Genomic DNA, 55259 nt, shown 5'->3' with positions numbered 1-55259 from the left:
TCTTCGCCCTCGCGATCGGGATCGTGTTCCAGTATTTCTCGATCGCCCCGATGCGCGGGCTCGGGCTTGGCGAGGGACTCAAGGAGGCGGCGAAGGCCGATGTGGCTTCGCTCACCTCGTGGCAGATCGGCATGTACGGTATGATGGCGATCTTCCATTTCGCCGTGTTCAAAGGGCTCTGGGGCGCGGAGATCAACGCCGCCGACCCGGAATTCTGGTTCGCCATGCAGATCGCGATGATGGCCGGTTTCGTGACCGCCTACCCGGTGAACTGGCTGCTGATCCGCAAGGGCATCAAGGAAGAGATGTGAGCGGCGCCTCGGCGCCGCCCCTTATCCACGGCGACCGGTGATCGCGTGGAAGAGGTGGGTGAAGCCTGCGGCTCCCAGCACCGGCACGAACAGGTTCACCAGCGGGATCGACAGCGGCACCGCCATCAGCGCGCCCGCGGCCCAGATCGTGACCTTGTTGCGTTCGTAAAGTTCGAGCGCCGCCTCGCGTTCCATCCGCCGGAAAGCCGCCATCTGGAAGTATTCACGCCCCAGAAGGTAGCCATTGAGCCCGAAGAACATCAGCGGCGCAAGCGGGATCACGAAGGGGTAGATCATCAGCGCGATGATGTTGGCCGCAAGGATCACGCCGAAGAAGCGTACGGTGTCGCGCATCCCTTCCGCGAAGGTGAGTTTGCGCACCGGCGGCAGCGTCGGGTAGTGGACGTCCTCCACCATCTCCGCCACGTCTTCGAGGAAGAAACCGGTGAAGGCGGAGGCCACGGGCACCATCAGGAAGACCGATGCAAAGAGGATCACCCCCGCCGAGACGATCGACAGCGCGGTGTCGATATGGCCGATCTCGCCGATGAAGGGCAGCGAAAAACTGTCGGGGATCAGCCAGCCGATCAGCATCACCATCGCGGCATAGATCGCAACCAGAAGGCCCAGCGACAGCGCCACGCCGAAGCCCACGACTTTCATCGCGCCGGGCCGCAGCAGGTCGGTCCAGGCTTTCAGATAGCTTGAAATGATCATTCCGAAATCCGCGTGGTGATCGCGTCGAGGTCGGGACGGGGACGTTCGGGCGGCGTCACGCCTTCGGTACCCAAGTGGATGAAGCCCGCGACGCTTTCGCCGTCCTTGAGGCCCAGCATCTCGCGCCCGAAGGCCTCGTCATGCGCGGCCCAGCCGGTCAGCCAGTTCGCGCCCCAGCCCGCCGCGAGTGCCGCGTTCAGAAGCGACAGGCAGACCGCGCCCGCCGAATAGAGTTGCTCGACCTGCGGAACCTTCTCGCTCTGCTTGGGCGAGGACACTACCGCGACGCAAAGTTGGCTGTCATGGAACTGCTTGCCGGCCTTCGCGATCTTCTCATCGGGAAGGCCCTGTGCTTTGGCGCGCGCCTCGGCTTCGGCACCCAGCCGCTGCGCGGCCTCGCGCGTGATGGTGAGGAAGCGCCACGGCTCCAGCTTGCCGTGATCGGGAGTGCGCGCTGCGGCCGTCAGGATCTCGCGCAGCGCGGCCTCGTCGGGGGCAGGAGCCTTGAGGGTTTTCGCCGGGCGCGACCGGCGGGTCAGAAGGAAAGCTATCGCCGCGTCATTGCGCTCGGCCGGGTTCACTTCGGGCAGTTCAGTCATGAAAATCTCCGTCTGTTGCGCCAGATATCGGGCGCTCGGCATGTGATTGCAACCGCAGCAGCATGGGCAACTGTCTTGTATGCGATCGTGCAGCGCCTATGCTGCGCGACGATGACGGATCTCAGCCACCTCGCAATTCCTGGCAACGAAATCGCCCTGCGCGTGACGCCAAAAGCGTCGCGCAACGAGATACGGGTCGGGGAAGAGGGGCTTCGGGCCTATGTCACGGTCGTTCCGGAGAACGGCAAGGCCAATGCGGCGGTCGTCAAATTGCTGGCAAAGGCGCTAGGTGTGGCGAAGTCGCGGCTGACGCTGATCCGGGGCGAGACCGCGCGCGACAAGGTGTTCCGTCTCGATTGAGCGGGCGCGCGGGGCCGGGCAGGCCCCTCAGACGTCCTCGGCGGTGCTGTCGGTCTGCTTCAGGCGATAGACGCCTTCGGGCAGGTTGAGCGCCGCCGCCAGCTCCCGCAGCTGGGCATGGCTGAAGGTGATCGTCTGCACCTGCTCGGTCTGCTCGTCGAGCTGTTCGACCACCACGCAATCCTCGAAAGAGCTGATCGTGATGTCTTCCTGCAAATAATCGCGCGGATCCGCCCCTTCGTCTACAAGGGTGATCACGGTCGCGTCGAATTCGTGTTCGATGGTAAACATGACCTCATGCTAGCGCGGCTTGCCGATCCGAAAAAGCGAAATCACGCCGCCGCTTGCGGGAGAGTACGTGGAGGACACTAGGCGGCTGCGGGCCAAGTCGTTAAGCTGGGACAAATCCTGTCTCTGGGGTGTTTTCCCGTCGATGCCTTCCGCCCGTTTCCTTCTCGTGACCCTCTCGCTCGCCGCGACGCTGCTGTCGGGCTGCGTGCCGACCATGGCGCCGATGCAGCCCGTCCCGGAGAGCGAGCTCTCGCCCGAAGCCAAGAAGCGTGCCGAGGTGGCGGTGACGCGGCTGGTCGATGTCGGCGAGCGCATGGAGCCGCAGATCGAGGCGGAATGTCGCAAGCGCACGCGGAACCTCAATTGCGACTACCTTTTCGTGGTCGATGACCGGCTTGATCTCGACGCGAACGCCTTCCAGACCATGGATCGTTCGGGTCGTCCGGTGATCGGGGTGACACTCGCGATGATCGCCGAGGTGCGCAATGCCGACGAGCTGGCCTTCGTGATCGGCCACGAGGCCGCGCATCACATCGCGGGCCATATCGCGGCGCGCGAACGCGATGCGGCGGTGGGGGCGGCTTATCTGGGGCGTGCGGTGCAGGCACAGGGCGCCGATCCGCTCACGATCCAGCGCGCGCGGCGCATCGGGGCCGAAATCGGCTCGCGGCTCTATTCCAAGGATTACGAGCTTGAGGCCGACCGGCTCGGTACGATCATCACTTGGGATGCGGGCTACGACCCGCTCAAGGGCGCGCAGTTCTTCCTGCGGTTGCCGGACCCGGGCGACAAGATGCTGGGTTCTCACCCGCCCAACCAGCTGCGCTTCGACGTGGTGCGAAATACCGTTGCCCAACTGCGCGCGGGCAAGATCCCGGCGGGCAGCTGAGGAACCCGCCCAAGGTCTGTGGGCTTGAGATTTGAGAGAGAGGCCGCCGGGAAAGGCGGGTCCGGGACGCGGGAACAGGGGACGGGGACGAAGAACCTATGACAATCTTTTCGCGACTGCGCTGGCGGCTCAGGGTTATCCTGCGCGAGATCTGGGTGCGGGTGACGGCCTTCGGCGTGCTGGGGATCGCGACCGCGCTGGGATCGGCGGGCTTCGGCTACCTCGTACCCGCGGATATCGGCTACAAGATGGGCGCGGGCTCGGTGGAGCCGATCCTGAAGATCATCGCCACCGCGATGCTGACCGTCACGACGTTTTCGCTGCAGATCATGATCACCGCGTTCAGCTCGGCCCAGACCGGAGCCACGCCGCGCGCGATCAAGCTGATGCAGACCGACCGCGTGACCCAGAACGTGCTGGCGAGCTTCATCGGCTCTTTCGTCTTTTCGCTGGTCGGGATCATCGCGCTCGAGACGGATGTCTATGACGACTCCGGGCGATTCATCCTGCTGGTCGTCACGCTCGGCGTGGTGGCGATGGTGGTGATATCGCTGTTGCGCTGGGTGCAGCATCTGAGCGAGTTCGGACGGCTCGGCGATGTGATCAGCCGGGTCGAGGACGCTGCGAGCACGGCGCTGAAAGCGCGCTGCGAGCGGCCGTGGCTCGGCGGCAAGGAATGGGAAGACCCGCCCCCCGGGGTATTCGGGATCACGTCGACGCGGACCGGCCATGTGCAACATGTCGACATGGGGGCGCTGCAAAAGGTGGCCGAGACGCATGACTGCCACATCTGGCTTTGCGGACGGACTGGCGAATTCGTCCACGGCGCATCCGATCTGGTGCGATGCGACGCGCTGCCGGGCGACGCCGAGACCCGCGAGGCGATCGAGGAGGCCGCGCGCGACGCCTTCACCATCGATCACGCGCGCGATTTCGACCAGGATCCGCAATTCGGCCTGATCGCGCTGGCCGAGATTGCCTCGCGCGCGCTTTCGCCGGCGATCAACGACCCCGGAACCGGTATCGATATTCTCGGGCGTCTGGTGCGGGTGCTGGCCGATTGGCATCCACCGAAGAGCCCCGATTGCGTCTTCGACCGCGTCTATGTGCGCGCGGTGACGCCCGAGCAGTATACCGAGGACGCGTTCGCCGCGATCGCGCGCGACGGAGCCGGGCATCTGGAGGTCGCGCTGCGCCAGCAGGAGGTGCTGGAAGCTCTGGCCGAGATGCATCCCGCTCATTTCGGCCGTCCCGCCGCACATCAGGCGCTGCGCGCAGCCGCCCATTCGCAATCCGCGATGACCTTGAGGCGCGACCGCGCGGTGATCGCGGAGGAAGCACAGGCGCTGGCCGCGCGCTTTGCTCCCGATCTGGACTGTGACGTCGGCCATGACCTCGACAGCGACAGAGCGGAACGCGACGCTTGATCTGAATCATATCGAAATCACGGCCCCTGCGGCAGAGTCGGCCCATCACCGGGATGACTGTTTCAAGGGAGGCTGCCATGACCGCTGCCAAGCACCTCAATCGCCATGCGTCGATGATGAACCGCATGGCGCAGCAGATGGGCGGCGATCTCAGCATGGAGATGGCCGCCGGGCGGCTCAGCGGCGAAGCATGGAAAGACGCGCTGATCCGCTGCACCAAGTGCCGCGAAGCCGGGGCCTGCCTGCTCTGGCTGGCCGAGCACGATCCGCAAATGAACCCCGCGAAAGCACCTCCCGCCTATTGCGAAAACCGCCTGATGATGACGCGGCTGCGCGCGACCATTGGGGCTGAACCCGAAGGAGTGGAATGATGGGAATGCAAAGCGATGTCGATCTGAACTTCTGGGTGACGCGCGGCATGGCGCGGCGTCTCGGAGTGAACATTTCCGAAGCGATGCGTGACGGCTTTCTCACACAAGCCGACTTTGCCGAGATGATCACAACCTGTGCGACCTGCGGGCGCACCGAATTCTGCCTCGCTGTTCTGGCCGAGAAAGGTGAGGGGCCGCAGGCCATCCCGACGGATTGCCCGAATTACGACGTCCTGACGTCTCTGCGCGCTCTCCAGTGAAAGGGTACGTCGTTCGCGCGCGTCGCTTTCGCCTTTCCCTCGCCTGCCTTTGGTTATCTGATGGGACGGCAGCAGGCTGAAAGGGAGCGCGCGCATGGCACGGATTTACGAGGATAACTCGTTCAGCATCGGAAACACGCCGCTGGTGCGGCTCAATCGCATGACGGAGGGCGCGGGCGCGACCGTTCTGGCCAAGATCGAAGGGCGCAACCCGGCGTGGTCGGTGAAGTGTCGCGTTGGGGCGAACATGATCTGGGACGCGGAGGAGCGCGGCGTGCTCGGCCCCGGCAAGGAGATCGTCGAGCCGACCTCGGGCAACACGGGGATCGCGCTGGCCTTCGTCGCCGCGTCGCGCGGTATCCCGATCACGCTGACCATGCCCGACACGATGAGCATCGAGCGGCGCAAGCTCCTGCTGGCCTATGGCGCGAAGCTGGTGCTCACCGAAGGCGCGCAGGGCATGAAGGGGGCGATCGCCAAGGCCGAGGAGATCGCGGCCTCCGATCCCGACCGCTACGTGTTGCTGCAGCAGTTCAACAACCCCGCGAACCCCGAGATTCACGAGAAGACCACGGGTCCGGAGATCTTCGAGGATACCGATGGTGTGGTCGATATCTTCGTCGCGGGCGTCGGCACGGGCGGCACGATCACTGGTGTCTCGCGTTATCTGAAAAAGGAAAAGGGTCTGCCGCTGATCTCGGTCGCGGTCGAGCCCGAGGCGAGCCCGGTTCTGACGCAGGCCCGCGCAGGCGAGGCGCTGCACCCCGGTCCTCACAAGATCCAGGGCATCGGCGCAGGCTTCGTGCCAAAGGTGCTCGACATGGATCTCGTGGACCGGATCGAGCAGGTCAGCAATGATGAGGCTATCGAGACCGCCCGGCGGCTGGCGCGCGAAGAGGGCATATTGGCAGGGATCTCCTGCGGCGCGGCGGCTGCGGCAGCCCTCCGCCTTGCGCGCGAACCGGAGAATGCGGGCAAGACCATCGTCGTCGTGCTGCCGGATTCGGGCGAGCGTTACCTGTCTTCGGCGCTGTTCGAAGGGATGTTCGACGAGGCCTGAGTGGTGGTCTTTGCCGCCTCCAGCAATGCTGCCACCAGCTTCTGCGGGCGGTAGTTCAGGTCCGACGGCGTCAGCCCCATCCGCACCACGACCATATCGGCCGAGGGGATCACGGTGACGGTCTGCCCGTCATGCCCCTCGAGCCAATAGGTGTCGGCGGGTAGGCCGAACCGCGCGTCGTCGCCCGCTTTCTGCTGATCGCTCGGCCCGGCGAGCCAGATCATGCCCTGTGCATAGACCCCGTCGGTCGGCGCGGGCGCATGCATCCGCTTTACGAACGCGGCGGACAGCAATTGCCGCCCCTCCCATTGGCCGTCCTGAAGCAGAAACTGTCCGAACCGCGCCCAGTCCCGCGCGGTCGCGTAGAGGTAGGAGCTGCCGACGAAGGTTCCGGAGGCGTCGGTCTCGAGCGTGGCCGAGTTCATCCCGAGCGGACCGAACAGCTTGCGGCGCGGCCAAGCGAGCGCGGTGGAGGTGTCGCCCACCGCGTTTTGCCAGATGCGCGACAGCAGGACTGCAGTGCCGCTGGAATAGCTGAAATGCGTACCGGGCGGATGATCGAGCGGCTGCGACGCTGCGAACTTCGCCATGTCCGGCTCGAGGTAGAGCATCCGCGTCACGTCCGAGACGTCGCCGTAATCCTCGTTGAAATGCAGCCCGCTCGACATCGACATCAGCTGCGCGACAGTGATCTTCGCCCGGTCGTCGCCCTGCCATTCGGGCAGTAGATCGCTTTGATCCATCCGCAGCTTGCCCGCCTCGATCGCGGTGCCGACAAGGGCGGCGGTGACGGTCTTCGTCATCGACCAGCCCAGAAGCGGTGTTTTCGCATCGAAGCCATCGCCGTAGCGCTCGGCCACGAGCTGACCGTCCTTGATCACTACCACCGCGCGCATCCCCGGCCCGGTCAGCGCATCGTTTTGCAAGACATCGGCAAAGCGGCCTTGTCCCGTCAGTTCGGTCTTCGATCCCGCGGGCCAGAGGGCGACGCTCTTGCTCGGTCCCGGCGCGGGCGGGGCGGCCTGTTCGCGGGCGTCGGCCAGATCGCCGTCGGGGAAGGTCGCGCAACCGAGGCCCATGCGTTGCTCCGCTGTCGTGGGCGCGATGATCCCGGCGAAAGCCGCCCAGACGCGGCCCGCCCGACGATCGGGGCTGACCCAGAAGGCGCGCAGCAGCGGATTGCCTGGCGCCTGCACATCGGTTTCGAGAACCTCGTCGGGGTCGCGGTCCTGCAGGACCAGCGCCGAGCAGGTAATCTTCGCGCTATAGCCCGCGCCGACGCGTAGCAGTTCCGGAGGCACGATGATCGCGTAAATCACAGCCGCCATGACAAGCAGGCCAATCCCGCCGAGCACCGCTTTCCATCCGCGCATCCTGTCCTCCGCTCCCGTGCGCTTGGATCAAGTCACGCGCCCGTTTTTTACTCGCGCGTTAGTTTTGGCAAACGGCGCGGGCTTGCCAAGAGGGCGAGTGCTTTCTCGACGTAAGGTCACCCTGTTGTGAGTTGCGAGGTCGGCGGTCATGGAAGCGACGTCAGAAGTGCCCGCAGCTTCTCTGCTGCGGCGCTTAGCGTCGGTTCGTCGAAACCCGCGTACCCGAGCAGGACGCCTTGCGGCGGGTCGGGCAGGCGGGCGTGCGACGACAGAGCGCGCAGGGTAAGACCGACCGCCTTCGCGCGCTCGGATATCGCGCGGTCGCCGGCGGGCACGAGGGCCGGGCCGAGACCCGCGCAGAGATGCATTCCCGACGGATCGGGCTGGAGCCGGAGATACTCCTCGAGCCCTGTCAGCGCGTTCAGAAGGTGGCGCTGCCGTTTCGCGTAATGGCGCCGCATCCGCCGAAGATGGGTCGCGAATTCGCCGCTCGCCATGAAGCTCGCCAGCGCCGGTTGCGGTACCATCGAAACCCGCGGCCCCGTCGCGTCGATCGCCGCCCGCATCGGCCCGACAAGCCGCTCGGGCAGCACGATATAGCCGATCCGCAGCGCCGGGCTGAGCAGTTTCGAGAAGCTGCCCATGTAGATCACGCGCTGCAGCCCGTCGAGCCCCGCCAGCGCGGGCAGGGGCTGGCCGCGATAACGGAATTCGCTGTCGTAATCATCCTCGACGATCAGCGCATCATGGGCACGCGCCCAGTCAAGAAGCGTCAGCCTGCGGCTGAGCGGCATCGCCGCCCCGGTCGGGAAATGGCGCGAGGGGGTGATGATGACGGCGCGGGTGTCGGTCGGCAGATGTACCGGGTCCAGCCCTTCGGCGTCGATCCGCACCGGGTGCTCGTTGAGGCCGCTGGAGGCCAGCACATGGCCCATCGTCGCCCAGCCGGGATCCTCGGTCGCGATCAGCCCGCCGGGGGCGATCGCACTACGCGCGATCAGGTCGAACCCGTCCCATGCGCCGCCGGTAATCATCACTTGTTCCGGCGCGCAATCGAGGCCGCGCCACGCCGCGAGGTGGTCGCGGATCGCCAGCCGCAGCGGCGGCCAGCCGAACGGGTCGGGCCGGTCCAGAAGGGTGGGATCGGGGGTGCGCCACGCGCGCTCGAGGTGGCGCGCCCAAAGCCTGCGCGGGAACAGCGCCTGATCGGGCAGGCCGGGCTGGAAGGGCAGCCAAGCTGGCGGAGGCGCCCCTTGCGCGGCCCTTGATGCTTTTCGCGGGGTAGGAGGGGCGAGATGGGGCAGGTCCTCGGCGACATAGGTGCCGCCGCCGGGGCGGGTGCTCAGGTAGCCCTCGGCGATCAGCTGATCATAGGCGGTGGTCACTGTCATGCGCGAGACCGACAGCTCCTCGGCCAATGCGCGGCTTGGCGGCAGGCGCTCTCCGGCTGCGGCGGGATCGGCGCGCAGCATCTCGCGCAGGACATGGGTCAGTTGCGCATGCAGCGGCAGACCGGAGTTTCGATCCAGCGAAAGACCAAACAGGGCGGTGTTTAAATTGGACTGCTGCATTTTTGCGAAACTGGACATGTTTTCTGATCCAGTAGGCCGCTATCGCTGAGGGCACAAGTCAGACATGAGGCAGACCATGACCGAGACCCTCCCTGTAACCGACCGTTCCCGCCTGCGCCGCCTGCATGAGCGCGGCCATTTCGACCGCGACAGCATCAACACGATCCTCGACGCGCAGCCGATGTGCCATGTGGGCTATGTCCGGGACGGCAAGCCCTACGTGACGCCGACGATGCAATGGCGCGAAGGCGATCACGTCTATTGGCATGGCTCTTCCGCGAGCCGCGCGCTGCGCAGTCAAAAGGAGACAGAGGTCTGTCTGACGGTCTCGATCCTCGATGGTTTGGTTCTGGCGCGCTCTGGCATGCATCATTCGCTGAACACGCGCTCGGTCATGCTCTTTGGTGTTGCGTTCAAGGTGGAGGACCCGGCGGAGAAGCTGCAAAAGCTCGGAAATTTCGTGAACCATCTCTATCCGGGCCGCTACGAGACGCTGCGCCCAGACCACGAACAGGATCTGAAGGCGACGACCGTGCTGGGGATGGAGATCACCGAGGGCGCCGCGAAGATCCGCACCGGCGGGCCGAGTGACGACGAGGAGGATTACGCGCTGCCGATCTGGGCCGGGGTAATCCCGATCCGTATGGAGGTGGGCGACCCGATCCCCGATCCGCGCAATCTCGACGGTGTCGAGATGCCCGCGCATGTGCGTGATTTTCGATACGGCGGTTGATTGGCCTGCGCGATCTGGTCCAGCTCTCTCAGGCGCATCTCGTAGAAGTAGGTGAGGCAGTCGATCAGGCTGCGGAATTGAAGTGGGTCGTTCGTGTCGATCCCGCCCGGACGGCAGGCGCGGTCGCGGATCTTGAGCCAATGACGTTGGCTCTGCTTCGTGCCCTCTGCGTCCTTCGCGACGGCGCGCGGGTAGAGCTTGCCCAGCACCCCGTCGAGCTGCCCGAGCGGGCGGATCAGGCAGATCACCTCCGCCGCCGGATCGAGCTTGCCCGTGCAGTCGAAGCTGGGGCCGGTGACATCGGGGAACTTGGCGAGGATCGGCGTAAGCTCTTCGGAGGGCTCGATGGCGGGGAAATCGTTCCAGACGCCATCGGGGCCGAGGATGGTGAAATCGTTGATCGGGTAGGGAGCGCTGTAGTCGAGTACCTCGCGCTGCGTGGCTGTCGTCCCGTCCGTCGTGAGAAACCTATCGTTGGCATGGATGTCGATATTGTAGGTTTTGACATACCAGCGTCCGTCAGCGTCCTTGAACACGTTGCAGTCGACGCGGCCGGGGCCTGAGAGCTTCTCTTGCAGGTAATAGGAGTCGTCGCCCGCCGCGGGCAAAAGGACGTTCGACGTGAGCGGGCCGATCTTGGATCTCAGCAGCCGAGGGCGGGAGCCGCCGGAGGTTTTCAGGCCTTCTTCTGTCGCCTTTCCGAAGCTTGAGTATCTTGACCACAAGCGGATCAGGCCATGCTCCGGGATGGCCTCTGAAGATACTGGCGGGCTAGTCATTACCCGGCGACCGGTATTTGCGAATACCACGAATTCGCAGGCGTTTATGGCGCCGAGAATGTCCACATTGGCCGGGTTCGGAGCGCGGTCGGCAAGGACAGTCGTTTTGGTCTGATCGAGCCGGTTATATGAATTGATCAGCAGGTACTGCTCGCCCAGCGGCCTGTCGTCGTCCTTCTGAAATTTCTTGCCGATCATTTCGAAGACGAAGCCCGGAGCGATATTCCATGTCCCCATCCGCTTCGTGAGTTCGTTGATCGCGTCCTGAGCCTGCGCGTAGAATTGCGTGGCGATCTGATTGCCGAGCGTGCCCGAAAACGGCGTGCCATCGGGGATCATCAGCGTATTCGAGAGGCTCGAGAACGGCGCGTGAAATCCGACGACGCCCTCGGTGTGAACGTATCGCGCGTTCCACATCGGGTAGCCGCGCAGCATCCTCTCTGAACCGCCCAGAAACGCGATCGCACAGGCCGAGAGGCACCGGTCGCCCTTGCCGACGAATGTTGCGAAGCCGCGGATCGAGTCGGAGAGTTTGAGGCCCTCGTAGAAATCGCCGCCGTCACTGTCGAGAGAGACGACGACAGGGCGCATATTCACTCCGCCCGAAATCGGATCGACGATCTCGCTGGCCTTTTCGGTGATCAGGTTTCGGAATGTCTCTGCGTCGCCCGGCGTGATTTCGCCTCTGATGCGGACGTGCAATGCGTTCTTGAAGTCGAAGCTGTCGCCCGGCTTGGTCCCGGTGGCCATATTCGCGCCGACATAGGGCCGCACGAACTCATCTGTGATCGGCGGCGCCCAGTCTATATCGGCGGCGGGGGCCGGTGGGGCGATGCCGAGGACGCTCAGCGCGGCGAGGGCTGGGATCAGTCGTCGCATCTGGCCTCCACGAAATTCTGTAGGCCGGTTCCGAGGCCGGCGGTGCCGAAGGTCTCACGGACTTGGGTGAGGGGACCTTGGTAGAGGTCGGCGAAGTTGGCGGCGTAGCCGCAGAAGTAATCCGTGGCGATCTGCGCGTCGCAGCGTTTGGTCGCGATGCACAGCTCGACCTGATCGAAGAAATTCGCCATTTCCGATACCGCCGCGAATTGCTTCTGGCGTTGCGGCGCCGGTTGTCTTTGAAACAGCAGATCGAGGAAGTTCCGCCGTTGCGCCGAGGGGATGCCCCCATTGACGGCCGTCACCTTCGCCAGATCGTCGGAATTCTCCCACCAGAATTGCGCGAGCTGGCGGCGCGCGCGGCCCGCATATTCGAGGTCGGAAAACCGCGCGACCATTTCGAGCGAAAGATCGGCTTTCCGGTCCTCGCGCCATTGGAAGATTTGCCAGCCGGTGAAGACGAGGGCAATGATCGTGGCTGCCCACGACCCCGCTTCGATGATCCGCAGCAGGGTTATGGGCTCCCGGGACGCGGCTTCGGGCGGGGCGGTATCCGCTTCAGGCGCGTCTCTGGGCACATTGGGAGCGTCTGCGGTAGCGGGCGGCGTTTGCCCCGCGCTCACTGCGGGCATCCCGAGAAATCAAGCTCGGCCACCGGAATTTCGGTCTTCTCGTCGAGCTTTGCGACCTGCTTGCGCGCGACGCTGTCGAACCTATCGCGCAGGCATTCGAGCTGCGCACGTGTCAAGACGAGCACTGCAGCTTTGGGGTTGGCGGGGATGACCGCGCCGGATTGCAACCGCGGCAGACCTTCCGAGTCGATGGCGGAATTGCGGCTCGTTCCCTGTGCGATCTCCGCTGCAGTGGGGTCGAAAACCCCGTCTTTGCAGAAGCCCACGAAGAGGATTGACGGGAATGCCCGTTGCTCGAGGTAGTCGGTTGCATGATCGCGCAGGCATTCGGCCTGATCCCATCGCAGGGCGGGACCTTCACCGGAGCTTTGGGCAAAGGCAGCGCCCGTCGATGCGAGGGCGATCCCTGCGGCGGCAAGGATCGGAAAGGCAGACATCTGAGACGACGCAACGAACATGACGATGATCCGAACCGAGTTGCACCATTCCAACAGGTTAACAAATCGGAGGGATTCGGCAAAGCGCGGCGGGGGCGAGGCCAAACATGCTCGGGTGTTTCGCGCGACTGTCGGTTTTTGTTCGGTTTCGATCGAATCGCGCAAAAATGCGCTTCACAAAGTCGTGATATAGCGTCGTGCAAAACTTCGAGGAATCTCGAAAAAGCTTAGCAGGAAAGGGGTGAGAAGCCGCCGTACCGCGCTGGATCGCGCGACCGAGAGGCAAAGCGAAACCGAAATCACTCTCTTGTTTTGTTCCTGTTACATCCGCACACTACGCCGCGTAGCGCGGAGGCTTCGCACGGGGCCTCAGATCCATCCAACAATGAATCCCGCTACATATGGGAGGAAGACATGAAGAATTTTGCACTCGGTGCGGCGCTTGCGTCGGCCTCGCTCATTGCGCCCTTCACGGCCAATGCAGCAACGGAAATCCAGTTCTGGCACGCCTTTACCGGCCGTCTCGGCGAGCTCGTCGATCAGCAGGTCAAGGACTTCAATGCCAGCCAGGACCAGTATGAGGTCGTGGCGACCAACAAGGGCAACTACTCGGAAACGCTGAACGCCGGGATCGCCGCGTTCCGCGCCGGGGAACAGCCCGACATCCTGATGGTGTTCGAGGTCGGCACGGCGACGATGATGGCCGCCAAGGGCGCGATCAAGCCGGTCTACCAGGTGATGGAAGACGCCGGCGTGGACTTCAATCCCGACGATTACATCGGCGCGGTGAAGGGCTACTACACCACCACCGACGGCAAGATGCTGTCGCTGCCCTTCAACTCCTCGACGCCGGTTCTCTGGGTCAACCGCGACATGCTCGACAAGGCAGGCGTCGCCAAGGATGCGCCGCTGACTACCTGGGAAGATGTCGGCAAGGTGCTCGACCAGCTGAAGGAAGCGGGCGTCGATTGCCCGATGACCACCGCCTGGCAGAGCTGGATCCAGCTCGAGAACCTCTCAGCCTATCACAACGTGCCCTTCGCGAGCCAGGAGAACGGCTTCGCCGGTCTCGACGCGAAGCTGGAGTTCAACGGCCCCGTTCAGGTCAAGCACATCCAGACGCTGGGTGACTGGGCCAAGAAGGGCGAGTTCGTCTACAAGGGCCGCCGCAACGAAGGCGGTGCCGACTTCCGTGCCGGCACCTGCGCGCTCTTCACCGAGAGCTCGGCCGGTTACGCGGGCATCAAGTCCGAAGCCAAGTTCAACTTCGAAGTGCACCCGCTGCCCTATTGGGGTGACGTCGACGGCGCGCCGCAGAACACAATCATCGGGGGCGCCTCGCTCTGGGTCATGGCTGGCAAGGATGACGACCACTACAAGGGCGTCGCTGAATTCCTGAACTACCTCTCGTCGCCGGAAGTGCAGGCGAAGTGGCACCAGGATACCGGCTACCTGCCGATCACCAAGGCCGCGGCCGAGCTGACCCGTGAGCAGGGCTTCTACGAAAAGAACCCCGGCACTGACGTGGCCGTGAAGCAGATGACCGCGAATGCGCCGACCGAGAATTCGAAGGGCATCCGCCTGGGCAACTTCGACCAGATCCGCGGCATCATCGACGAGGAACTGGAGGCTGTCTGGGCCGGTGACAAGACCGCGCAAGACGCGCTCGACAACGCGGTGGAGCGTGGCAACCAGCTGCTGCGCCGCTTCGAGCAAGCCAACCGCTAACCCAAATCCAGCCGCGGGCGGGGAGAACCCTGCCCGCGGCTATTTCTATTCTAAGGCCCCGATCCCGATATGGAAAAACGCGTAACCTTCAAGGGCTGGCTCTTGCCGATGCTGCTGCTCGCGCCGCAGTTGATCATCTCGGCCGTGTTCTTCTTCTACCCGGCGGGCGAGGCGGTGTGGCAATCGCTGTTCATCCCCGATCCGTTCGGCCTGTCGATGCAATATGTGGGCCTCGGCAATTTCGAATACCTGTTCAACGACCCCTATTATCGCGCGTCTTTTGTGACGACGGCGGTGTTCTCGACCCTTGTGACACTGGTCTCGATGATCCCGGCGCTGTTCCTCGCGGTGCTGGCGGATCGGCTGGTGAAAGGGGCGGGAACTTACCGCACGCTTCTGATCTGGCCCTACGCGGTCGCGCCCGCGGTGGCCGGTGTGCTGTGGCTCTTCATGTTCAACACGCGGATCGGTTTGGTCGCCTTCTATCTCAACCAGATGGGTTATGACTGGAACCATGTGCTCAACGAGAACGAGGCGATGGGCCTCGTCGTCGTGGCGTCGGCCTGGGGCCGCATCAGCTATAACTTCCTGTTCTATTTCGCGGCGCTGCAAGCGGTGCCGAAATCGGTGATCGAGGCGGCGGCGATCGACGGGGCGCGGTTCTGGCGGCGCTTCTTCACGATCGTGCTGCCGCTCCTGTCGCCCACGACCTTCTTTCTGCTGGTCGTCAATATCGTCTACGCCTTCTTCGAGACCTTCGGCGTGATCCACACGATCACCTCCGGCGGGCCGCAACAGGCGACCACGATCCTGGTCTACAAGGTCTACGCCGATGGCTTCGTGGGTCAGGATCTCGGAAGCTCTGCCGCGCAATCCGTGGTGCTGCTGGTGGTCGTGGGCTTCCTGACGGTGCTGCAATTCAAATTCGTCGAGAAGCGGGTGCATTACTGATGGCTGACATGCACAACGAACCGCCCCCGGGCATGGTGGAAAAACGCGGCTCCGGCCTGTGGCTGACCCATGTGCTGATGATCGCGGGCGTACTGGTGATCTTCTTCCCGATTTGGCTGGCCTTCGTGGCCTCGACCCATACCCAGCAGGAGATCGCGCAGGCGCCGATGCCGGTGATGCCGGGCTCGCACCTGATCGAGAACTACTCGGATGCGCTGTTCTCCGGGGTGAATGTGCCGGTCGCGACGATGCTGGTGAACTCGCTGGTGATGGCGTTGGGGATCGCGCTCGGAAAGATCGCGATCTCGCTCCTCTCGGCCTTCGCGATCGTCTATTTCCGCTTTCCGGGACGGCGCTTCTTCTTCTGGATGATCTTCATCACGCTGATGCTGCCGGTCGAGGTGCGGATCGTGCCGACCTACGAGGTGGTCGCGGGCTTCGGGATGCTCAACAGCTATTCCGGCCTGATCCTGCCTCTGATCGCGTCGGCGACGGCGACCTTCCTGTTCCGGCAGTTCTTCCTGACGGTGCCGGACGAGCTGGCAGAGGCCGCCCGAGTCGATGGCGCGCGTCCGATGCGCTTCTTCTTCGATATCCTGCTGCCGATGAGCCGCACGAATATCGCGGCGCTCTTCGTGATCCTCTTCATCTACGGCTGGAACCAGTATCTCTGGCCGCTCCTCATCACCACAAATCCCGAGATGAACACGATCGTCATGGGGCTCAAGCAGATGTTCCCCTCGGGCGACGATATCGCCGATTGGCCGGTCATCATGGCGACCTCCATCCTCGCGATGATCCCGCCGGTGATCGTGGTGATCTCGATGCAGAAACTCTTCATTCGCGGTCTCGTGGACAGCGAGAAATAAGGGCAGACAATGGCGACCGTTGAACTCGAAAATATCAAGAAACGTTTCGGCAAGACCGAGGTGCTGCACGGGGTCTCGATCGACATCCAGGACGGCGAATTCATCGTCATCGTCGGTCCCTCCGGCTGCGGGAAATCGACGCTGTTGCGCATGGTTGCGGGGCTGGAGAGCATCTCAGAGGGTGAGATCCGCATCGGCGAGGCCCGCGTGAACGAGCGCGAGCCGATGGACCGCGATATCGCGATGGTGTTCCAGAACTACGCGCTCTACCCGCATATGTCGGTGCGCCAGAACATGGGCTACGGGCTGAAGATCGCGGGCATGTCGAAGTCCGAGATCAAGCGCCGCGTCGATGAGGCCGCGAAGCTGTTGCAGCTGTCGGACTATCTCGAGCGAAAGCCGCGCGAACTGTCCGGCGGGCAGCGTCAGCGGGTCGCGATGGGCCGCGCCATCGTGCGCGAGCCGTCGGTCTTCCTGTTCGACGAACCGCTGTCCAACCTCGATGCCAAGCTGCGGGTGCAGATGCGCGTCGAAATCCGCGAGCTGCAGCGCAAGCTCGGCGTGACCGCGCTTTACGTGACCCACGATCAGGTCGAGGCGATGACCATGGCCGACCGGATGATCGTGATGAACGGCGGCGTGGCCGAGCAGATCGGCACCCCGCTCGAAGTCTATGAGCGCCCCGTGACCATCTTCGCGGCGCAGTTCATCGGCAGCCCGTCGATGAACGTCATCGATGCCGAGGTGCGCGGAGGGCGGGTGATGCTGGGCCATGTGACGCTCGGGCCGACCGATCTGCCCGATCGCCCCGTCAGCCTCGGGATTCGGCCCGAACACCTGCATCCCGATGACAATGGCCCGCTGACGCTGAATGTTACCCTGTCCGAACCGCTAGGGGCGAATACGCTTCTGCACGGAACGCTGGAAGGGCGCGGCGAGCCGATGACCGCGGCGCTGCCGGGCGTGCATATGGAGAAGCAGGCGGTGGGGCAGGTGCGGCTGTCGGTGAACGCCGAAGATCTGCATCTCTTCGATCCGAAAACCGGCAAGCGCCTGAACTGATCGGAGAGGCGGCCAGGCGCACTCAGTTCCGGGCGCTGGTGAGCTTGCCCAACATCGTCAGCGCCTGATCCATCTGCTCGAGCGAGACGAACTCGTCGGCCTTATGGGCCTGCTCGATCGAGCCGGGCCCGCAGATCACCGCGTCCATTCCGAGCGACTGGAACAGCCCGGCCTCGGTGTTGAAAGCAACGCAGCCTGCGTGGTTCTGCCCGGTCAGCGCGAAGACCAGATCGCGCGCGGCGTTGTCGTCCATCGGCTCGAGCCCCACGACCTCGCCGATGGTCTCGGTGGAGATCGCGGCTTCCGGCGCGATGGCGCGCATCTCGGGCAGCAGCGTGTCTTCGACGTAGCTCGCGATCTCGGCTTTGACGAAATCCATGTCAGCGGCATTGATCGGGCGCATCTCCCAGGCCAGTTCGGCGCGCGGCGCGATCACGTTATGAGAAATGCCGCCTTTCAGCGCGCCTACGTTGAGCGTCGTCTGCGGCGGATCGAAGCGCGAGCCTTCGGGGCAGCGTTTGATCAGCTCGGCGCGCAGCTCGAACAGGCGGTTGATGTAGCGCACAGCGTATTCGACCGCGTTCACGCCCTTCTCAGGCGCGGAGCTATGGCCCGGCAGCCCCTCGAAGCGCACGGTATATTCGCAGCAGCCCTTGTTGCCGTCGAAGACCTGCATCGAAGTCGGCTCTCCGATGATGCACAGCGCCGGTCTGACCGGGCGTTTCGCCAGCAGCTTCACCAGTTCATGCGCGCCCAGACAGCCGACTTCCTCGTCATGGGTGAAGGCGAAATGGATCGGGCGGGTTTTCGCGGCCTCGGCCAGCAGATCGAGCGAGCCGAGACAGGCGGCGATGAAGCCTTTCATGTCGCAGGCGCCGCGCCCGTAGAGCTTGCCGTCGCGCTCGGTCATGGTGAAAGGATCGCTGGTCCAGTCCTGATCGGTGACCGGTACCACGTCCGAATGGCCCGACAGCACCAGCCCGCCATCGCCTGCCTCGCCCAGCGTCGCGAAAAGGTTCGCCTTGTGGCCGCTCTCGTCGACCATGACCTCTACCGCCGCGCCGACGGTTTCCAGCCGGTCCGCGATGTAGTGGATGATCGGCAGGTTGCTGTCGGTCGATATCGTCGGATAGGCGATCAGGTCCGAGAGGATCGCGCGGGTGGTGTCGATCCGCATCGGCTCAGTCCTTGACGAACAGTTTGCGCTCGATGTTGCACAGCGGCTCGGCGGGGCCGTCCTCGGTGATGAGGATGGTCTCGGTCGTCTCCATCCCCCAGTCATCCATCCAGAGGCCGGGCATGAAGTGGAAGGTCATGCCGGGCTCGAGGATCGTCTCGTCGGTGTCGCGGATCGAGACGGTATGCTCGCCCCAATCCGGCGGGTAGGAACAGCCCACCGCGTAACCCGCGCGGTTCGGGCGTTCGATGCCGACCTTGGCCAGCTCGACGTTCAGTGCGCGGGCGATGTCACAGGCGCGGTTCCCGGCACGCGCGACTTCGATCCCGGCGTTGAGGCCTTCGGTTAGCGCTTCGCTCGCATCGAGGACATGCTGCGGGGGCTTGCCCAGAAAGATCGTGCGCGAGAGCGGCGCGTGATAGCGACGGTAGCAGCCGGATTGCTCGACGAAGGTCGCTTCGCCAGCTTTCAGTGCCTCGCCGTTCCATGTCAGGTGCGGCGCGGAGGCATCCGGGCCCGAGGGCAGCATCGGCACGATGGCCGGATAATCGCCCCAGCTGTCTTCCTCGCCCTGCACGGCGGTCTTGTACAATTCGCCGACCAGATCATGCTTGCGCAGCCCCGGCTCGGCCAGTTCCACCGCACGCTGGATCACCAGTTCGGAGATCCGTGCGGCACGGCGCATGAAACGCAGCTCCTCGTCGGATTTGATCAGGCGCTGCCAGTTCACCAGCACAGAGGCATCGAGCAGCGTCGCTTCGGGCAGCCCTTCGAAGAGGACTGCATGCGCTTTCGCGGTGTAGAAATAGGTCTCCATTTCGACGCCGATCCGGGCCTTGCCGTAGCCCATGATCCGCAGGTGAGAGGCGAGGTCTTCCATCGGGTGCATGATGTCGGATTGCACCATCGCGTCGTTGTAATGGAGGATGTTTTCCTCCTCCATCCAGACGGTGCGGCGCGCGCCGTTGGAATCCATGAAGCGGCCCCACCAATAGGGGGCGCCCTCCATCGGCAGGATCACGCCCTGATGGGTGTAGAAGGACCAGCCGTCATAACCCGTCAGCCAGAACTGGTTAGACGGGTTGGTGATGAAGAGAATGTCGATCTCGCGCTGCGCCATTGCCGCGCGTACGAGCGCGATCCGGCGGGAAAATTCGAGTTCGCTGAAGTGCACGTTTTCGATCGGCATTCGGGCTTCTTTCTGCTGGCGGTATTTCGGGCAGGTTGGGGCGCGCCCCCGAGCAAGGTCAAGGCCAAAACGAAAACGTGCAACCCCCGGGAGGGCTGCACGTTCGCGTGAAATGGTGCAGTCGTTGTCGTCGCTTACGGAATGAGCCGAGCGAGGATCAATTCCGCCGCTTCCTCGGGGCTGATCGCGGTGGTGTCGATCCGCATCTCGGGGTTCTCGGGTGCCTCGTAGGGCGAGTCGATGCCGGTGAAGTTCTTCAGCTGGCCGGATCGCGCCTTGGCATAGAGCCCTTTCACGTCGCGCGCCTCGGCCACTTCGAGCGGCGTATCCACGAAGACTTCGAGGAACTCGCCCGGCTGCATCATTGCGCGCACCATGTCGCGCTCCGAGCGGAAGGGCGAGATGAAGGCCGTGACCACGATGAGGCCCGCGTCGGTCATCAGCTTCGCGACCTCGCCGACGCGGCGGATGTTTTCCACGCGGTCGGCCTCGGTGAAGCCCAGATCCTTGTTCAGGCCGTGGCGCACGTTGTCGCCATCGAGCAGGAAAGTGTGGCGGTTCATCCGCGCCAGCTTCTTCTCGACCATGTTGGCGATCGTGGATTTGCCCGAGCCCGACAGGCCCGTGAGCCAGACCACCGCCGGCTTCTGGTGCTTCATGTTGGCATGATGCTCGCGCCCGATATCGGTCGCCTGCCAGTGGATGTTCTGGGCCCGGCGCAGCGCGAAGTTGATCATGCCCGCAGCCGCAGTCTGGTTGGTCATCTTGTCGATCAGGATGAACCCGCCCAGATCGCGGTTCTCGGCATAGGGGGCGAAGGGGATCTCGCGGTCGGTGGTGATGTTGGCCACGCCGATCGCGTTCAGGTCCAGCGTCTTCGTCGCCAGATGCTCCTGCGTGTTGACGTTCACCTCGTATTTCGGCTCCTGCACGGTCGCCGAGACGGTCTGCGTGCCGATTTTCAGCCAATAGGCGCGGCCTGGCAGCAGTTCGTTCTCGTCCATCCAGACGATGGTGGTCTCGAACTGGTCGGCCACTTCCAGCGGTTCTTTCGCGGAGACGATGACCTGCCCGCGCGAGCAGTCGATCTCGTCGACCAGCGTGATCGTGATGGATTCACCCGCCACCGCCATGTCGCGGTCGCCCTCCAAGCTGACGATGCGCGCCACTTTCGAGGTTTTGCCCGAGGGCAGCACGCGCACCTCGTCGCCCGGACGCACGGTGCCCGACGCGATCAGCCCCGAGAAGCCGCGGAAGTCGAGGTTGGGGCGGTTCACCCATTGCACGGGCATCCGGAAGGGGCGCTCCTGATCGGAGGTCACGTCCACCTCGACCGCTTCGAGATAGGGTAGGAGCGACGGCCCCTTGTACCAGGGGGTATTCTCGCTCGGGCCTGTGATGTTATCGCCCTTGAAGCCCGAGATCGGGATCGCGGTGAAGCCTTCGATGCCGATGCTGTCGGCGAAGGTTTGGTAATCGGCCACGATCTCGTCGAAGGTCGCCTGATCGTAGTCCACCAGATCCATCTTGTTCACCGCCAGCACGATATGGCGGATGCCGAGCTGGTGGACGAGGTAGGAGTGGCGCCGCGTTTGGGTCAGTACGCCCTTGCGCGCATCGATCAGGATCACCGCCAGATCGGCGGTCGAGGCACCGGTGACCATGTTGCGGGTATACTGTTCGTGGCCGGGGGTGTCCGCGACGATGAACTTGCGCTTCTCGGTCGCGAAGAAGCGGTAGGCCACGTCGATCGTGATGCCCTGTTCGCGCTCGGCAGCGAGCCCGTCGACCAGCAGTGCGAAGTCGATCTCCTGGCCTTGGGTGCCGACGCGCTTGGAGTCGGCCTCCAGCGCGGCTAGCTGATCTTCGAAGATCATCTTGCTGTCATAGAGCAGCCGCCCGATCAGCGTCGATTTCCCGTCATCGACCGAGCCGCAGGTGATGAAGCGCAGCATGGTCTTGTGTTGATGCGCCTCGAGATAGGCGTCGATATCCTGCGCAATCAGCGCGTCGGTCTTGTAGATCGGATCGTTGGTCGTCATGTCGGCTCACCTGATAGGGTGGAAATGAAGGCGCGCGTGCGGCTCGGGAGGGGAGGGCTCAGAAATAGCCTTCCTGCTTTTTCTTCTCCATCGAGGCGCTCTGATCGTGGTCGATCGCGCGGCCCTGACGCTCGGAGGTGGTGGTCAGCAGCATTTCCTGAATGACTTCCGGAAGGGTCTGCGCCTCGCTCTCGACGGCGCCGGTCAGCGGGTAGCAGCCCAGAGTGCGGAAGCGGACCGAGCGCATCACCGGCTCCTCGCCGTCGCGCAGCGGGAAGCGGTCGTCGTCCACCATCAGGATCAGCCCGTCGCGCTCGACTGTCGGGCGCGGGGCCGAGAAATAGAGCGGGACGATCTCGATCCCTTCGAGGTGAATATATTGCCAGATGTCCAGCTCGGTCCAGTTCGAGATCGGGAAGACGCGGACGCTCTCGCCCTTCGCTTTCTTGGCGTTGTAGAGGCGCCAGAGCTCGGGACGCTGGTTCTTCGGATCCCAGCGATGATTGGCCGAGCGGAACGAGAACACGCGTTCCTTCGCGCGGGATTTCTCCTCGTCGCGGCGCGCGCCGCCGAAGGCCACGTCGAAGCCGTGCTTGTCCAGAGCCTGTTTCAGACCTTCGGTCTTCCACATGTCGGTATGCAGCGAGCCGTGATCGAACGGGTTGATCCCCTTGGCCTTCGCCTCGGGGTTCTGGTGCACGATCAGCTCCATCCCCGCATCCTTCGCGGCCTTGTCGCGCAGGTTGTACATCGCCTGGAATTTCCACGTCGTGTCGACATGCATCAGCGGGAAGGGCGGCGGCGACGGGTAGAAGGCCTTCTTCGCGAGATGCAGCATCACCGCGCTGTCCTTGCCGACCGAATAGAGCATGACCGGATTGTCGGCTTCGGCCACGACTTCGCGCAGGATGTGAATGCTTTCGGCTTCGAGCCGCTGCAGGTGAGTCAGGGTCTTGTTCATGCGGGAGGTCTCTGTCTGATCGCGGTTTTCCGAGATATAGGCGGCGGGTTTTGCTGGATAACCCCCCAAATGGGGGGTAAATACGGCTTATGTTGGGGCAGTCCGAGAACACACTGTTGATCAACGCGCTCTTCGCCGCGGCGAGCGAGGCGGGAAAGGCTGGCTGGGTGCGCTTTCTCGAGCGGCTCTGTTCGGTCGCCCATGCCGAGGGTGCGGCGGTGCAGATTCTCGCACCCGAGGGGGAGGGCGCGGGCTGGCAGGTCGGCAGGATCGCCTTGCCGGACGCCGCGCGACTCCACCCGATGCGACTGGATCGTGTCTATTCGCAGATCGACCTGCCGGGTGAAGTGGCGTGGCCCGAACCGCTCCGGGCGCTGAAGGTCGCGGCAGGGGGGGCGGGGCGCGTGGTGCTGATGATCGCGCGCTCGAACCGGGATTTCCGCGCGGCGGAGGCGTTGGCCCTCTCGACGCTCGCGCCGCATCTGGGGCAGGCGGTGATGATACGCGAGGCGCTGGGCGGCGAGCGGGCGCGAGCCGCGCGCGATGCCGAGGCCACGGCGGCGCTCGGCGCGGGGTGGTTGGTCCTGACGCCCGCGGGTACGGTGCTGGAATTCGATCCGCGCGTAGCGGCGGAATTCGATGCGGGAGGTTGGCTGCGGCTGCGCATCGGCGCGCGCCCGGAATTCGCCGACCCCGACGCCGCGCTGCGCTTTCGGCAGAGCCTCGCGAAACTCGGGGAAGGCGGGGAGGTCGTCCGGCCGATCCCGCTTGGCCCCGAGGGGCAGGGCGTGCTCCGGCTCGCGCCGGGGCGATGGCGGGGCAGTCCTGCACTGATCGGACATCTGCGCGCCATGCCGCTGGCTGAGGCGCTGCCGGTCGCGCGTGTCGCGGGGGCGCTAGATCTCAACCGGTCCGAGGCGCGGCTCGCGGCGCTTCTATGCGATGGGGCGAGCCTGCGCGAGGCGGCCGAGCGGCTTGGCTGGACGCTGGAGACCGCGCGCTCGACCTCAAAGCAGATCTATGCCCGCGCCGGGGTCAGCGGTCAGACGGGACTGTTGCGCAAGATGTTCGGCTCGGCGCTCTGGCTGGGTTAGCCGCGTACGAAGAAAACCGCCGCCATCACCAGCCCGACCGCAATGATGAAGCCGCGCAGCAGCGCCATATTGGTGATCCGCTTTGACAGATGCGCGCCCAGGTAGCCGCCGACGGCGCTCGCGATGCCCAGCACCAGAACCGCCTGCCAGTCGATCAGCCCGGCCACCGCGTAGGTCACGACCGAGACCAGCGACAGCACGGCCGAGACGAGGTTCTTCAGGCCGTTCATCGCATGCAGATCGGTGAAGCCAATCAGGCCGAGCGCGGCGAGCAGCATGATGCCGAGCCCGCCGTTGAAATAGCCGCCGTAGATCGTCACCGCGAGTAGCAGGGCGAAGGCGGACACGGCGCCCATCGTGCGGCCAGAGCGTTGCAGCGCCTTCAGCAGCATCGGCCCGAAGGCAAACGCCGCGGTCGCCAGCAGCAGAAGCCACGGCACCACGCCGGCGAACAGTTTTTCGGGCGTGATCAGCAGCAGGAGCGCGCCGAGGAACCCGCCCGCGACGGCGGCGATCAGGATCGTGCGCAGCGCCATCGGCCCCTTGTGGCGCAGCTCGTGGCGGAAGGCCCAGGCACTCGACAGATAGCCGGGCAGGGCCGCCAGCGTCGCGGTGGCATTGGCGGTGATCGGCGGTACGCCGGTCCAGACAAGCGCGGGGAAGGACAGGAACGTCCCGCCGCCCGCGACCGCATTCAAAGCGCCCGCCGCGAGACCGGCGAGCGCGAGGATCAGGAAGGATAGCATTTCTTACCGTAGTCAGCCGAGGTCAGGTGCGACCGGAACGACGATCCGCCCGCGAACCTTTCCATCGAGGAATTTCGGCGCGGTTGCAATCACTTCGTCCAGGGCGACTTCCATCTCCATCGCGGCGAGCTTCTCCATGTCGAGATCGGCAGCCAGACGACGCCATGCTTCGACGCGATCCTCGATCGGGCACATCACGCTGTCGACGCCTGCGAGCGTCACGCCGCGCAGGATGAAGGGCGCGACCGAGGTCGGCAGGTTCATCGAACCCGCGAGACCACAGGCGGCGACGGTGCCGCGATAGGCCATCATCGACAGAACATTGGCCAACACCTCACCGCCGACCACGTCGACCGCACCGGCCCAGCGTTCCTTGTTCAGCGGGCGCGGCTTGCCAGAAACGTCCTCGCGCGGAACGATCGACGATGCGCCGAGGCGCTTGAGGTAGTCTTCCTCTTCCGGGCGCCCGGTAACGGCAGCCACTTTATAGCCGAGCTTGCCCAGAAGAGCGATCGCGACGCTACCCACGCCGCCGGTCGCTCCGGTCACGACGATCTCGCCGCTCTCGGGCGTCACGCCATGCGCCTCGAGCGCCATCACGCAGAGCATCGCCGTGTAGCCCGCAGTGCCGATCGCCATTGCCTGACGCAACGAGATGCCGTCGGGCAGTTTCACCAGCCACTCGCCTTTCAGATGGGCGCGCTCTGCCAGCCCGCCCCAGTGTTTCTCGCCCACGCCCCAGCCGTTGAGCACTACCCGGTCGCCCTTGGCGAAATCGGGATGCTTGCTGGTCGCGACGATGCCGGAGCAGTCGATGCCCGGCACCATCGGGAAGCTGCGCACCACGGGGCCTGCACCGGTGATCGCCAGTGCGTCCTTGTAGTTCATCGTCGAGTAGGCGACGTCGACCGCCACCTCGCCCTCTGCCAGATCGGGCAGGTCGATATCCTTGAGCGCGGCGCTCTGAGTCTCTTCGGGTTTCTCGATCAGGATGGCTTTGACCATGGGGTATCCTTTCAGCTTCGGGCGAGCCGCAGGAAGCCGTCGGTGAAACGGCGCAGCGGCTCGGGGTTGCGTTGAAGTTTCGTGCGCAGAACCGCGCCTTCCCAGCCGGTCCAGAACAGTTCTGCGAGTGCTTCGGGGTCGTGATCGGCGCCGATTTCGCCCGCCATTTGCGCGTCACGCAGGCAGGATACGGTAAGGTTTTGCCAGCGCTCGAACACCGCGATCAGGCGGCTGCGGAACTCTTCGGGCAGGCTGCCCATCTCCTGACCGAGATTGCCGATCAGGCAGCCGCGGCGGAAGTCGAACCGCGCCATGCCCGCCTCCGCTTCTTCGGTGAAGGCGGTGAGCCGGGCGAGTGGGGTGATGTCCGTGCGGTTGAAGGCGCGGCGGAGCTTGTCTTCGAAATAGGCGTCATAGGCGTCGATGAGCGCCGCGCCAAAAGCCGCTTTCGTCGGGAAGTAGTGGTAGAAGCTGCCCTTTGTGACACCGGCAGCGGCGGTGATCTCTTCGAGAGCGACGCTTGCGTAGCCGCGCTCGGTCAATTGGGCGAGCCCTGCCTGGATCAGCGCCTTGCGGGCGTCCTGATCCTCGGGCTTGCGGCGCGGGCGGCCGCGGCGCGCGGGGGCTGGAGTAACGCTCATATAGAATTAATATACCATACGGTATGTAAAATCAACCGCCGCGAATGTCCCCCCTCGCCAGTGCGGCCTTTGCCGAGCGGCGGCAGCGATCGGAACAGTAGCGCACGCTCTCCCAGTCACGGGCCCACTTTTTGCGCCACGCGAAGGGGCGGCCACAGCTGGCGCAGAGCTTTGTCGGCAGGTCGGATTTGCGGCGCATCTTCATGCAATTCGATACGCGGCGGACGCGTGGCCGGATGACCGCCGGCCAAAGGAAAAGGGGCCGCGCGCGGCGACCCCTCCCTCGTCCCTCTTCCCCGGCGATCAGATCGCCGAACTATGCCCGGCTTTCGACAGATCGTAAGCATCGAAATGGCGCGCGATCATGCGGGTGAGCGGGCGCGCCTTCGCCGGAATGCGCAGCCCGTCCGCGTTCACCTGAACCATGTCGCCGAAATGCTCCGCGCAGGCGGCGAACATTGCGGCGAGTTCCTTCGGATCGGCGCCGTAATCCCGCACCAGCTCTGCCGCTTTCACTTCGAAATCGCACATCAACGCCTCGATCAGCCGCGCGCGCATCTTGTCATCCGCAGTGAAGCGGTGCCCGCGCGAGGTCGAGAAGCGATCCGCCCGGATCGCAGCTGTATGGGCTGAAGTAGCTGGCGCGTTCTGTGCATAGCCTTGCGGGAAGCGCGAGATCGAGGACGCTCCGAGCCCGACCAGCGCCTCGGCCTGATCGTCGGTATAGCCTTGGAAATTGCGCCGCAACTGACCTCCCTTCTGGGCGGTCGAGAGCCCGTCGGTCGGCAGCGCGAAATGGTCGATTCCGATCTCGTCATAACCATCGGCCACGAACAACTCGCGCGCCACCTCGAACAGCTTCAGGCGCTCTTGCGGGGTGGGCAGATGGTCTGATGGGATCATCGTTTGGCGGCGCGCCATCCACGGCACATGCGCGTAGCCGTAGAGCGCCACGCGATCGGGTCCGAGCGACAGCAGCTTTTGCACCGAGGCCGCGATTTTCGTCGGTGTCTGGTAAGGCAGGCCGTAGAGGATATCGGCGTTGAGGCTCGCGACATCGCGTTCGCGAATCATGTCGACCGCAGCTTTGGTTGCCTCATAGCTCTGGTCGCGCCCGATCACGCCCTGAATCTGCGGGTCGAAATCCTGCACCCCGATCGAGGCGCGGTTCATACCCGACTCGGCGAGCGCGTCGAGGCGGGCGGCGTCGATTTCGTTGGGGTCGATCTCGACCGAGAATTCCGCGCCTTCGCCCATCGGTACCACGTCGAAGACCGCATCGGCGAGGCGGCGCATCATGTCGGGGGGCATCAGCGTCGGCGTGCCGCCGCCCCAATGCAGACGCGACAGCGTGACGCCGGGCGCCAAACGCTCCTTGAAGAGGCGCAGCTCGGCCAGCAGCGTCTCGGCATAGGCGCGGACCGGTTCCTCGCTTTGCGTGCCTTGCGTGCGGCAGGCGCAGAACCAGCAGAGCCGACGACAAAACGGCACGTGCATGTAGAGCGAAATCGACGCGCCTTCGGGGATCGCCTCGATCCAATGCGCGAATTCCATGGGGCCGACATCGCCCGCGAAATGGGGGGCGGTGGGGTAGCTCGTATAGCGGGGCACCCGTGCGTCGAAGAGTCCGAGTCGGGTAAGTTGCGATTCCTGTTCCATGCGCGTATCTTTAGAGGTAACACGCGCGACAGAATTTGACCCAGATCAAGCAATATCCATATGGCACATGATGACGTTCAGCCTGCTTCGCTCGCATGCGGAGACTGCCCGATCCAACATCGCGCGGTCTGTGCGCGATGTGACGCGGAGGAGCTCGAGCAGCTTGAGAAGATCAAATATTACCGAAGCTTCGAAGCGGGGCAGACGATCATCTGGGCGGGCGACCAGATGGATTTCGTGGCCTCGGTCGTCTCAGGGATCGCGACGCTGACGCAAACGCTCGAAGACGGGCGTACGCAGATGGTGGGTCTGTTGCTGCCCTCGGATTTCGTGGGGCGCCCCGGGCGCACCCGTGCTGCGTATAACGTGACCGCGACGACCGACATCCTGATGTGCTGTTTCCGCCGCAAGCCCTTCGAGGAAATGATGGAGCGCACGCCCCATATCGCGCAGCGCCTGTTGCAGATGACGCTCGACGAACTGGACGCCGCGCGCGAATGGATGCTGCTGCTGGGCCGCAAGACCGCGCGCGAGAAGATCGCCTCGCTCCTGTCGATCGTGGCGCGGCGTGATGCCTCGATCAACATGAGCCCCAGCGCCCGGCAGATGGTGTTCGATCTGCCGCTGACGCGCGAAGCGATGGCCGATTACCTTGGCCTCACGCTAGAGACGGTAAGTCGTCAGATGTCCGCGCTGAAACGCGACGGGGTGATCGAGCTGCAGGGTAAGCGCCACGTCACCGTGCCGGACATGGATCGGCTGCTGCTTGAGGCGGGCGATGACAGCGACGGCGGTTTCCTTATCTGAGCATACGTCCGGTCAGGGGGATACGCACTGCCGATAGGTGAGTGGCTTCATTCCGCCCTGCGAGATATCCTGACGCGATAGGTAGATGCCGGTGCTCGACAGGGTGAGCACGATATCGCGCTGCCATTTCTGCCCTTCGCCGGTGAAATTCCACGTGGCCCGAACCACGCGATCGGTCGCGCTGTCGATCTCAGCGAGCTTGGCTTGCGACTCGTAGAATTTCAGGCTGTCCGGCTTCACCACCATCAGGCCTTTGTTGTCATCGCGTGAGGCGTCGCAATCGGCCTTTGTCAGCCCCCAGCGTCCGACCATCCCCTCCGGCAGTGTCTTCGGCATCGTCCCGTCCTGTTTCGGCGTCATCTCCTGACAGGCAGACAGCAGGGCGAGGCTGGCGAGAAGGGTGGGAAGAATATGGCGGGTCATTGGGGGCTCCGGTCTTTCGTCAGCCAGCCAACCCGCCAGCGCGGCCGGAGTTCCGCGCCGGACACAGATGTCGCGAGAAGGTCGTTATTTCGCACGCGTTCCGTCGCGGTTTGGACATTGTCGTAAGGTAAACGGAAGGAGGCTGCAGCGGGGAAGGGTTATGCGTATCCCGTTTACTTGTGTCTTTCTCGTTGTCGCCCCGGGCCCGAGTGTTGCCAACCGTATTGCAGAGAATGGCGCAATGCTCGGGTCTGTTCCACGACATCCGCGAAAGCATGTCCGACGCCGCGCGGGCAACGGGAAGGGCGTCGGGATCGGTCCCGAGTGACGAAAAACGGCGCCCCGAGAGGCGCCGTCGACAGTCTTGAAAGGCGGCGCGCTCAATGCGCCATGATCACCGGAACCTCGGCCATCTCGAGCATGTGGCGCGTCGCGCCGCCCAGGATCGCTTCGCGGAATCGCGAATGGCCGTAAGCCCCCATCACCACCGCATCGGCGTCGCTGTCGCTGATATGGCGGTTGAGCACGTCCGAAACGCGCGGCATCGTCTTGGCGAGCACCGACACCTCGGCGTGGACGCCGTGACGCGAGAGCATCTGGCTGAGTTGGCCGCCCGGATCCGAGCGCTCGGGCCCATGCGCGGGCGGGTCGATCACGGTGATGTCGACCAGATCGGCGGATTTCAGGACGGGCAGGGCGGCCCGCACGGCGCGCATCGCTTCGTGCGACTGGTTCCACGCGATCACGACGCGCTTGGCAGGCATGTCGCCGTTATACCCGTCGGGTACGATCGCGACCGGAACCTGGCCCTCGAAGAGCGCGGCTTCGACTGCGGCCTCGATCTCCGGGCCGCGGCCCTCGCCATAGGGGCGGCCCATCACGACCAGATCGGCAAAGCGGGCGCGCTGCCCGACGACGGTAGCCATCGCCCCGATTTGCGAGACGACCGCATCGACGCCCCAGCGAATGTCTTCGGCTTCGAGGCGCGCGCGCACCGCGGCTTCCGCGTTGCGTGCGTCGTCTTGCGCGCGATCCATCGTTTCCTGTTGTACGAAGGCGGTCGCCCCCGCGTAGTAATATCCGGTCTGCGTGCGATCCACACCGAGGCAGAGCACGTCTAGGTGGGCGTCGCGCCGTCGTGCGACGGCCACGGCCGTGTCGATTTGTGTCGCGGCCGCCTTGGGATCCGTGACGATCGTGAGAAGTGTCTTGTAAGCCATGGGTCCTGTCCTTGCGCCATAAGCGATTAAGTATGTGAGACCAAAGCCTAACCCGAAGAGATCGGCCGCACTTTGACTCGGATCAAGAGACGTGATTGTCAGATCACAGAACTGCGACCGAATGGCGCAGTTTGATCGCGAGCATTTGATGCAGATCAAGGCATCGTGCATACCCTCGGACCACAAGGACTCCAGTCAGGCCCAGGAGGATTCTCGGTTCAAGAGGGTGCCGCAGGGGCAGACCAGACGAAGGGACGCACAAAATGTGGGATTATATCAAGCTGATCGCGCTTGGTCTTGTGGCGGTTCTGGCCGCCATTGCGGCCGGCTACGCGCGCGATCTTGCCTATCAGGTGAATGCTGTCGAGGTCATGCTGGCCGCGGCAATCGCGTTCATCTGGGTGCTTCGCACCATGGGGAGCCGCCAGCCGGTGGCTCACAACGAGTATTTCGACGGCGTGGTTCGCGCCGGGGTTATCGCGACGACCTTCTGGGGTGTCGTGGGCTTCCTGGTCGCCGTCATCATCGCTTTCCAGCTGGCCTATCCGGCGCTCAACTTCGAATGGGCGCAAGGCTACCTGAACTTCGGCAAGCTGCGCCCGCTGCACACCTCGGCGGTGATCTTCGCTTTCGGTGGCAACGCGCTGATCGCATCGTCGTTCTACGTGGTGCAGCGCACCTCGGCAGCGCGGCTGTTCGGCGGCAACGCGCTGGGCTGGTTCGTGTTCTGGGGCTATAACCTGTTCATCGTGCTCGCCGCGTCCGGCTACATCCTCGGCGCAACGCAGTCGAAGGAATATGCCGAGCCGGAATGGTATGTCGATATCTGGCTGACGATCGTCTGGGTCGCCTATCTGGTTGTCTTCCTCGGCACGATCTTCAAGCGCAAGGAACCCCATATCTACGTCGCCAACTGGTTCTACCTGTCCTTCATCGTGACCATCGCGATGCTGCATATCGTGAACAACCTGTCGATCCCGGTCTCGCTCTTCGGATCGAAGTCGGTGCAGGTCTTCTCGGGCGTGCAGGACGCGATGACGCAGTGGTGGTACGGCCACAATGCGGTGGGCTTCTTCCTGACCGCGGGCTTCCTCGGCATGATGTATTACTTCGTCCCGAAGCAGGCTGAACGTCCGGTCTATTCCTACAAGCTGTCGATCGTGCACTTCTGGGCGCTGATCTTCCTGTACATCTGGGCCGGTCCGCACCACCTCCACTACACGGCGCTGCCCGACTGGGCCTCGACGCTGGGCATGACCTTCTCGGTGATCCTGTGGATGCCTTCCTGGGGTGGCATGATCAACGGTCTGATGACGCTCTCGGGCGCATGGGACAAGCTGCGCACCGATCCGATCATCCGAATGATGGTGGTGTCGGTCGGCTTCTACGGCATGTCGACCTTCGAAGGCCCGATGATGTCGATCAAGGCGGTGAACTCGCTGTCGCACTACACCGACTGGACGATCGGTCACGTGCACTCGGGCGCGCTCGGCTGGAACGGCATGATCACCTTCGGCACGCTCTACTTCCTCGTGCCGCGTCTGTGGGCGCGTGAAGGGCTCTACTCGCTGAAACTGGTCAGCTGGCACTTCTGGCTCTCCACCATCGGGATCGTGCTCTATGCCGCGTCGATGTGGGTCGCCGGGATCATGCAGGGCCTGATGTGGCGCGAAACGGACAGCCAGGGCTTCCTCGTGAACGCCTTCGCCGACACCGTGGCCGCCATGCATCCGATGTTCGTGGTCCGTGGTCTGGGTGGTGTGCTCTACCTCACGGGTGGCATCATCATGGCTTACAATCTGTGGATGACCGTCGCTCGTCAGCCGCGCGTGGAATCGCGTTCGGTTGCCGCCGTGCCGGCTGAATAAGGAGGAGATCAATGGGACTTCTCGACAAACACGGCGTCCTTGAAAAGAACGCCACGCTCCTGCTGATCTTTGCCTTCCTGGTCGTCACGATCGGCGGCATCGTGGAGATCGCGCCGCTCTTCTACCTCGAAAACACCATCGAGGACGTGGACGGCATGCGTCCCTACACCCCGCTGGAGCTTACCGGGCGCGACATCTACATCCGTGAGGGCTGCTATGTCTGCCACTCGCAGATGATCCGCCCGATGCGCGACGAAGTGGAGCGTTACGGCCATTACTCGCTGGCAGCGGAGTCGCAATACGACCACCCGTTCCAGTGGGGCTCCAAGCGGACGGGGCCTGACCTCGCCCGCGTCGGCGGCCGCTACTCGGACGCCTGGCATGTGGATCACCTGACCAACCCGCAGTCGGTCGTGCCAGAATCGGTGATGCCGAAATACGGCTTCCTGCTCAATCGCATGGTCGATTCCAAGCATATCGACGAGCGGATCGCGACCGATGCGATGGTGGGTGTGCCCTACACGTCGGACATGATCGAGAACGCCAAGGCGGACTTCGCGGCCCAGGCCGATCCGAACAGCGACACCGACGGTCTGCTGGAGCGCTATCCTAACGCGGTGAACGTCCGCAACTTCGACGGTCGCCCGGGCATTTCCGAGATGGACGCGCTGGTGGCCTATCTGCAGGTGCTCGGCACCATGGTCGACTTCTCGACCTTCGAACCCGTGGCCAGCCGGTAAGGGGGGCTGATCAATGGACTATCATATCTTCAGGGAATTCGCGGACAGCTGGTTTCTGATCTTCATGTTCGTCTTCTTCCTGGCCGTCGTCGTCTGGGTCTTCCGGCCCGGCGCGCGCAAGACCTACGAAGATACGTCCGAGATTCCCTTCCGGTACGAAGACAAACCCGCCAATGCCTCGGAGGCCGGCGAGAGCCGGTCCTCCAAGGACTGACGGCGCCACGTTGTAAGGAGGCGTGGAAAACATGAGCAAGAGACCAAGCAAGCAAAAGCACGAGGTCGAGACCACGGGACACTCGTGGGACGGCATCGAGGAATACAACAACCCGCTGCCCAAATGGTGGCTGTGGACCTTCTATGCCTGCGTCATCTGGGGGATCGGTTACTCGATCGCGATGCCCGCATGGCCGATCTTCAAATCCGGCGCGACGCCGGGGATTCTGGGCTCCTCGACCCGCGCGAACGTGCAGGCCGAGATCGACAAGGTCGCCGCGGCGAACAAGCCGATCCAGGAGAAGCTCGTCTCGGTCGATCTCAACGAGATTTCGAACGATCCCGAGCTGAAGAACTACACCCAGAACGCGGGCGCTGCGGTGTTCCGCACCTGGTGCGCGCAATGTCACGGTGCGGGCGCGGGCGGCAACCCGAAGCACGGCTATCCGAACCTTCTCGACAGCGCATGGCTGTGGGGCGGCACGATGGAGGACATCCATTTCACCGTCACCCATGGCATCCGCAACGAGACGGACCCGGAAGGCGAGGCGCGGTTCTCGCAAATGCCGGCCTTCGGGAAAGATGGTCTTCTCGAGCCCGAGCAGATCGACCAGGTCGTACAATATGTCCGCAAGATTTCGGACCAGGAGCATGACGCGGCGATGGCTGCGGAAGGCGAGACGATCTTCGCGGATAACTGCGCAGCCTGTCACGGTGAGAATGGCAAAGGCGACAACACCATGGGTGCGCCGAACCTCACCGATGCCGTCTGGCTCTATGGCGGTGACGTCGACACGCTGACCTACACGGTCACCAATGCCCGCTTCGGCGTGATGCCGAACTGGAACGAGCGTCTCTCGGAAGCGGATATCCGCGCCGTCGCGGCCTACGTTCACAGCTTGGGCGGCGGCCAGTAACGGTCGAAAACAAGAGAGATCCCGCGGGGCTTCGGTCTGGCGGGCCGCACCGGCACCCCGTCCTGTTCGCGCGTTTCCTGGGGGTGCCGGTGCCCAATTCCAGAGGGCCCCTTCGCGGGCCCTCTCGTCTGTCGAGGGTTACCTGCTGCCTAAGTTGGGGGGCGTTCCCGGGCAAAACAAGCGCCGTGCCAGCCGTTGCACGCCGTTGTGACCTCGCCGCGATGCCCGGGATCCTTCTGCGCGAAGCGCTGGGTGGCGGACCGGGGAGGCCGGCGGGGGTGCGACCGCGTTGGTCCGGGGCGAACGAAATGTCGCGGTCGGGCGGTGCGGCTTCCGTTTGAAGACAGCGCGCAAAAGCGCTATTACACGGGAACGCGACCGGGCGTGAGGCGACCGGCGCAACGCCACCTGATGTCGTGGCTTTTCAAGCAGGCAGCATATGCCGATGACGAGTGAAAACACCAACCAGTGACGATTTCCTGTATGGGAGACCTGTCTTTTTGACGCAGGTCAAAGTCTTCACGACTGTGTCATACCAGAAGAACCGTTGACGCAGAATGATTTATGAACGGAGAGAGTCGTGAGCTCCACCGAACCAGTCGATCCCCCGCCGCTCTACGCCGCCCGCGAGCCGATTTTCCCGCGCCGTGTGCATGGCCAGTTCCGCAACTTGAAATGGGTGTTGATGGCGGTGATGCTCGGCATCTATTACATCACGCCGTGGATTCGCTGGGATCGTGGGCCGGAGCTGCCCGATCAAGCGGTGCTTCTGGACCTCGCGAACCGTCGCTTCTTCTTCTTCATGATCGAAATCTGGCCGCATGAATTCTACTTCGTCGCGGGTCTGCTGATCATGGCCGGTCTGGGGCTGTTCCTGTTCACCTCGGCGCTGGGGCGCGTCTGGTGCGGCTATGCCTGCCCGCAGACCGTCTGGACCGATCTGTTCATCCTCGTCGAGCGCTGGGTCGAGGGCGACCGCAACGCACGTATCCGCCTGCTGCGCCAGAAATGGAACGCCGAGAAGGTCCGCAAGCGGATCACCAAATGGGTGCTCTGGCTTCTGATTGGTGTCGCGACGGGCGGGGCCTGGGTGTTCTATTTCACCGATGCGCCGACGCTGCTGCACGATCTGTTCACCGGCAGCGCCTCGCCGATCGCTTACACGACGATCGCGGTGGCAACGCTCACGACCTTCGCTTTCGGCGGCTTCGCGCGCGAACAGATTTGCATCTACGCCTGTCCGTGGCCGCGCATTCAGGCCGCGATGATGGACGAAGACACGATCACGATCGCCTATCGCGAATGGCGGGGCGAGCCGCGCGGCAAGCTCAAGAAGGGTCAGCACGACCCGACGCAGGGCGATTGCATCGACTGCATGGCTTGTTTCAACGTCTGCCCGATGGGCATCGATATCCGCGATGGCCAACAGCTCGAATGCATCACCTGCGGGTTGTGCATCGACGCCTGCAACGAGGTCATGGACAAGATCGGCAAACCTCGCGGCCTGATCGGCTACATGGCCCTGAAGGACGAAGCGAACGAGCGTTCTGGCAACCCGGTCGTCAACGTCTGGAAGCACATCCTGCGCCCGCGCACCATCCTCTATTTCGCGATGTGGTCGCTGATCGGGGTCGGCCTCGTGGTCGCGCTGTTCATGCGCTCGCCCATCGATTTCAACGTGACCCCGAACCGCGATCCGCTCTTCGTGGTGGAACCGTCGGGCGCGATCCGGAACATCTACACGCTGCGGCTGCGCAACAAGGCGGGCGAGGCGACCGAGTTCAAGGTCTCCGTCAAGGCGCCCGATCCGGCCGACCAGAGCACGCTGAGCGTGTTGCTCGAAGGCCAGGACGGGACCACCGTGACGGTGCCCGCGGATGAAACCATGACCCAAAGGGTCTATATTGTCGCCGATCCCGGTTCGTCCATCGCCACCAGCGAGCGCACCGAGCTGACGATGTGGATCGAGGACATGACCAATACTGACCGCGTGTCGGAAACGACCGTATTCAACGGAAGGGTACAATGACCGAGATGGCGAAACCGCTGACCGGAAGAAAAGTGCTGATGATCGCGGTGGGCTCCTTCGGGGTGATCATCGCGGTCAACTTTGTCATGGCGTGGCAGGCGATCAGCACGTTTCCCGGCCTCGAGGTCGACAATTCCTATGTCGCCTCGCAGTCCTTCAACGAAGAAAAACGCGCGCAGGATGCGCTTGGCTGGACTGTGTCGCCGGACTATTCCGACGGCAAGCTCAGCTTCGTCATCCGCGACGAGAATGGGTTGCCCGCGCGGGTGGCCGAGTTCAAGGCGCTGGTCGGGCGGACGACCCATGTCCGCGAGGACATGACCCCCGATTTCGACTATGTCGGTGGCATCTTCACCTCCAAGGTCGACCTTGCTCCGGGCGTCTGGCTGGTGCATCTCGACGCGAAAGCCGCAGACGGCACGGAGTTCCGTCAGCGGATTGACCTCTTCGTGAAAGGCTGAACCGATGTCGGTGTCGCCCGCTTCGCCCACACGCAACGAACCGTTCGAAGACGAGCGCGTCTCGGCCTCGGCCTGTCCCGCCTGCATCGCGGCCCCCTCGGCCGAGCAGATGGCGAAATCGGGTGACGTCAAGGGCGCGCGGATCATGCTCTCGCTTCCCACGGCGCATTGCGCGGTCTGCATCACCGATGTCGAGCGCGAGTTGATGAAACAGCCGGGCGTGAAGTCGGCCCGGGTCAACCTGACGCTGAAGCGCGCCTCCGTCGATGCGGCGGGCGATGTCGAACCGGCGGGGCTGATCGCGGCGCTCGACAAGATCGGCTATGAGGCGCACGAGCTTGATCCCGGCATGCTGTCTGCGACCGAGGCCGACAAGCGCGGGCGCGACCTGCTGATGCGGATCGGCGTGTCGGGTTTCGCGATGATGAACATCATGATGCTCTCGATCGCGGTCTGGTCGGGGGCCGAGGATTCGACGCGCGACCTCTTCCACTGGATTTCGGCGGCGATTGCGCTGCCCACCACGATCTTCGCGGGCCAGCCGTTCTTCGCCAATGCCTGGTCTTCCCTGCGCGGCGGGCGTCTGGGAATGGATGTGCCGATCTCGCTCGCGATCCTGCTCGCGCTCGGGATTTCGTTGTTCGAGACGATGCATTCCGGCGCGCATGCCTATTTCGAAGCGGCGACGATGCTCACCTTCTTCCTGCTCGTAGGGCGCTATCTCGATTACCGCACGCGGGCCGTGGCCCGTTCGGCGGCCGAGGAACTGGCCGCGCTGGAAGTGCCGCGCGCGACCGTTCTGCGCGACGGAGAGGAAGTCATCGTGCCCGTGGGCGAACTGGCTGTGGGCGACCTGATCCGGGTGCGCCCCGGTGGCCGCATCCCTGCCGATGGCGAAGTGACCGACGGCCAATCCGAGAGCGACCGCTCGCTCCTGACGGGTGAAAGCCTTCCAGTTCAGGTGCTGCCCGGCATGGTGCTCTCCGCTGGCGAGGTGAACCTGACCGGGCCGCTGACCCTGCGCGTGACGGCAGCCGGGCGCGACAGCTCGCTGCACCGCATGGCAGATCTCGTCGCGATGGCCGAGAGTGCGAAGACCAAATACACCTCGCTCGCCGAACGGGCAGCGCGAGCCTATGCGCCGATCGTGCATATCCTGTCCTTCACCGCCTTCTGCGCCTGGGCGTGGATCACCGGCGGTGACTTCCGTCTGGCGGTGAATATTGCCGCTGCCGTGCTGATCATCACCTGCCCCTGTGCGCTGGGGCTCGCCGTGCCTGCGGTGGTGACCGCCGCATCGGGCAAGCTGTTCCGCAAGGGGCTGCTGATCAAGGACGGCACTGCGCTGGAGCGTTTGGCCGAGATCGACACGGTCGTCTTCGACAAGACCGGTACGCTGACCATGGGCGCGCCGCGTCCGCAGAACCTCTCCGATCTGTCGCCCGACGCGCTCTCTGTCGCGATGGCGCTGGCCGAAGGGTCGAGCCACCCGCTCGCCCGCGCGCTGCACGAGGCCGCGGCAGGGCAGGGGGCGTTCCCGCCACACTGAGCGATCTGCGCGAAGTTCCGGGCTACGGCGTCGAGGGCGTCTGGCAGGGGCAGCGCGTGCGGCTCGGCCGTGCGAACTGGATCGGTGCCGAGGACGGCACGACCACCGCGACCCATCTCAAGATCGGCGATGCGACCCCGATCTCGATCCGCTTCGCCGACACGCTGCGCACCGGCGCCGAAGAGGCCGTGGCCGGTCTGAAGGCGCAGGGCAAGCAAGTCTGGCTGGTCTCGGGCGATGTCGAAGGGGCGGTGAGCGATCTCGCCGCGCGCCTCGGGATCGAGGCCTACCGCGCCGGCGCCTTGCCTGCCGAGAAAGCGCAGCTGGTAAACGATCTCACCCAACAGGGCCACCGCGTGCTGATGGTGGGCGATGGGCTGAACGACACAGCCGCGCTGGCCGCGGCCCATGTCTCGGTCTCGCCTGCCTCCGCGCTCGACGCGGCGCGGACGGCTTCGGATATCGTGCTGCTGGGCAAGGACCTCGCGCCGGTTTCCGACGCCGCCTCGATCTCGGTGCGCGCGCGTCGCCGGATCAAGCAGAACTTCGGCATCTCCATCGTCTACAATATCTTCGCCGTGCCGCTCGCGCTGACCGGGCTTGCGACGCCGCTGATGGCGGCGCTCGCCATGTCGGCCAGTTCGATCACGGTGTCGCTCAACTCACTACGCCTGCGCTGAAAGGAGCCCCGCATGGAGGTTCTTCTCTATTCGATTCCGATTTCCCTACTGCTCGGCGGGATTGGCCTCGGGGCGTTTTTCTGGTCGCTCAAGACCAATCAGTATGACGACCCGAAAGGCGATGCCGAGCGCATCCTGTCCGACGAGTTCGACGACCGCCCGAAGCAGGATTGAGTGCCCGAAGGGCTCGGAGAAGGCCAGGGGCGATCCCGACAGACTTGCGCCCCCTTCGCCTTGGTTCAAATATCCCCGCCGGAGGCTCCCCCGTGGCGCTCCACGCGGCGGACCGCATGAGGCCCCGGATAAGAAAAAGCCGCGCTGACCAGGCGCGGCTTTCTCTCTTTGTCCCCGAGGGAGGAAGAATCTCAGGGACCGACCACTTTGCAGTCCATAGCGCGTGCTTCGAGCCTTGCACAGGCCAGTTGCGCCATGTCCTGGGTCATTCCCACGAAATTCGCCTCGTATCCGGTCTTGCGCGTCGCGACCTTGCGCAGCGCCTCGCCCAGCGTGTCGCTTTCCATCAGCGCGGTGGTCAGCATGTGACGCTCCGCCGCGAAGCGCGAACCGAACAGCCCGAGGCTGACGCCCCAGTTGCGCCCGCCCGAGCTGGACACGCGCGCTACCACGCGCGGTTTCTGCGCCGGGCCGGGGGCCGGCGGGGTGAGCGCGGCGAGGATGATCTCGCTCTTGCGCTTCTCGGGAGCTGCGGCCATCTGCGCGGTCTCGGGCTGCGGATCCGTCGACTGCACGAAGCTGGACGGGGCCTTGGCGCCGTTGGCCTTGCCGTTTCCGTCGAGGTCGAGCGTATGCGCCTCGGCCAGCTCGACCGTCTCGGGCTGCGGTTTGGTGGACTGAACGAATTTCGGACCGTCCGATGCGCCGGGATCGTAGGAGGCTAGCTGCACGTCGCTCGGCTTTTCGGTGCCGTCCTGGCCCGCCTTGTCTGCAGCGACAGCGGCGTCATGCGCCTGTGCCTGCGCCAGCGGCGTGGCCTTGGTCACTTCGGCGGGCAGCGACTTGGTCACGTCCGCGATCTGGATGTCGCGCGGGTTGCGCTGCGGGCGGGGGCTTGCGGTGATCTCCGCGCCGATCCCGAGCGTGCCGGCATCGGCGACGACCACGTCCTCCGCGTCTGCCACGCCGTCCTGAGCGCCTTCGGCCACGTCCTCGGGGATATCGGTCACTTCGTCCACCTGATCGGCCTGCACCGCAGCGGCGAGCGCGGTCGAGATTGCATCGCTATCCGCATTGGGCACGGTCGGACGGATATCGGGACGCGGGCTCTTCTTCGGCGCGAGATTCACCATCAGCATCGGCGATTGCGCAGGCGCGATGTATTGCGGGATCGCAGGGCGGATCGTGCGCGCGTGGGTCGGCGCGCGCTTGAAGCCCAGATCCAGCAGATCGGCCATTTTCGCGTTGCGCTGCGCGGTCGAAGTGCCGCCGAAGACGGTCGCGATGATGCGCTTTTCGCCACGCTTCGCGGAGGCGGTCAGGTTGAAGCCCGAGGCCGAGGTGTAGCCGGTCTTGATCCCGTCCGCGCCCTTGTAGGCAGCGAGGAACTTGCGGTTCGTCGAATAGACGGTGCGCACTTTCGCATCCGCCGAGCGGCGCGAGAAGATGTTGTAGTATTGCGGGAAGTCGAAGAACAGGTGGCGGCCCATGATCGTCATGTCATGCGCCGAGGACAGGTGGCCCTTGCGGGTCAGGCCGTTGGCGTTGACGAAATGGGTGTTCTTCATGCCCAGCTGCCGGGCGGTGCGGTTCATCCGCGCGGCGAAGCCTTCCTCCGAGCCGCCGATGTAATCGCCGAGAGCTGCGGCGGCGTCATTGGCCGATTTGATTGCGGCGGCGCGGATCAGGTAGCGCACGGCGATCTTCTGGCCGGGGCGCAGGCCGAGTCGCGAGGGCGGTTGGCTGGCGGCGTGCTTGGTGACGGTAACGATCGAGTCGAGACTGAACTCGCCATGCTCAATAGCCTGGAAGGTGATGTAGAGCGTCATCATCTTCGTCAGAGAGGCCGGATGCAGTGGCGTATCGGCGTTTTTGGAGTAGAGAACTTCGCCCGATCGCATGTCCATGACCATCGCCGCGTAAGGGGCGGCCTGCGCAGCGATCGGCGCAATGAGTGTCAGAAGGATTACGAATAGCCCATCACGGACCCAGCGCATCAGCGTGGTCACGGCTTCACCTATTTCACTGCCTCAATTTGACCCCTTGTAGTGGTACCGATCTTCGGCCGGTTTCCGGGGTTTATATTAGCGAGAAGCGTAGCACGGCTCTCTCAGGCTGAAAACTCCCTATTTTCAAGCACTTTCACTGCGACATTCATGCAATAGCACAACATATGGTGGGGTCTTTGCGGAAATTCGCCTATCTGTGGTGCCGGAGGCGCACGAAAGCGTGAGGCTGGCGGAGCGTGACGCCACGCAAAGCAGGGCTCAATTCGTGATTTTTGCGATCAGGTCCGGCAGCGCGCCGAGGTCCGGCAATTCCGCGAAGCGCGGATGCGCTGACGGAGCCTCCGCATGCTCGAAGGCCCATGTCAATTCATGGGGCACATGCACGCCCCAGCCGCCTGCCTCGATCATCGGGATCACGTCGGATTTCAGCGAATTCCCCGCCATCAGCCCATGCTCCGCGCCTTCGGCGTGGCGCGCGAAAATCTCGGCATAGACCGCGGGCTTCTTGTCCGAGACGACCTCGACCGCGTCGAACAGATCGCCGAGGCCCGACTGCGCCAGCTTTCGCTCCTGGTCAATCAGGTCGCCCTTCGTCACCAGCAGGATGCGGTAGTCGTCCGACAGCGCCTCGATCGTCTCGCGCGCGTGCGGCAGCAACTCGATCGGATGCGAGAGCATCTCGCGCCCGGCGGCGAGGATCTCCGACAGGATCGTGGCGGGCACGCGACCCTCGCTCACCTCGATGGCGGTTTCGATCATCGACAGGGTGAAGCCTTTGACGCCAAAGCCATAATGCGTGATGTTGCGACGTTCCGCCGCGATCAGCCGCTCGGCCAGATGATCGGGTTCGGCGTGCTCGCGCAGCAATTCGGTGAAGCGCCTCTGCGTGAGTTTGAAGAAACGCTCGTTGTGCCAAAGCGTGTCATCCGCATCGAAGCCAATCGCCGTCAGCTGCATCGTCCCGCCTTTCTCGCTGGAGGTGTTGAGGGACTTTTCATATGTCACGAAGACCCTATATTCCGCCAGAGCCCCTCAACGAATCCTGATGCCGGAGCGCCCTTGACCGAGCCTCTTTACATGATGTCCGACGACGACCAGGACGACAGCGATAACGATGCGTCCCTCGCGACCAAGACGCGGCCGAAGACGCAGCGCCCGCCGATGTACAAGGTGATGCTGCTCAACGACGATTACACGCCGATGGAATTCGTCGTGCATATCCTCGAGCGGTTCTTCGGTCTCAACCACGCACAGGCGTTCGAGATTATGCTGACCGTGCACAAGAAGGGCCTCGCTGTGGTCGGCGTCTTCTCTTTCGAGGTGGCCGAGACGAAGGTGGCGCAGGTGATGGATTTCGCGCGCCGCCACCAGCACCCGCTACAATGCACGATGGAGAAGGAATAAACGCCGCCAAAGCGGTTCCTTGCAAATTCAGTCGCGCCCGCCTATCTGGCGGGCTCGTTTCTTTCAGAGGGTTCCCTGCATGAGCCATCCGCGACTTTCGCTCGCTCTCGAGATGCCCGAGGCGCTTCCGCCCGAGGGAGACATTGCGCTGTTCTCGCCCGTGGGCACGCTGGACCTTGGCGGCCTGCCGGTTGATCGCCTCGTCGCGATCCAGCCCGAGAAACCCGATCATGACGTTCTCGCACAGCGCGGCCTCCGCGTCTCGCCGACTGCCGAGGGCAGCTATGCCGCCGCGATCATCTTCGCGCCCCGCGGCAAGGCGGAGGCCCGCGCCCTGATCGCCGATGCGTGCCAGCGTGTGGCTCCTGGCGGGCCGATCTATGTCGACGGGGTGAAGACCGAAGGGATCGACTCGCTGCTCAAGGAATTGCGGGGACGGGTGGACCTGTCCGCGCCGATCGCGAAGGCCCATGGCAAGATCGCATGGTTCGCGGCAGACCCAGATCTGCTGAGCGACTGGGCGGCGCAGGATATCCATCCTGTCGAAGGTTTCGTGACCCGTCCGGGTGTGTTTTCCGCGGATGCGGTGGACGAGGGTTCAGCGCTTCTGGCCGAATGCCTGCCCGAGACGCTGCCAGCGAAGGTAGCCGATCTCGGCGCCGGCTGGGGCTGGCTCTCGGCGCAGATCCTTGCACGTAAGGGCGTCGAGCGTCTCGATCTGGTGGAATCGGATGCGGTCGCGCTGGACTGCGCGAAACGCAACATTTCCGATCCGCGCGCACAGTTCCTTTGGGCGGATGCCACGCGGCATGCGCCGGAAGAGCGCTACACTGCCGTCGTGATGAACCCGCCCTTCCACGGGGCTGCACGCGGCGCAGACCCGGCGCTGGGGCTGGCCTTCATTCAGGCTGCGCGTGGTATGCTGTCGCTGTCGGGCACGCTCTGGATGGTGGCGAACCGCCATTTGCCCTATGCCGACGCGCTCGCCACCGCGTTCCACGAGATCGAAGAGATCACGCCGCCCAGCGGCCCCTCCACCCGTTTTCGTATCATCCGCGCAGCCAAGCCGATCCCGGCCGGAAAGACCCCGGGGAAATCTGCGGGCATGCGCGCCACAGCCGAGCCGAAACGTACCCTTGCCCCTCGCAAGCGGCGCTAAGCTCGCCTAACCTGCCTCAACATCCACGAGGAGACACCCAATGTCCCTTTCTGTTTCCGGCAAGACCGTCATCGTCACGGGCGCAGCCCACGGTATCGGTCAGGCCATCGCGCGCCATTTCGTCGATCGCGGCGCGCAGGTGATGTTCGCCGATATCGATGAAGAAAAGCTTGCCGCCGAACTGGGCGACACCGCCAAGACCGAAGGGCCGGTGCGCTATTTCTCGGGCGACCTGTGCGAGAAGCTGGCGGTGAAGAACCTGCTCTCGGCCACGGTGGACGCGTTCGACCGGATCGACATTCTGGTGAATTGCGCGCGCACCTTCGCGCCCTGCGACCCGCTCGAACCGTCGGTGGACGTACTCGACTCGATGCTGTCGCAGAACATGAAATCGGCTTTGCGGGTCAGCCAGATGACCGCGAAGCGGATGATCAAGCAGGCCGAGGAAGAGGGTCGCACCGAGGGTGAGATCGGCTCGATCATCAATGTCTCGACGCTGGCCTCGAACCGCACCCAGCCCGAACTGATGGCCTATTCGATCGCCTGCGCTGCGCAAGATCAGGCGATCCGCTCGCTCGCCGTGGCGCTCGCGCCGAAGCGGATTAGGGTAAACGGTGTCAGCTTCGCCTCGGTGATGAGCCGTTCGCTGCAGGATGCGCTGAAGGAAAACGACGACTGGCGCGAGGCGATCTGCGAAGGCACGCCGCTGGGCCGGATCGCACCGCCGTCGGAACTGGCCGAGACGGTGCAGTATCTGGCGTCCTCGGGGGCGAGCTTCGTCACCGGGCAGATCATCAATGTCGACGGCGGACGCAGCCTTCTGGACCGCGTGCAGGTTCCGGCCTTCTAAGGGGTCAGGACCTTGCCGCGCGCCGGTCCATCGCCCAAAGCGCGCCCGCGCCTGCAACGCCCAGAAGCGCACCTGCCGCCGCGGCCAGCTCATAACCCGCAATAGCCGTGCCGATGGCAAAGATTGCCGCGGAGAATCCATCGCCTGCCAGCTTTTGCAGCGCCATCAGCGAGGCTCCTGCGCCGGGCCGGTTCGACAGCAGGTCCTGCAGATAGGCCATCGGTTGGGTTAGAACGACCGCGCCGCCGATCGCGCCGGGCAGGGCGAGAAACCAGACATAGGGCGTTGCAGCCAGCACCGGGATCAGTCCCAGATGGGTCGCGTAAAGCGCGGCTCCCGCCCAGATCATCGTCGTCCGCTCGATCCGTCCCAGAACAAGCGGCAGCGCCAGCATGAAGGGCACTTCCAGCCCCGCCATCAGGCCAGCATAGAGCGCGGTATCGGCGGCCCCACGGCCCGGCGTCGCCTCGAACACCAAGCCCATCACCACGAGATAGAGCATCACCGCCCCGTTGATCGTGCCAAGCGCCACGACGCGGGCAAGGATCGGCAGGTTCGCCATCTCGCGTAAGGATTGCCGGAAGCTCAGCCCGGATTTCGGGTCGGGCCAGCGCGTCGCCCCGTCACGCGGCCAGAAGAGGAAGGTCAGCGCGAGGATCGTGGCCCCGAGGGTCAGCGTCACCGGGTAGATCGAGGTCAGCTCCGCCCCCTGATCGAAGATCACCGACCAGATCGGTAGCACCACGACCCAAGGCAGCGCGAAAAGTGCCCGCAGGGTCGAGAGGATCGCGGGTCGGTCCTCTGCCGGATGGGTCGAGGCCGCCAGACGGGACAGCGCGAAAAGCTGCCCGAAGATCGACGCCGAGAGCGGCAGGATCAGCGCGTTGGCGATCACGAAGACCACCCAGTTGTCGCCCGCCAGCACCAGCCCAGAGCCCGCGATCAGCATCGCCGAGGTGCCAAGTGCGATGGCGCGGCGGTTCGCGCGCTGATCAGCGAGGATGCCAAGTCCGACCGAGGCCGAGACCGACAGCACCGAGGCGACCATCAGCACTCCCGAATAGGCGCGATCCGACAGGCCGAACACCTTGATCGCCAGCGCCGAGACATAGGGCCCCATCGTCGCCGCATGGGCGCCGAACAGCACGAGCAGCACGGCGGCGAGGCGCAGGGCGGGATCGGACAGGACAAGGCGGATCGGGCGCAGCATGGCGCCGCTTTGCGCTTTCGGGCGACCAAGTGCAAGAGGGAGGCGTCAAGCCTTCCTCGTGGACCTACAAAGACTTAGCGAAAAGCCCGGCGGAAAACCGCTCTCGGGAGGGAACGGCGGTGCCGCAAAGCTCGTTCAGAAGACAGGGCGGAGAGGTTGTATATGTAAAAGGAAGTGTCATGCTCTCGCGTCATATCGCACTGAAGTTCGATAATGTGATCCGCAATATCTTCGTCCGCGCGGAGGTGCCGCCATCGCAGGTGTCGACACCGCGCCTCGGGCGGCTGGAGGATGCCGAAACTGCCTTGGAACAGGATTGCGCCCGCGTCGTGCTGGCGATGCCACGGGACGAGCGCGATGTGCTCTGTCTGACCTATGGCCTTAGCGGTCACGCCCCGATCCCGCCGCACCGGGCAGCCGATGTGCTGGACTGGACTCTGATCCAGACGATGACCGTCGGCGAGGGGGCGATCCTGCGGCTCCGCAACGCCAAATCCGCCCGCATCGCTTTCGAACCGCTGCTCGAGAACCTGCATCCGCGTCTTCTGGCGGCGGCCGACGAGATCTATGAAATGCGTCTGGCCGAGGTGCCGCGCAAGCGCCGCGACAAGGTGCTGAAAAACCTCTGGTGCGATATCAGCCCGCTGGAACGCCTCGCCTTGCGCGGCTTCGGCGATGGCGAAATCCCCGAGATGGAGCGGGCGCTCGAGCGCCGCGCGGCGGGTCAGCTTCTGTGCTGAGTGCTCAGCGCCAGTCGAAGAACCCTTCGCCCGCCTGAGACAGCAGATCGCGCGCGAGGTGTTCGCCCATCGCGGCGCCCTCGTCGATATTGCCCCAGCGCTCGCCCGCGAGCGCCTCGGAGCCGTCGGGACGTAGGATCTGACCGCGCAGCCAGAGCCGGTCGCCCTCGATCAGTGCGAGCCCGGCAATCGGTGTCTCGCAGGAGCCGTCCAGCGTCGCGAGGAAGGCGCGTTCCGCCAGTAGGCGCTGCTCGGTCACCAGATCATGGATCGGGGCCAGAAGCGCCTCGGCGCGAGCATCGGCCATCCGGCGCTCGATCCCGATCGCGCCCTGTGCGACAGCCGGCAGCATCTCTTCGGGGGCGATGGGCCCGCGCGCCGAGTCCTCCATCCCCAGACGCCGCAGCCCCGCATAGGCGAGGAAGCTCGCAGCCGCGACACCGTCCGCCAGCTTCTTCAGCCGGGTCTGCACATTGCCGCGAAACTCGACCAGCTTCAGATCGGGTCGCACATGGGCAAGCTGCGCCCGGCGACGCAGGCTGGAGGTGCCGACCGTCGCCCCTTCGGGCAGGGCCATGATCGAGTCGTATTCCAGGCTGACGAAGGCATCGCGCACGTCTTCGCGCGGCAGATAGCAATCGAGCACCAGTCCCTCGGGCTGCTCGGTCGGCATGTCCTTCATCGAATGCACGGCGATATCGATGCGGCCATCGACCATCGCCTCTTCGATTTCCTTCGTGAACAGGCCCTTGTTGCCGATCTCCTTGAGCGGTTTGTCCGCCGCGATCATCGCCCGGTCGTCGCCCGTGGTCTTGATCACCACGACCTCGAAAGCGTCTTCGGGCAGGCCATGCGCGGCCATCAGCCGGTCACGGGTCTCATAGGCCTGCGCCAGCGCCAGCGGCGAGCCGCGGGTGCCGATCTTGAGCGGGGATTTCGCATCGGGCATCTGTGTCATGGCCCCGGAATATCCGCGACAGATGGACCTTGCAAGAAGCCCCGCGCTTGACATGACGCCACAGGTCGCGTCGAAGGGGGCAAAGAGGAGGCGCCAGAATGACCGACAAGACGATCCTGCGAGCTTTGAAAGGCGAAGTGCTGCCGACCCCTCCGGTCTGGATGATGCGGCAGGCGGGGCGCTACCTGCCGGAATATCGCGCGACGCGGGCGAAGGCGGGCGATTTCCTGTCGCTGTGCTACACCCCCGAACTGGCCGCCGAAGTGACGTTGCAGCCGATCCGCCGCTACGGCTTCGACGCGGCGATCCTGTTCGCCGACATCCTGCTTCTGCCGCAGGCTCTGGGCGCCGATCTGTGGTTCGTGACAGGCGAGGGCCCGCGCCTCTCGACGATCACCGGGGCCGACGATTTCGCCAAGCTCAAGACCAAGGACGACATCCACGAGACGCTGAATCCGGTCTATGAGACGGTCTCGATCCTCTCGGAAGAACTGCCGAAAGAGACCACTCTGATCGGTTTCGCCGGCGCACCGTGGACCGTCGCGACCTATATGATCGCGGGGCGTGGCACGAAGGATCAGGGTCCGGCGCATGCGCTGAAGGCCGAAGACCGCGAGACCTTCGTGAAAATCATCGACCTGCTGACCGTCTCGACCATCGAATACCTTTCGAAACAGGTCGAGGCCGGAGCCGAGGTCGTGAAGATCTTCGACAGCTGGGCGGGCTCGCTCAAGGGTCAGGATTTCGAGGACTTCGCCGTCGAACCGGCGCGCAAGATCATCGCCGAGATGAAAGCGCGTTACCCGGGTCTGCCGGTCATCGCCTTCCCGCGCGAGGCGGGCAAGGGCTATATCGGCTTCCATCAGAAGACCGGCGCCGATTGCGTCGCTCTCGACAATTCGGTGACACCGGAATGGGGTGCAGAGCATGTCCAGGTGTCGGGCTGCGTACAGGGCAACCTCGCATCCTCGCATATGGTCACCGGAGGTCAGGCGCTGATCGACGAGACCCGCCACGTGGTGCAGGCCTTCAGCAAGGGGCCGCATATCTTCAATCTCGGTCACGGGATCACTCCCGATGCCGATCCGGAGAACGTGGCGCTGATGGTCGAGACGATCCGCAACGGTTGACACGCGATTTCGACCGAGAGCGCGCGCGTCCGAGTATTCGGGCGCGCAACTATTTCTTCCTCTTGGTAAAAATATCCCGGGGTGAATTCGCGTAAGCGAAGAGGGGCAGCGCCCCTCTTTTCTTTCCGTTTACGTGCCTGCGCGCGGGTGGGGCAGCGCCCCTCCACCTCGCGCCCATGAGGCCATCAGCCCTTCAATACCACTTCGCGACGGGCGGCAGGCTCATCAGGACCGCATCCGCATTGTGGCCGGTTTCCAACCCGAATTTCGTGCCCCGATCATAGACGAGGTTATATTCGGCATAGAGCCCGCGATGACGCAGCTGGGCTTCGCGGTCCTCTTCGGACCAGTCCTGCACGCGGCGTTTCTCGATCAGCGGCTGGAAGGCGGGCAGGAAGGCCGCGCCCACCGATTGGGTGAAGGCGAAATCGTCCTCCCACTCATCGGTGTTCAGATCGTCGTAGAAGATACCGCCGACGCCACGCGCACGGCCGCGATGGGGGATGAAGAAATACTCGTCCGCCCAGGCTTTGAAATGGTCGTAATAGGTCTTGTCATGAGCGTCGCAGGCGGCCTGCATCTCGGCGTGGAAATGCGCGGTGTCCTCGTCATACTCAAGACACGGATTGAGGTCCGCGCCGCCGCCGAACCACCACGCGCCGGGCGTCCAGAACATCCGGGTATTCATGTGTACGGCGGGGCAATGCGGGTTCTGCATATGCGCGACCAGCGAAATGCCTGCGGCCCAGAAACGCGGGTCTTCCTCCATCCCCGGCACGCCGCGCGCGGCCATCGCCTTTTGCGCGCGGGGGGCCAGTTCGCCCCAGACGGTGGAGATGTTCACGCCGACCTTTTCGAAGACGCGACCGCCGCGCATCACGCTCATCTTGCCGCCGCCGTGGTCCTCGCCCGCGGGGCCCTTGCGCTCGGTCGGGGTGACTTCGAAGCGACCCGGCGCCTGCTCGGACAGCGGACCTTCGGTATGACTGTCCTCCAGCCCCTCGAACGCCGCCACGATCCGGTCGCGCAGGTCCGAGAACCACTGGCTCGCGCGGGCCTTGCGGGCGTCGAAATCCTCAACCGTGTCTGTCATGCGTCGGGCCTCCCAAATCTCTGGCGTGATCCTTAGCAGGCGTGGGCGGGTGCGGGAAGGGCGCGATTGATCGCGGGCGGAAGCGGGCGTAGGCTGAACGCGAAGGAGACCGCCCATGCGCCACGCCCTGATGCTGATCCCGCTCGTCCTGCTCGCCGCCTGCGGCACCCCGCAGGAGCGCTGTATCCGGCAATCCACGACCGAACTGCGCCGCGTCACCGATCTGGTCAGCGAGGTGCAGGGCAATCTCGCGCGCGGCTATGCGTGGCAGAGCTACGAGACCACGTCGAGCCGGTGGGAAATCTGTGGCTACGACACGATCACCAAGGGCGACAAGCTGATCCAGAAGCCGCGCATGTGCCTCGAGGATTACACTGTGACGCGCCAGCGACCGATCCCGATAGATCCGGTAATCGAAAAGCGCAAACTTGAGGCTCTGTTGAAGCGGCAGGCGGAACTGTCGAAGGCCGCCGAGGCGCAGATCGCAGCCTGCAAGGCGGCTTATCCCGAAGAGGAGAGCTGAGCGCTCAGCTCCCTGGCTTCACCTTTGCCAGAAGCTCCAGCACCTTCGGCCCCAGCGCCGCCACCACCTTTTTGACGCCGGCAGGCGAGGGGTGGATATTGTCGGGCTGCATCAGGTTGGTCTTCGCGCGCTCCTCGATCGAAGTCTCCGTGATCGGGGCGAGCAGGTTGGGCACCAGAACCGCATCGTATTTCTTCGCCAGGTCAGGATAGATCGCGTCGAAATCCTTCTGGTATTTCGGGCCGAAATTCCCCGGTGCGGGAAGGCCTGCCAGCAGTGCCGGAATGTCCTTCGCCTGCAGTTTCGCGAGGATGCCGTCGAGGTTCGCGCGCGCCTGTTCCGGGGGCAACCCCCGCAGCAGGTCGTTGCCGCCCAGAGCCACGATCACCGCATCGGGCTGCGGCGTCAGGAGCCAGTCGATCCGCGACAGCCCGCCCGCCGTCGTGTCGCCGGAGACGCCGCCATTGATGACGCTGACATCCTGCCCGTGATCGCGCAGCCAGCCTTGCAGCTGCGGGACCAGCCCGTCGGTCGGATTATCGAGCCCGTAGCCTTGGGTCAGCGAGTCCCCGAGCGCGAGGATCGACACCTCCGCCATCGCGGGCACAGCGCTCAGAGCCAGCCCTGCGGCGATAAAACCGGCCGCGATCCGCTTGCGTATCCCCATGCGCGGCCCATATCCCTTTGAAGCAAAAGAAAGACGGCGCATGAGTGAAACGATCCTTGAGTTGAAAGACGCGCGGCTCGCGCTCGACGGCAATACCGGCCCGGTCGAGATCCTCAACGGGATCGACCTCAGCATCGCGAAAGGGGAAAGCGTCGGGCTTACGGGGCCGTCTGGATCGGGCAAATCGTCGCTCCTCATGCTGATGGGTGGGCTGGAACGCGCCACCTCGGGGTCTGTCACCGCTTTGGGTCACGATCTCTCGAAGCTGTCCGAGGATGCGCTGGCGCGGTTTCGTCGGGGTAATATGGGGGTGGTTTTCCAAAGCTTCCACCTCATCCCGACGATGACAGCGCTGGAAAACGTCGCGATGCCGCTGGAAATCGCAGGCGTGGAGCGCCCGTTCGAGCGCGCCGCGGCAGAGCTGGAGGCCGTCGGGCTGGCGCATAGGCTCGACCATTATCCCAGCCAGATGTCGGGCGGCGAGCAGCAGCGCGTGGCGCTGGCCCGCGCGGTCGCGCCGCGACCTGCGATCCTGCTGGCGGATGAACCCACCGGCAATCTCGACAGCGCCACGGGCGAGACGATCATCGAGCTGCTTTTCGGCCTGCAGGAGAAACACGGCGCGACGTTGGTGCTGGTGACCCACGCGCCTGAACTGGCCTCGCGCTGCGACCGGATCGTGGAGCTGCGTGATGGAGAAGTCGTGGGCGATCACATTGCTACGGGCACCCCCGCATGAGCCTCGCGCTCTCCATCGCCCGGCGCGAGCTGCGCGGCGGCATTCGCGGCTTCTGGGTGATGTTGCTCTGCCTCATGCTGGGCGTGGCGGCGATCGCCTCGGTCGGTCTGGTGCGCTCCGCGATCGAGCGTGCGCTGTCGGATCAGGGCGCGGTGCTCTTGGGGGGCGACGCGCAATACGAATTCACCTATCGCCGCGCCAAGCCCGAGGAGCTGCAATGGATCACCGACCGCGCCACGGCGGTCTCGGAGGTGATCGACTTCCGCTCGATGCTGTCGACCGGCACCGATCCCGCCGACCGCGCGTTGACGCAGGTGAAGGCGGTGGACGGGGCCTATCCGCTGACCGGCAAGCTGAAGCTTGATCCGCCCGTCGCGCCTGACGCGTTGACGGGGCAGGGCGGCTTGCCGGGGATTTTCCTCGATCCGATCCTCGCTGACCGTCTGGGCCTGAGCCCTGGTGATAAGGTGCAGCTGGGCGGGCAGGATTTCGTGATGATGGCGCGGATCGTGCGCGAGCCGGATTCGACCGGGACGGGGATGGGCCTCGGTCCGCATTCCATCGTCTCCCTGTCGGCCATCGAGAACACGCCGCTGCTGTCGCCCGGCTCGCTCTTCGAGACGGAATACCGCGCGACGCTGCCGCCAGACACCGACCTCGCCACGCTGAAACAGCAGGCCGAGACCCGGTTCGACGGGGCCGGTATGCGCTGGTCCGACCGCCGCCGGGCCGCGCCGGGGGCGGAGCGTTTCGTGCAGCGGCTGGGCTCTTTCCTCGTGCTGGTCGGGCTTGCCGGGCTGGCCGTAGGCGGGGTCGGCATCTCCGCCACGGTCGCTGCGTGGATCGAACGCAAAGCGCCCACCATCGCGACCCTGCGCGCGCTCGGCGCGACCGGAGGCACGATCCGCGCGGCGTTTCTGCTGCAGCTCGCAGCCCTCGGCCTCGCGGGCATTCTCGCCGGGCTCCTCCTTGGTGCCGGTCTCGTACTCGGCGCATCCGGGCTGATCGAACGCGCGCTACCACTGCCGGTCGAGATCGGCCTCGATCCCGGCCCGCTGGGCGAGGCCGCGCTCTACGGCGCATTGGTCGCGATGCTGTTTGCGCTCTGGCCGCTCTCGCGCATGTCGAAGATGCGCGCGGCGACGCTTTACCGCGACACCGGCGCAGGCCGCCGCCTGCCGGGCTGGCCCACGCTTCTGCTGACGGCAGCGCTTCTGACGATCATCGTCACCGTCTCGGCGTGGTTCTCGGGTCTCTGGACGCTGACGCTGGCGAGCCTCGGCGGCATCGCCGTGGCGCTTCTGATCCTCACGCTCGCGGCGAGCCTGATCCGCTGGCTCGCGCGTCGCGCCCAGCACCGTGCCCGGGGCCGCCCCGTGCTGCGCGCAGCCCTTGCCGCTATCGGCGGGCCGCGCTCCGAGGCGCGCTCGGTCATCCTGTCGCTCGGCCTCGGCCTCTCGGTTCTGGCCGCCGTGGGACAAGTCGACAGCGGCTTGCGCGGTGCGATCGACCGCGATCTGCCGAAGGTCGCGCCGGCCTATTTCGTGATCGATATCCAGCCCGACCAGATACAGCCCTTCACCGATCTGCTGGCTGACATGCCAGAGGTGACCAAGGTCGAAAGCGTGCCGATGTTGCGCGGCGTGATCGCCAAGATCAACGGCGAGGATGCGCGCAAGACGCATGGCGAGCATTGGGTGCTGCGCGGCGATCGCGGCGTGACCTATGCCGAGACCCCGCGCGAGAAGATCACCGCGGGCGAGTGGTGGCCGAAGGACTATAACGGCCCGCCGCTGGCCAGCTTCTCGGCCAAGGAGGCGCAGGAGATCGGCCTGAAGCTCGGCGATACGATCACGGTGAACATCCTCGGGCGCGACATCACCGCGAAGGTGACCTCGTTCCGCGATGTGGATTTCTCGACCGGCGGGATCGGTTTCGTCCTCACGCTCGATCCGGCGGCGCTGCGCGGTGCGCCCCATACATGGCTCGCCACGATCTACGCGCCGCCAAGCGCCGAGGCGCAGGTGATGCGCGATCTGGCGGAACGCTTCCCCAATATCACCGCGATCCGCGTGCGCGATGCCTTGCAGCGCGTGACTGATGCGCTCTCGGCCATCGCGCGGGCGACCTCGCTAGCGGCGGGCGTGACGCTGCTTACCGGCTTCGTCGTGCTGATCGGCGCGGCGGCGGCAGGCGAGCGCGAGCGGGCCTGGGAGGCGGCGATGCTCAAGACGCTCGGCGCCACGCGCAGCGCGATCCTAGCGAGCTTCGCGCTGCGCTCTGCGCTGATGGGCGCGGCGGCGGGGCTGGTCGCGATCCTGTTTGGCGGGCTCGCGGGCTGGGCCGTGGTTCATCTGGTGATGGGCGCGGAGTTCCATTTCGCCCCGATGCCTGCGCTTCTGATCGTGGCGGGCGGTGTGATCGCGACGCTGCTCGCGGGTCTGGTCTTCGCTTTGCGCCCGCTTGCGGCCCGGCCTGCCGGGGTGTTGCGCGCGCCTGAGTGAGGGCAGCTTTGCGTGGAAAGGCCGGATGCCTCCGGCGGGGATATTTCGGAGAGAGCGTTTTGCTTCGCCTTGGCGCAAATATCCCCCGCGGAGCGTCCCTCAGTTCGAGGACGCGCAGGTTGCGGGTCAGCGCAGCCCGGTTTCGCGGAGTAACCCGCGCCGTTTCGCCTCGTAGTAATAGCCGCGCGAATACCATTTCACCGCGCGATCTTCCGATCCGTCCGAAACGAGCCACGCGCCGCGCAGGTATTTCACTGCGTATTTCAGGTTGGTATCGGGATCGAGCAGGTCATGCGGCTTGCCGCGAAAGCCCATGCCGCGCGCGGTTTGCGGCAGGATCTGCATCAGCCCGTAATAGGGGCCATTGCGGGCATCGGCGCGGTAACGGCTCTCGCGCTGGATGACTCGGTGGGTCAGGGTGCGCGGAACGCCGTAGTGGTCCGAATAGCGGTTGATCAGGGCGCGGATTTCCGGCGTCTCGTTGCGGTGGAGCGGCAGCGCATAGGCCGGTTTCGGAATCGGCCGCGGCGAGCCGCCGCAGGCTGCGAGGGCGCTCAGCGAGAGAAGGAAGAGGCGACGAGTCAGCATGCGGGCGCTCCAATCGAGGTCTTCCGCAGCTAAGCGCCCTCCTTGCCGCTTGGGAAGGGTGGAGTTCCGGCCTCGGCGCGCTCTTGCCGATCCACGCCCGGATCACCGCAGGGCGCGGCGCAGGCGCAGCGCGTTGGTGACCACGAAGACCGAGGAGAAGGCCATCGCGCCCGCAGCCAGCATCGGTGACAGGCCGGGCCCGCCGAAGGGCACGAGGATGCCCATCGCGACCGGGATCAGCGCGACGTTATAGGCGAATGCCCAGAACAGGTTCTGCCGGATATTGCGCATCACCGCGCGCGACAGTTCCAGCGCCATCGCGACGCCGTTCGGATCGCCGCGCATCAGCACGACCTCGGCGGCCTCGATGGCGACATCGGTGCCGGTGCCGATCGCGAGGCCCACATCGGCGGCCGCCAGCGCAGGGGCGTCATTGATGCCGTCGCCCACGAAGGCGACCGGTCCGATCTGGCGCAGGCTCTCGACCGCATCGCGCTTGCCGTCGGGCAGCACCTCGGCCTCGATCCGGTCGATGCCAAGATCGTGGCCCACGGCTTCCGCGGTGACGCGCGTGTCGCCGGTGACCATCGCCACCTGTTTGCCCGCCTTGTGTAGAGCGTCGATCGCTTCGCGCGCCTCTGTCTTGATCGGGTCCGACAGCGCCATCAGCGCGACTGGCCGGTCGTCGAGCGACATCCACACCGGGGTGCAGCCTTTCGCGGCCAGCGCCTTCGCACGTTCGGCATAGGGCGTGATATCGGCTCCGGCCTCTGCCATCGCGCCGGCATTGC

Annotated in this window: 55 protein-coding genes and 1 pseudogene (2 of these 56 cut by a window edge); 30 read left to right on the top strand and 26 right to left on the bottom strand. The window is 64.6% G+C overall.

Annotation, left to right across the window (positions count from 1 at the left end):
- Window positions 1-311, top strand: partial view of a DUF4396 domain-containing protein gene (locus BMG03_RS16190; RefSeq protein ID WP_075774128.1) — the 3' portion only. The gene continues 367 nt to the left of window position 1, outside the view; the window shows 311 of its 678 coding nt (coding positions 368-678); the start codon falls outside the window, past its left edge; its stop codon occupies window positions 309-311.
- Window positions 312-332: 21 nt separating this feature from the next.
- On the opposite strand, the gene BMG03_RS16185 is transcribed toward BMG03_RS16190, so the two are convergent.
- Both BMG03_RS16185 and BMG03_RS16180 read right to left on the bottom strand, forming a co-directional pair.
- Window positions 333-1028 carry an EI24 domain-containing protein gene (locus BMG03_RS16185; RefSeq protein ID WP_075774129.1) on the bottom strand — a complete coding sequence of 232 codons (696 nt, stop codon included), beginning with the start codon at window positions 1026-1028 and terminating at the stop codon, window positions 333-335.
- On the bottom strand, window positions 1025-1627 hold the full coding sequence (locus BMG03_RS16180) for a nitroreductase family protein (RefSeq protein ID WP_075774130.1): 603 nt from the start codon (window positions 1625-1627) through the stop codon (window positions 1025-1027). The genes BMG03_RS16185 and BMG03_RS16180 overlap by 4 nt, the downstream gene beginning before the upstream one ends.
- A gap of 111 nt (window positions 1628-1738) precedes the next feature.
- Between BMG03_RS16180 and BMG03_RS16175 the strand changes: the two genes are divergently transcribed.
- Window positions 1739-1987 (top strand): DUF167 domain-containing protein, encoded by a 249-nt coding sequence (locus BMG03_RS16175; RefSeq protein ID WP_075774333.1) that lies wholly within the window; start codon window positions 1739-1741, stop codon window positions 1985-1987.
- 27 nt (window positions 1988-2014) lie between these two features.
- On the opposite strand, the gene BMG03_RS16170 is transcribed toward BMG03_RS16175, so the two are convergent.
- Window positions 2015-2278, bottom strand: coding sequence for a hypothetical protein (locus tag BMG03_RS16170; protein ID WP_075774131.1), 264 nt, complete (start codon window positions 2276-2278; stop codon window positions 2015-2017).
- Window positions 2279-2345: 67 nt separating this feature from the next.
- Here BMG03_RS16170 and BMG03_RS16165 point away from each other — a divergent pair, with 67 nt between their 5' ends.
- The 5 genes from BMG03_RS16165 to cysK all read left to right on the top strand — a co-directional run bounded on the left by BMG03_RS16165 (window position 2346) and on the right by cysK (window position 6285).
- On the top strand, window positions 2346-3167 hold the full coding sequence (locus tag BMG03_RS16165; protein ID WP_244270962.1) for a M48 family metallopeptidase: 822 nt from the start codon (window positions 2346-2348) through the stop codon (window positions 3165-3167).
- Window positions 3168-3265: 98 nt separating this feature from the next.
- Window positions 3266-4594 (top strand): DUF2254 domain-containing protein, encoded by a 1329-nt coding sequence (locus BMG03_RS16160; protein WP_075774133.1) that lies wholly within the window; start codon window positions 3266-3268, stop codon window positions 4592-4594.
- Window positions 4595-4671: 77 nt separating this feature from the next.
- A complete protein-coding gene (locus tag BMG03_RS16155; RefSeq protein WP_075774134.1) occupies window positions 4672-4965 on the top strand; it encodes a DUF6455 family protein in 294 nt (97 codons plus the stop codon).
- Window positions 4965-5225: a DUF6455 family protein gene (locus tag BMG03_RS16150; protein WP_088719648.1), complete on the top strand. Its 261-nt coding sequence runs from the start codon at window positions 4965-4967 to the stop codon at window positions 5223-5225. Before BMG03_RS16155 ends, BMG03_RS16150 begins: the two co-directional genes overlap by 1 nt.
- Window positions 5226-5319: 94 nt before the next feature.
- Window positions 5320-6285 carry a cysteine synthase A gene (cysK, locus tag BMG03_RS16145; protein ID WP_075774136.1) on the top strand — a complete coding sequence of 322 codons (966 nt, stop codon included), beginning with the start codon at window positions 5320-5322 and terminating at the stop codon, window positions 6283-6285.
- Here the strand turns inward: cysK and BMG03_RS16140 are convergent.
- Window positions 6240-7658: a serine hydrolase domain-containing protein gene (locus tag BMG03_RS16140; RefSeq protein ID WP_075774137.1), complete on the bottom strand. Its 1419-nt coding sequence runs from the start codon at window positions 7656-7658 to the stop codon at window positions 6240-6242. The two genes, cysK and BMG03_RS16140, sit on opposite strands and share 46 nt — an antisense overlap.
- 146 nt (window positions 7659-7804) lie before the next feature.
- Entirely contained in the window at window positions 7805-9247 is a 1443-nt protein-coding gene (gene pdxR / locus BMG03_RS16135; RefSeq protein ID WP_075774138.1) for a MocR-like pyridoxine biosynthesis transcription factor PdxR, read from the bottom strand.
- A gap of 58 nt (window positions 9248-9305) precedes the next feature.
- Between pdxR and BMG03_RS16130 the strand changes: the two genes are divergently transcribed.
- A complete protein-coding gene (locus BMG03_RS16130; RefSeq protein ID WP_199224613.1) occupies window positions 9306-9962 on the top strand; it encodes a pyridoxamine 5'-phosphate oxidase family protein in 657 nt (218 codons plus the stop codon).
- 1645 nt (window positions 9963-11607) lie between these two features.
- Here the strand turns inward: BMG03_RS16130 and BMG03_RS16125 are convergent.
- Together BMG03_RS16125 and BMG03_RS16120 are read right to left on the bottom strand one after the other, a co-directional pair.
- Window positions 11608-12243 carry a hypothetical protein gene (locus BMG03_RS16125; protein ID WP_075774140.1) on the bottom strand — a complete coding sequence of 212 codons (636 nt, stop codon included), beginning with the start codon at window positions 12241-12243 and terminating at the stop codon, window positions 11608-11610.
- A complete protein-coding gene (locus BMG03_RS16120; protein ID WP_157771602.1) occupies window positions 12240-12854 on the bottom strand; it encodes a hypothetical protein in 615 nt (204 codons plus the stop codon). Before BMG03_RS16120 ends, BMG03_RS16125 begins: the two co-directional genes overlap by 4 nt.
- A gap of 249 nt (window positions 12855-13103) precedes the next feature.
- Between BMG03_RS16120 and ugpB the strand changes: the two genes are divergently transcribed.
- From ugpB to BMG03_RS16100, 4 genes are all read left to right on the top strand, one after another.
- Entirely contained in the window at window positions 13104-14417 is a 1314-nt protein-coding gene (gene ugpB, locus BMG03_RS16115; protein ID WP_075774142.1) for a sn-glycerol-3-phosphate ABC transporter substrate-binding protein UgpB, read from the top strand.
- A 69-nt stretch (window positions 14418-14486) separates the two neighbouring features.
- Window positions 14487-15368: a sn-glycerol-3-phosphate ABC transporter permease UgpA gene (gene ugpA, locus BMG03_RS16110; protein ID WP_075774143.1), complete on the top strand. Its 882-nt coding sequence runs from the start codon at window positions 14487-14489 to the stop codon at window positions 15366-15368.
- A 32-nt stretch (window positions 15369-15400) separates the two neighbouring features.
- Window positions 15401-16237 (top strand): sn-glycerol-3-phosphate ABC transporter permease UgpE, encoded by an 837-nt coding sequence (ugpE, locus tag BMG03_RS16105; RefSeq protein ID WP_075774334.1) that lies wholly within the window; start codon window positions 15401-15403, stop codon window positions 16235-16237.
- Between the two features lie 9 nt (window positions 16238-16246).
- A complete protein-coding gene (locus BMG03_RS16100) occupies window positions 16247-17299 on the top strand; it encodes an ABC transporter ATP-binding protein (protein WP_075774144.1) in 1053 nt (350 codons plus the stop codon).
- Window positions 17300-17321: 22 nt separating this feature from the next.
- On the opposite strand, the gene argE is transcribed toward BMG03_RS16100, so the two are convergent.
- The 4 genes from argE to cysD form a co-directional block, all read right to left on the bottom strand.
- Window positions 17322-18476 carry an acetylornithine deacetylase gene (argE, locus tag BMG03_RS16095; RefSeq protein WP_075774145.1) on the bottom strand — a complete coding sequence of 385 codons (1155 nt, stop codon included), beginning with the start codon at window positions 18474-18476 and terminating at the stop codon, window positions 17322-17324.
- A 4-nt stretch (window positions 18477-18480) separates the two neighbouring features.
- Complete coding sequence (locus BMG03_RS16090; protein WP_075774146.1) at window positions 18481-19665, bottom strand: M24 family metallopeptidase; 1185 nt, start codon at window positions 19663-19665, stop codon at window positions 18481-18483.
- Between the two features lie 134 nt (window positions 19666-19799).
- Window positions 19800-21707, bottom strand: coding sequence for a sulfate adenylyltransferase subunit CysN (cysN, locus tag BMG03_RS16085; protein WP_075774147.1), 1908 nt, complete (start codon window positions 21705-21707; stop codon window positions 19800-19802).
- Window positions 21708-21765: 58 nt separating this feature from the next.
- A complete protein-coding gene (gene cysD, locus BMG03_RS16080; protein ID WP_075774335.1) occupies window positions 21766-22704 on the bottom strand; it encodes a sulfate adenylyltransferase subunit CysD in 939 nt (312 codons plus the stop codon).
- 80 nt (window positions 22705-22784) lie between these two features.
- Between cysD and BMG03_RS16075 the strand changes: the two genes are divergently transcribed.
- A complete protein-coding gene (locus BMG03_RS16075; protein WP_077701297.1) occupies window positions 22785-23762 on the top strand; it encodes a helix-turn-helix transcriptional regulator in 978 nt (325 codons plus the stop codon).
- Here the strand turns inward: BMG03_RS16075 and BMG03_RS16070 are convergent.
- The 5 genes from BMG03_RS16070 to hemN form a co-directional block, all read right to left on the bottom strand.
- Window positions 23759-24508, bottom strand: coding sequence for a sulfite exporter TauE/SafE family protein (locus BMG03_RS16070; protein WP_075774149.1), 750 nt, complete (start codon window positions 24506-24508; stop codon window positions 23759-23761). The genes BMG03_RS16075 and BMG03_RS16070 overlap by 4 nt on opposite strands.
- Before the next feature lie 12 nt (window positions 24509-24520).
- The gene (gene acuI / locus BMG03_RS16065) at window positions 24521-25513 is read right to left on the bottom strand and encodes an acrylyl-CoA reductase (NADPH) (protein WP_075774150.1); all 993 of its coding nucleotides are present in this window, start codon (window positions 25511-25513) and stop codon (window positions 24521-24523) included.
- A gap of 11 nt (window positions 25514-25524) precedes the next feature.
- Entirely contained in the window at window positions 25525-26154 is a 630-nt protein-coding gene (gene acuR / locus BMG03_RS16060) for an acrylate utilization transcriptional regulator AcuR (protein WP_075774151.1), read from the bottom strand.
- Window positions 26155-26185: 31 nt separating this feature from the next.
- A complete protein-coding gene (locus tag BMG03_RS16055) occupies window positions 26186-26359 on the bottom strand; it encodes a DUF2256 domain-containing protein (RefSeq protein ID WP_206184202.1) in 174 nt (57 codons plus the stop codon).
- Window positions 26360-26457: 98 nt separating this feature from the next.
- Window positions 26458-27813: an oxygen-independent coproporphyrinogen III oxidase gene (gene hemN, locus BMG03_RS16050; protein ID WP_075774152.1), complete on the bottom strand. Its 1356-nt coding sequence runs from the start codon at window positions 27811-27813 to the stop codon at window positions 26458-26460.
- A gap of 60 nt (window positions 27814-27873) precedes the next feature.
- Between hemN and fnrL the strand changes: the two genes are divergently transcribed.
- Window positions 27874-28620: a transcriptional regulator FnrL gene (fnrL, locus tag BMG03_RS16045; protein WP_075774153.1), complete on the top strand. Its 747-nt coding sequence runs from the start codon at window positions 27874-27876 to the stop codon at window positions 28618-28620.
- A gap of 12 nt (window positions 28621-28632) precedes the next feature.
- On the opposite strand, the gene BMG03_RS16040 is transcribed toward fnrL, so the two are convergent.
- Window positions 28633-29043: a hypothetical protein gene (locus BMG03_RS16040; RefSeq protein WP_075774154.1), complete on the bottom strand. Its 411-nt coding sequence runs from the start codon at window positions 29041-29043 to the stop codon at window positions 28633-28635.
- A gap of 380 nt (window positions 29044-29423) precedes the next feature.
- Window positions 29424-30263, bottom strand: a complete 840-nt coding sequence (locus BMG03_RS16035; protein ID WP_075774155.1) for a universal stress protein — start codon at window positions 30261-30263, stop codon at window positions 29424-29426.
- Between the two features lie 263 nt (window positions 30264-30526).
- On the opposite strand from BMG03_RS16035, the gene ccoN reads away from it, so the two are divergent.
- The 8 genes and pseudogenes from ccoN to ccoS all read left to right on the top strand — a co-directional run bounded on the left by ccoN (window position 30527) and on the right by ccoS (window position 38894).
- Window positions 30527-32131, top strand: a complete 1605-nt coding sequence (gene ccoN / locus BMG03_RS16030) for a cytochrome-c oxidase, cbb3-type subunit I (protein ID WP_075774156.1) — start codon at window positions 30527-30529, stop codon at window positions 32129-32131.
- A gap of 11 nt (window positions 32132-32142) precedes the next feature.
- Window positions 32143-32871 carry a cytochrome-c oxidase, cbb3-type subunit II gene (gene ccoO, locus BMG03_RS16025; protein ID WP_075774157.1) on the top strand — a complete coding sequence of 243 codons (729 nt, stop codon included), beginning with the start codon at window positions 32143-32145 and terminating at the stop codon, window positions 32869-32871.
- Window positions 32872-32884: 13 nt separating this feature from the next.
- Complete coding sequence (locus BMG03_RS16020) at window positions 32885-33085, top strand: cbb3-type cytochrome oxidase subunit 3 (protein ID WP_075774158.1); 201 nt, start codon at window positions 32885-32887, stop codon at window positions 33083-33085.
- A gap of 31 nt (window positions 33086-33116) precedes the next feature.
- Window positions 33117-34001, top strand: coding sequence for a cytochrome-c oxidase, cbb3-type subunit III (gene ccoP, locus BMG03_RS16015; protein WP_075774159.1), 885 nt, complete (start codon window positions 33117-33119; stop codon window positions 33999-34001).
- Between the two features lie 580 nt (window positions 34002-34581).
- Complete coding sequence (ccoG, locus tag BMG03_RS16010) at window positions 34582-36030, top strand: cytochrome c oxidase accessory protein CcoG (RefSeq protein WP_075774160.1); 1449 nt, start codon at window positions 34582-34584, stop codon at window positions 36028-36030.
- Complete coding sequence (locus BMG03_RS16005; protein WP_075774161.1) at window positions 36027-36491, top strand: FixH family protein; 465 nt, start codon at window positions 36027-36029, stop codon at window positions 36489-36491. The genes ccoG and BMG03_RS16005 overlap by 4 nt, the downstream gene beginning before the upstream one ends.
- A gap of 4 nt (window positions 36492-36495) precedes the next feature.
- Window positions 36496-38720, top strand: a pseudogene (locus tag BMG03_RS16000) (cation-translocating P-type ATPase).
- A 12-nt stretch (window positions 38721-38732) separates the two neighbouring features.
- Window positions 38733-38894 carry a cbb3-type cytochrome oxidase assembly protein CcoS gene (gene ccoS / locus BMG03_RS15995; protein ID WP_075774163.1) on the top strand — a complete coding sequence of 54 codons (162 nt, stop codon included), beginning with the start codon at window positions 38733-38735 and terminating at the stop codon, window positions 38892-38894.
- A 191-nt stretch (window positions 38895-39085) separates the two neighbouring features.
- On the opposite strand, the gene BMG03_RS15990 is transcribed toward ccoS, so the two are convergent.
- Both BMG03_RS15990 and BMG03_RS15985 read right to left on the bottom strand, forming a co-directional pair.
- A complete protein-coding gene (locus tag BMG03_RS15990) occupies window positions 39086-40891 on the bottom strand; it encodes a D-alanyl-D-alanine carboxypeptidase family protein (protein ID WP_075774337.1) in 1806 nt (601 codons plus the stop codon).
- Between the two features lie 270 nt (window positions 40892-41161).
- Window positions 41162-41860, bottom strand: coding sequence for an HAD family hydrolase (locus BMG03_RS15985; protein WP_075774164.1), 699 nt, complete (start codon window positions 41858-41860; stop codon window positions 41162-41164).
- Between the two features lie 120 nt (window positions 41861-41980).
- Between BMG03_RS15985 and clpS the strand changes: the two genes are divergently transcribed.
- The 3 genes from clpS (at window position 41981) to BMG03_RS15970 (ending at window position 44316) form a co-directional block, all read left to right on the top strand.
- A complete protein-coding gene (clpS, locus tag BMG03_RS15980; RefSeq protein WP_088722630.1) occupies window positions 41981-42307 on the top strand; it encodes an ATP-dependent Clp protease adapter ClpS in 327 nt (108 codons plus the stop codon).
- A 79-nt stretch (window positions 42308-42386) separates the two neighbouring features.
- Window positions 42387-43466 (top strand): class I SAM-dependent methyltransferase, encoded by a 1080-nt coding sequence (locus tag BMG03_RS15975; RefSeq protein ID WP_075774165.1) that lies wholly within the window; start codon window positions 42387-42389, stop codon window positions 43464-43466.
- 40 nt (window positions 43467-43506) lie between these two features.
- A complete protein-coding gene (locus BMG03_RS15970) occupies window positions 43507-44316 on the top strand; it encodes an SDR family NAD(P)-dependent oxidoreductase (protein ID WP_075774166.1) in 810 nt (269 codons plus the stop codon).
- 4 nt (window positions 44317-44320) lie between these two features.
- Here BMG03_RS15970 and BMG03_RS15965 read toward each other — a convergent pair whose 3' ends face one another.
- Window positions 44321-45526, bottom strand: coding sequence for an MFS transporter (locus tag BMG03_RS15965; protein ID WP_075774167.1), 1206 nt, complete (start codon window positions 45524-45526; stop codon window positions 44321-44323).
- Between the two features lie 179 nt (window positions 45527-45705).
- Here BMG03_RS15965 and BMG03_RS15960 point away from each other — a divergent pair, with 179 nt between their 5' ends.
- Entirely contained in the window at window positions 45706-46266 is a 561-nt protein-coding gene (locus tag BMG03_RS15960) for a hypothetical protein (RefSeq protein ID WP_075774168.1), read from the top strand.
- Window positions 46267-46270: 4 nt separating this feature from the next.
- Here BMG03_RS15960 and hemC read toward each other — a convergent pair whose 3' ends face one another.
- Window positions 46271-47224, bottom strand: a complete 954-nt coding sequence (hemC, locus tag BMG03_RS15955; RefSeq protein ID WP_075774169.1) for a hydroxymethylbilane synthase — start codon at window positions 47222-47224, stop codon at window positions 46271-46273.
- Between the two features lie 98 nt (window positions 47225-47322).
- Between hemC and hemE the strand changes: the two genes are divergently transcribed.
- On the top strand, window positions 47323-48354 hold the full coding sequence (gene hemE, locus BMG03_RS15950) for a uroporphyrinogen decarboxylase (protein ID WP_075774170.1): 1032 nt from the start codon (window positions 47323-47325) through the stop codon (window positions 48352-48354).
- Between the two features lie 193 nt (window positions 48355-48547).
- Here the strand turns inward: hemE and hemF are convergent, their stop codons facing one another.
- Window positions 48548-49447 carry an oxygen-dependent coproporphyrinogen oxidase gene (gene hemF, locus BMG03_RS15945; protein WP_075774171.1) on the bottom strand — a complete coding sequence of 300 codons (900 nt, stop codon included), beginning with the start codon at window positions 49445-49447 and terminating at the stop codon, window positions 48548-48550.
- A gap of 115 nt (window positions 49448-49562) precedes the next feature.
- Between hemF and BMG03_RS15940 the strand changes: the two genes are divergently transcribed.
- Window positions 49563-49970: a hypothetical protein gene (locus tag BMG03_RS15940; protein ID WP_075774172.1), complete on the top strand. Its 408-nt coding sequence runs from the start codon at window positions 49563-49565 to the stop codon at window positions 49968-49970.
- Window positions 49971-49974: 4 nt separating this feature from the next.
- Here BMG03_RS15940 and BMG03_RS15935 read toward each other — a convergent pair whose 3' ends face one another.
- Window positions 49975-50637 carry an arylesterase gene (locus BMG03_RS15935; RefSeq protein WP_075774173.1) on the bottom strand — a complete coding sequence of 221 codons (663 nt, stop codon included), beginning with the start codon at window positions 50635-50637 and terminating at the stop codon, window positions 49975-49977.
- A 40-nt stretch (window positions 50638-50677) separates the two neighbouring features.
- Here BMG03_RS15935 and BMG03_RS15930 point away from each other — a divergent pair, with 40 nt between their 5' ends.
- Window positions 50678-51376 (top strand): ABC transporter ATP-binding protein, encoded by a 699-nt coding sequence (locus BMG03_RS15930; RefSeq protein ID WP_075774174.1) that lies wholly within the window; start codon window positions 50678-50680, stop codon window positions 51374-51376.
- Window positions 51373-53880, top strand: coding sequence for an ABC transporter permease (locus tag BMG03_RS15925; protein WP_075774175.1), 2508 nt, complete (start codon window positions 51373-51375; stop codon window positions 53878-53880). The genes BMG03_RS15930 and BMG03_RS15925 overlap by 4 nt, the downstream gene beginning before the upstream one ends.
- Before the next feature lie 126 nt (window positions 53881-54006).
- Here the strand turns inward: BMG03_RS15925 and BMG03_RS15920 are convergent, their stop codons facing one another.
- The gene (locus BMG03_RS15920; RefSeq protein ID WP_075774176.1) at window positions 54007-54468 is read right to left on the bottom strand and encodes a lytic transglycosylase domain-containing protein; all 462 of its coding nucleotides are present in this window, start codon (window positions 54466-54468) and stop codon (window positions 54007-54009) included.
- A gap of 102 nt (window positions 54469-54570) precedes the next feature.
- A protein-coding gene (locus BMG03_RS15915; RefSeq protein ID WP_075774177.1) for a heavy metal translocating P-type ATPase crosses the window boundary here: on the bottom strand, window positions 54571-55259 show its end. Its footprint extends 1540 nt past the window's final position; the window shows 689 of its 2229 coding nt (coding positions 1541-2229); its start codon lies beyond the right edge, outside the window; it ends in the stop codon at window positions 54571-54573.

This window comes from Thioclava nitratireducens (genome assembly GCF_001940525.2).
Taxonomy (GTDB): Bacteria; Pseudomonadota; Alphaproteobacteria; order Rhodobacterales; family Rhodobacteraceae; genus Thioclava; species Thioclava nitratireducens.
This window is presented reverse-complemented; position numbering and strand designations above follow the sequence as displayed.

Bases quoted from the DNA above. Each gene is read 5' to 3' on its own strand.
- BMG03_RS16185 (WP_075774129.1), bottom strand. From the start codon at position 1,028: ATGATCATTTCAAGCTATCTGAAAGCCTGGACCGACCTGCTGCGGCCC.
- BMG03_RS16180 (WP_075774130.1), bottom strand. From the start codon at position 1,627: ATGACTGAACTGCCCGAAGTGAACCCGGCCGAGCGCAATGACGCGGCG.
- BMG03_RS16175 (WP_075774333.1), top strand. From the start codon at position 1,739: ATGACGGATCTCAGCCACCTCGCAATTCCTGGCAACGAAATCGCCCTG.
- BMG03_RS16170 (WP_075774131.1), bottom strand. From the start codon at position 2,278: ATGTTTACCATCGAACACGAATTCGACGCGACCGTGATCACCCTTGTA.
- BMG03_RS16160 (WP_075774133.1), top strand. From the start codon at position 3,266: ATGACAATCTTTTCGCGACTGCGCTGGCGGCTCAGGGTTATCCTGCGC.
- BMG03_RS16155 (WP_075774134.1), top strand. From the start codon at position 4,672: ATGACCGCTGCCAAGCACCTCAATCGCCATGCGTCGATGATGAACCGC.
- BMG03_RS16150 (WP_088719648.1), top strand. From the start codon at position 4,965: ATGGGAATGCAAAGCGATGTCGATCTGAACTTCTGGGTGACGCGCGGC.
- cysK (WP_075774136.1), top strand. From the start codon at position 5,320: ATGGCACGGATTTACGAGGATAACTCGTTCAGCATCGGAAACACGCCG.
- BMG03_RS16140 (WP_075774137.1), bottom strand. From the start codon at position 7,658: ATGCGCGGATGGAAAGCGGTGCTCGGCGGGATTGGCCTGCTTGTCATG.
- pdxR (WP_075774138.1), bottom strand. From the start codon at position 9,247: ATGTCCAGTTTCGCAAAAATGCAGCAGTCCAATTTAAACACCGCCCTG.
- BMG03_RS16130 (WP_199224613.1), top strand. From the start codon at position 9,306: ATGACCGAGACCCTCCCTGTAACCGACCGTTCCCGCCTGCGCCGCCTG.
- ugpB (WP_075774142.1), top strand. From the start codon at position 13,104: ATGAAGAATTTTGCACTCGGTGCGGCGCTTGCGTCGGCCTCGCTCATT.
- ugpA (WP_075774143.1), top strand. From the start codon at position 14,487: ATGGAAAAACGCGTAACCTTCAAGGGCTGGCTCTTGCCGATGCTGCTG.
- ugpE (WP_075774334.1), top strand. From the start codon at position 15,401: ATGGTGGAAAAACGCGGCTCCGGCCTGTGGCTGACCCATGTGCTGATG.
- BMG03_RS16100 (WP_075774144.1), top strand. From the start codon at position 16,247: ATGGCGACCGTTGAACTCGAAAATATCAAGAAACGTTTCGGCAAGACC.
- argE (WP_075774145.1), bottom strand. From the start codon at position 18,476: ATGCGGATCGACACCACCCGCGCGATCCTCTCGGACCTGATCGCCTAT.
- BMG03_RS16090 (WP_075774146.1), bottom strand. From the start codon at position 19,665: ATGCCGATCGAAAACGTGCACTTCAGCGAACTCGAATTTTCCCGCCGG.
- cysN (WP_075774147.1), bottom strand. From the start codon at position 21,707: ATGACGACCAACGATCCGATCTACAAGACCGACGCGCTGATTGCGCAG.
- BMG03_RS16070 (WP_075774149.1), bottom strand. From the start codon at position 24,508: ATGCTATCCTTCCTGATCCTCGCGCTCGCCGGTCTCGCGGCGGGCGCT.
- acuI (WP_075774150.1), bottom strand. From the start codon at position 25,513: ATGGTCAAAGCCATCCTGATCGAGAAACCCGAAGAGACTCAGAGCGCC.
- acuR (WP_075774151.1), bottom strand. From the start codon at position 26,154: ATGAGCGTTACTCCAGCCCCCGCGCGCCGCGGCCGCCCGCGCCGCAAG.
- BMG03_RS16055 (WP_206184202.1), bottom strand. From the start codon at position 26,359: ATGAAGATGCGCCGCAAATCCGACCTGCCGACAAAGCTCTGCGCCAGC.
- hemN (WP_075774152.1), bottom strand. From the start codon at position 27,813: ATGGAACAGGAATCGCAACTTACCCGACTCGGACTCTTCGACGCACGG.
- fnrL (WP_075774153.1), top strand. From the start codon at position 27,874: ATGGCACATGATGACGTTCAGCCTGCTTCGCTCGCATGCGGAGACTGC.
- BMG03_RS16040 (WP_075774154.1), bottom strand. From the start codon at position 29,043: ATGACCCGCCATATTCTTCCCACCCTTCTCGCCAGCCTCGCCCTGCTG.
- BMG03_RS16035 (WP_075774155.1), bottom strand. From the start codon at position 30,263: ATGGCTTACAAGACACTTCTCACGATCGTCACGGATCCCAAGGCGGCC.
- ccoN (WP_075774156.1), top strand. From the start codon at position 30,527: ATGTGGGATTATATCAAGCTGATCGCGCTTGGTCTTGTGGCGGTTCTG.
- ccoO (WP_075774157.1), top strand. From the start codon at position 32,143: ATGGGACTTCTCGACAAACACGGCGTCCTTGAAAAGAACGCCACGCTC.
- BMG03_RS16020 (WP_075774158.1), top strand. From the start codon at position 32,885: ATGGACTATCATATCTTCAGGGAATTCGCGGACAGCTGGTTTCTGATC.
- ccoP (WP_075774159.1), top strand. From the start codon at position 33,117: ATGAGCAAGAGACCAAGCAAGCAAAAGCACGAGGTCGAGACCACGGGA.
- BMG03_RS16005 (WP_075774161.1), top strand. From the start codon at position 36,027: ATGACCGAGATGGCGAAACCGCTGACCGGAAGAAAAGTGCTGATGATC.
- ccoS (WP_075774163.1), top strand. From the start codon at position 38,733: ATGGAGGTTCTTCTCTATTCGATTCCGATTTCCCTACTGCTCGGCGGG.
- BMG03_RS15990 (WP_075774337.1), bottom strand. From the start codon at position 40,891: ATGCGCTGGGTCCGTGATGGGCTATTCGTAATCCTTCTGACACTCATT.
- BMG03_RS15985 (WP_075774164.1), bottom strand. From the start codon at position 41,860: ATGCAGCTGACGGCGATTGGCTTCGATGCGGATGACACGCTTTGGCAC.
- clpS (WP_088722630.1), top strand. From the start codon at position 41,981: ATGATGTCCGACGACGACCAGGACGACAGCGATAACGATGCGTCCCTC.
- BMG03_RS15975 (WP_075774165.1), top strand. From the start codon at position 42,387: ATGAGCCATCCGCGACTTTCGCTCGCTCTCGAGATGCCCGAGGCGCTT.
- BMG03_RS15970 (WP_075774166.1), top strand. From the start codon at position 43,507: ATGTCCCTTTCTGTTTCCGGCAAGACCGTCATCGTCACGGGCGCAGCC.
- BMG03_RS15965 (WP_075774167.1), bottom strand. From the start codon at position 45,526: ATGCTGCGCCCGATCCGCCTTGTCCTGTCCGATCCCGCCCTGCGCCTC.
- BMG03_RS15960 (WP_075774168.1), top strand. From the start codon at position 45,706: ATGCTCTCGCGTCATATCGCACTGAAGTTCGATAATGTGATCCGCAAT.
- hemC (WP_075774169.1), bottom strand. From the start codon at position 47,224: ATGACACAGATGCCCGATGCGAAATCCCCGCTCAAGATCGGCACCCGC.
- hemE (WP_075774170.1), top strand. From the start codon at position 47,323: ATGACCGACAAGACGATCCTGCGAGCTTTGAAAGGCGAAGTGCTGCCG.
- hemF (WP_075774171.1), bottom strand. From the start codon at position 49,447: ATGACAGACACGGTTGAGGATTTCGACGCCCGCAAGGCCCGCGCGAGC.
- BMG03_RS15940 (WP_075774172.1), top strand. From the start codon at position 49,563: ATGCGCCACGCCCTGATGCTGATCCCGCTCGTCCTGCTCGCCGCCTGC.
- BMG03_RS15935 (WP_075774173.1), bottom strand. From the start codon at position 50,637: ATGGGGATACGCAAGCGGATCGCGGCCGGTTTTATCGCCGCAGGGCTG.
- BMG03_RS15930 (WP_075774174.1), top strand. From the start codon at position 50,678: ATGAGTGAAACGATCCTTGAGTTGAAAGACGCGCGGCTCGCGCTCGAC.
- BMG03_RS15925 (WP_075774175.1), top strand. From the start codon at position 51,373: ATGAGCCTCGCGCTCTCCATCGCCCGGCGCGAGCTGCGCGGCGGCATT.
- BMG03_RS15920 (WP_075774176.1), bottom strand. From the start codon at position 54,468: ATGCTGACTCGTCGCCTCTTCCTTCTCTCGCTGAGCGCCCTCGCAGCC.